General features: G+C 64.0%; 47 protein-coding genes and 2 pseudogenes. 23 read left to right on the forward strand and 26 right to left on the reverse strand.

Features of this window, described 5'->3' with window-relative positions; all coding sequences use genetic code 11:
• Positions 1 to 267: 267 nt before the first annotated feature.
• The gene (locus tag PF66_RS00005) at positions 268 to 597 is read left to right on the forward strand and encodes a helix-turn-helix domain-containing protein (RefSeq protein WP_054057934.1); all 330 of its coding nucleotides are present in this window, start codon (positions 268 to 270) and stop codon (positions 595 to 597) included.
• Between the two features lie 105 nt (positions 598 to 702).
• On the opposite strand, the gene PF66_RS00010 is transcribed toward PF66_RS00005, so the two are convergent.
• Positions 703 to 1,752, reverse strand: coding sequence for an MBL fold metallo-hydrolase (locus PF66_RS00010; protein ID WP_054057933.1), 1,050 nt, complete (start codon positions 1,750 to 1,752; stop codon positions 703 to 705).
• A 196-nt stretch (positions 1,753 to 1,948) separates the two neighbouring features.
• Between PF66_RS00010 and PF66_RS00015 the strand changes: the two genes are divergently transcribed.
• The 6 genes and pseudogenes from PF66_RS00015 to PF66_RS00035 all read left to right on the forward strand — a co-directional run bounded on the left by PF66_RS00015 (position 1,949) and on the right by PF66_RS00035 (position 6,504).
• Positions 1,949 to 2,563, forward strand: coding sequence for a TetR/AcrR family transcriptional regulator (locus tag PF66_RS00015; protein ID WP_054061587.1), 615 nt, complete (start codon positions 1,949 to 1,951; stop codon positions 2,561 to 2,563).
• A 170-nt stretch (positions 2,564 to 2,733) separates the two neighbouring features.
• Positions 2,734 to 3,816, forward strand: coding sequence for a diguanylate cyclase (locus PF66_RS00020; RefSeq protein ID WP_054061588.1), 1,083 nt, complete (start codon positions 2,734 to 2,736; stop codon positions 3,814 to 3,816).
• Positions 3,817 to 3,994: 178 nt separating this feature from the next.
• A pseudogene (locus tag PF66_RS33760) lies at positions 3,995 to 4,762 on the forward strand (PAS domain-containing protein); the annotation flags it as partial.
• Between the two features lie 114 nt (positions 4,763 to 4,876).
• Positions 4,877 to 5,311, forward strand: a pseudogene (locus PF66_RS33765) (methyl-accepting chemotaxis protein); the annotation flags it as partial.
• Positions 5,312 to 5,473: 162 nt separating this feature from the next.
• Positions 5,474 to 6,184, forward strand: coding sequence for a CTP synthase C-terminal region-related (seleno)protein (locus PF66_RS00030; RefSeq protein ID WP_054061590.1), 711 nt, complete (start codon positions 5,474 to 5,476; stop codon positions 6,182 to 6,184).
• Entirely contained in the window at positions 6,181 to 6,504 is a 324-nt protein-coding gene (locus tag PF66_RS00035) for an antibiotic biosynthesis monooxygenase family protein (RefSeq protein WP_054057928.1), read from the forward strand. The genes PF66_RS00030 and PF66_RS00035 overlap by 4 nt, the downstream gene beginning before the upstream one ends.
• Positions 6,505 to 6,522: 18 nt before the next feature.
• Here PF66_RS00035 and PF66_RS00040 read toward each other — a convergent pair whose 3' ends face one another.
• A complete protein-coding gene (locus tag PF66_RS00040; protein WP_054061591.1) occupies positions 6,523 to 6,849 on the reverse strand; it encodes a DUF2025 family protein in 327 nt (108 codons plus the stop codon).
• 225 nt (positions 6,850 to 7,074) lie between these two features.
• Here PF66_RS00040 and PF66_RS00045 point away from each other — a divergent pair, with 225 nt between their 5' ends.
• Positions 7,075 to 8,214: a glycerophosphodiester phosphodiesterase gene (locus PF66_RS00045; RefSeq protein ID WP_054061592.1), complete on the forward strand. Its 1,140-nt coding sequence runs from the start codon at positions 7,075 to 7,077 to the stop codon at positions 8,212 to 8,214.
• A gap of 305 nt (positions 8,215 to 8,519) precedes the next feature.
• On the forward strand, positions 8,520 to 8,828 hold the full coding sequence (locus tag PF66_RS00050) for a PepSY domain-containing protein (protein ID WP_054057925.1): 309 nt from the start codon (positions 8,520 to 8,522) through the stop codon (positions 8,826 to 8,828).
• 98 nt (positions 8,829 to 8,926) lie between these two features.
• Here PF66_RS00050 and PF66_RS00055 read toward each other — a convergent pair whose 3' ends face one another.
• On the reverse strand, positions 8,927 to 9,370 hold the full coding sequence (locus tag PF66_RS00055; protein WP_054061593.1) for a hypothetical protein: 444 nt from the start codon (positions 9,368 to 9,370) through the stop codon (positions 8,927 to 8,929).
• A gap of 120 nt (positions 9,371 to 9,490) precedes the next feature.
• Entirely contained in the window at positions 9,491 to 11,113 is a 1,623-nt protein-coding gene (locus PF66_RS00060; protein ID WP_054061594.1) for a methyl-accepting chemotaxis protein, read from the reverse strand.
• Between the two features lie 276 nt (positions 11,114 to 11,389).
• On the opposite strand from PF66_RS00060, the gene PF66_RS00065 reads away from it, so the two are divergent.
• Together PF66_RS00065 and PF66_RS00070 are read left to right on the forward strand one after the other, a co-directional pair.
• Positions 11,390 to 12,412: a transporter gene (locus tag PF66_RS00065; RefSeq protein ID WP_054061595.1), complete on the forward strand. Its 1,023-nt coding sequence runs from the start codon at positions 11,390 to 11,392 to the stop codon at positions 12,410 to 12,412.
• A 151-nt stretch (positions 12,413 to 12,563) separates the two neighbouring features.
• The gene (locus PF66_RS00070) at positions 12,564 to 14,171 is read left to right on the forward strand and encodes an inorganic phosphate transporter (protein WP_054058359.1); all 1,608 of its coding nucleotides are present in this window, start codon (positions 12,564 to 12,566) and stop codon (positions 14,169 to 14,171) included.
• A 34-nt stretch (positions 14,172 to 14,205) separates the two neighbouring features.
• Here PF66_RS00070 and PF66_RS00075 read toward each other — a convergent pair whose 3' ends face one another.
• Positions 14,206 to 15,129 carry a LysR family transcriptional regulator gene (locus tag PF66_RS00075; protein ID WP_054061596.1) on the reverse strand — a complete coding sequence of 308 codons (924 nt, stop codon included), beginning with the start codon at positions 15,127 to 15,129 and terminating at the stop codon, positions 14,206 to 14,208.
• A gap of 122 nt (positions 15,130 to 15,251) precedes the next feature.
• On the opposite strand from PF66_RS00075, the gene PF66_RS00080 reads away from it, so the two are divergent.
• Positions 15,252 to 16,010: an SDR family NAD(P)-dependent oxidoreductase gene (locus tag PF66_RS00080; RefSeq protein ID WP_054061597.1), complete on the forward strand. Its 759-nt coding sequence runs from the start codon at positions 15,252 to 15,254 to the stop codon at positions 16,008 to 16,010.
• Positions 16,011 to 16,077: 67 nt separating this feature from the next.
• Here the strand turns inward: PF66_RS00080 and PF66_RS00085 are convergent, their stop codons facing one another.
• Positions 16,078 to 16,944, reverse strand: coding sequence for an NmrA family NAD(P)-binding protein (locus tag PF66_RS00085; protein ID WP_054061598.1), 867 nt, complete (start codon positions 16,942 to 16,944; stop codon positions 16,078 to 16,080).
• 112 nt (positions 16,945 to 17,056) lie between these two features.
• On the opposite strand from PF66_RS00085, the gene PF66_RS00090 reads away from it, so the two are divergent.
• Positions 17,057 to 17,965 carry a LysR family transcriptional regulator gene (locus tag PF66_RS00090; protein WP_054061599.1) on the forward strand — a complete coding sequence of 303 codons (909 nt, stop codon included), beginning with the start codon at positions 17,057 to 17,059 and terminating at the stop codon, positions 17,963 to 17,965.
• Between the two features lie 5 nt (positions 17,966 to 17,970).
• Here PF66_RS00090 and PF66_RS00095 read toward each other — a convergent pair whose 3' ends face one another.
• Positions 17,971 to 18,402, reverse strand: coding sequence for a multidrug/biocide efflux PACE transporter (locus PF66_RS00095; protein WP_054058354.1), 432 nt, complete (start codon positions 18,400 to 18,402; stop codon positions 17,971 to 17,973).
• An 89-nt stretch (positions 18,403 to 18,491) separates the two neighbouring features.
• Here PF66_RS00095 and PF66_RS00100 point away from each other — a divergent pair, with 89 nt between their 5' ends.
• Complete coding sequence (locus PF66_RS00100; protein ID WP_054058353.1) at positions 18,492 to 19,346, forward strand: LysR family transcriptional regulator; 855 nt, start codon at positions 18,492 to 18,494, stop codon at positions 19,344 to 19,346.
• Positions 19,347 to 19,371: 25 nt separating this feature from the next.
• Here the strand turns inward: PF66_RS00100 and PF66_RS00105 are convergent, their stop codons facing one another.
• From PF66_RS00105 to PF66_RS00115, 3 genes are all read right to left on the reverse strand, one after another.
• A complete protein-coding gene (locus PF66_RS00105) occupies positions 19,372 to 20,607 on the reverse strand; it encodes an RNA polymerase sigma factor (RefSeq protein ID WP_054056524.1) in 1,236 nt (411 codons plus the stop codon).
• A 5-nt stretch (positions 20,608 to 20,612) separates the two neighbouring features.
• The gene (locus PF66_RS00110; RefSeq protein ID WP_054056514.1) at positions 20,613 to 21,104 is read right to left on the reverse strand and encodes an SRPBCC family protein; all 492 of its coding nucleotides are present in this window, start codon (positions 21,102 to 21,104) and stop codon (positions 20,613 to 20,615) included.
• Positions 21,105 to 21,168: 64 nt separating this feature from the next.
• Positions 21,169 to 21,513, reverse strand: coding sequence for a YciI family protein (locus tag PF66_RS00115; protein WP_054056515.1), 345 nt, complete (start codon positions 21,511 to 21,513; stop codon positions 21,169 to 21,171).
• 345 nt (positions 21,514 to 21,858) lie between these two features.
• Here PF66_RS00115 and PF66_RS00120 point away from each other — a divergent pair, with 345 nt between their 5' ends.
• Positions 21,859 to 23,076: a hemolysin gene (locus tag PF66_RS00120; protein WP_054061600.1), complete on the forward strand. Its 1,218-nt coding sequence runs from the start codon at positions 21,859 to 21,861 to the stop codon at positions 23,074 to 23,076.
• A gap of 370 nt (positions 23,077 to 23,446) precedes the next feature.
• On the opposite strand, the gene PF66_RS00125 is transcribed toward PF66_RS00120, so the two are convergent.
• Positions 23,447 to 23,932: a GyrI-like domain-containing protein gene (locus PF66_RS00125; protein ID WP_054061601.1), complete on the reverse strand. Its 486-nt coding sequence runs from the start codon at positions 23,930 to 23,932 to the stop codon at positions 23,447 to 23,449.
• Between the two features lie 161 nt (positions 23,933 to 24,093).
• On the opposite strand from PF66_RS00125, the gene alaC reads away from it, so the two are divergent.
• Positions 24,094 to 25,311 (forward strand): alanine transaminase, encoded by a 1,218-nt coding sequence (gene alaC / locus PF66_RS00130; protein WP_017905281.1) that lies wholly within the window; start codon positions 24,094 to 24,096, stop codon positions 25,309 to 25,311.
• A 58-nt stretch (positions 25,312 to 25,369) separates the two neighbouring features.
• Here the strand turns inward: alaC and PF66_RS00135 are convergent, their stop codons facing one another.
• Together PF66_RS00135 and PF66_RS00140 are read right to left on the reverse strand one after the other, a co-directional pair.
• On the reverse strand, positions 25,370 to 26,722 hold the full coding sequence (locus PF66_RS00135; protein ID WP_054056518.1) for a GntP family permease: 1,353 nt from the start codon (positions 26,720 to 26,722) through the stop codon (positions 25,370 to 25,372).
• A gap of 97 nt (positions 26,723 to 26,819) precedes the next feature.
• Positions 26,820 to 27,350, reverse strand: coding sequence for a gluconokinase (locus tag PF66_RS00140; RefSeq protein ID WP_054061602.1), 531 nt, complete (start codon positions 27,348 to 27,350; stop codon positions 26,820 to 26,822).
• A gap of 227 nt (positions 27,351 to 27,577) precedes the next feature.
• Here PF66_RS00140 and PF66_RS00145 point away from each other — a divergent pair, with 227 nt between their 5' ends.
• Together PF66_RS00145 and PF66_RS00150 are read left to right on the forward strand one after the other, a co-directional pair.
• Positions 27,578 to 28,609, forward strand: a complete 1,032-nt coding sequence (locus tag PF66_RS00145) for a LacI family DNA-binding transcriptional regulator (RefSeq protein ID WP_054056520.1) — start codon at positions 27,578 to 27,580, stop codon at positions 28,607 to 28,609.
• Between the two features lie 119 nt (positions 28,610 to 28,728).
• Complete coding sequence (locus tag PF66_RS00150; protein ID WP_054061603.1) at positions 28,729 to 29,526, forward strand: NAD-dependent epimerase/dehydratase family protein; 798 nt, start codon at positions 28,729 to 28,731, stop codon at positions 29,524 to 29,526.
• Here PF66_RS00150 and PF66_RS00155 read toward each other — a convergent pair.
• Positions 29,521 to 30,966: an NAD-dependent succinate-semialdehyde dehydrogenase gene (locus PF66_RS00155; protein WP_054056522.1), complete on the reverse strand. Its 1,446-nt coding sequence runs from the start codon at positions 30,964 to 30,966 to the stop codon at positions 29,521 to 29,523. The genes PF66_RS00150 and PF66_RS00155 overlap by 6 nt on opposite strands.
• Positions 30,967 to 31,206: 240 nt before the next feature.
• Between PF66_RS00155 and PF66_RS00160 the strand changes: the two genes are divergently transcribed.
• Complete coding sequence (locus PF66_RS00160; RefSeq protein WP_054061604.1) at positions 31,207 to 31,758, forward strand: hypothetical protein; 552 nt, start codon at positions 31,207 to 31,209, stop codon at positions 31,756 to 31,758.
• 158 nt (positions 31,759 to 31,916) lie between these two features.
• Here the strand turns inward: PF66_RS00160 and PF66_RS00165 are convergent, their stop codons facing one another.
• Entirely contained in the window at positions 31,917 to 32,783 is an 867-nt protein-coding gene (locus PF66_RS00165) for a LysR family transcriptional regulator (protein WP_054061605.1), read from the reverse strand.
• 106 nt (positions 32,784 to 32,889) lie between these two features.
• On the opposite strand from PF66_RS00165, the gene gstA reads away from it, so the two are divergent.
• A complete protein-coding gene (gstA, locus tag PF66_RS00170; protein WP_054061606.1) occupies positions 32,890 to 33,495 on the forward strand; it encodes a glutathione transferase GstA in 606 nt (201 codons plus the stop codon).
• Between the two features lie 73 nt (positions 33,496 to 33,568).
• Here gstA and PF66_RS00175 read toward each other — a convergent pair whose 3' ends face one another.
• The 7 genes from PF66_RS00175 to PF66_RS00205 form a co-directional block, all read right to left on the reverse strand.
• Complete coding sequence (locus PF66_RS00175) at positions 33,569 to 35,068, reverse strand: aromatic amino acid lyase (RefSeq protein ID WP_054061607.1); 1,500 nt, start codon at positions 35,066 to 35,068, stop codon at positions 33,569 to 33,571.
• Positions 35,065 to 36,069, reverse strand: a complete 1,005-nt coding sequence (locus PF66_RS00180; protein WP_054061608.1) for an ornithine cyclodeaminase family protein — start codon at positions 36,067 to 36,069, stop codon at positions 35,065 to 35,067. Before PF66_RS00180 ends, PF66_RS00175 begins: the two co-directional genes overlap by 4 nt.
• Before the next feature lie 24 nt (positions 36,070 to 36,093).
• Positions 36,094 to 37,023 (reverse strand): aliphatic sulfonate ABC transporter substrate-binding protein, encoded by a 930-nt coding sequence (locus tag PF66_RS00185; protein ID WP_054061609.1) that lies wholly within the window; start codon positions 37,021 to 37,023, stop codon positions 36,094 to 36,096.
• On the reverse strand, positions 37,023 to 38,036 hold the full coding sequence (locus PF66_RS00190) for an ABC transporter substrate-binding protein (protein WP_054061610.1): 1,014 nt from the start codon (positions 38,034 to 38,036) through the stop codon (positions 37,023 to 37,025). Before PF66_RS00190 ends, PF66_RS00185 begins: the two co-directional genes overlap by 1 nt.
• A 187-nt stretch (positions 38,037 to 38,223) precedes the next feature.
• On the reverse strand, positions 38,224 to 38,778 hold the full coding sequence (locus tag PF66_RS00195) for a sigma-70 family RNA polymerase sigma factor (RefSeq protein ID WP_054061611.1): 555 nt from the start codon (positions 38,776 to 38,778) through the stop codon (positions 38,224 to 38,226).
• Between the two features lie 148 nt (positions 38,779 to 38,926).
• A complete protein-coding gene (locus PF66_RS00200) occupies positions 38,927 to 39,748 on the reverse strand; it encodes a phosphate/phosphite/phosphonate ABC transporter substrate-binding protein (protein WP_054061612.1) in 822 nt (273 codons plus the stop codon).
• Positions 39,749 to 39,757: 9 nt separating this feature from the next.
• A complete protein-coding gene (locus tag PF66_RS00205; RefSeq protein WP_054061613.1) occupies positions 39,758 to 40,699 on the reverse strand; it encodes a fatty acid desaturase in 942 nt (313 codons plus the stop codon).
• Between the two features lie 173 nt (positions 40,700 to 40,872).
• Between PF66_RS00205 and PF66_RS00210 the strand changes: the two genes are divergently transcribed.
• On the forward strand, positions 40,873 to 41,310 hold the full coding sequence (locus tag PF66_RS00210) for a GNAT family N-acetyltransferase (RefSeq protein WP_054057547.1): 438 nt from the start codon (positions 40,873 to 40,875) through the stop codon (positions 41,308 to 41,310).
• Between the two features lie 58 nt (positions 41,311 to 41,368).
• A complete protein-coding gene (locus tag PF66_RS00215) occupies positions 41,369 to 42,205 on the forward strand; it encodes a class I SAM-dependent methyltransferase (protein ID WP_054057548.1) in 837 nt (278 codons plus the stop codon).
• Positions 42,206 to 42,220: 15 nt separating this feature from the next.
• On the opposite strand, the gene def is transcribed toward PF66_RS00215, so the two are convergent.
• The 3 genes from def to PF66_RS00230 form a co-directional block, all read right to left on the reverse strand.
• A complete protein-coding gene (gene def / locus PF66_RS00220) occupies positions 42,221 to 42,760 on the reverse strand; it encodes a peptide deformylase (RefSeq protein ID WP_054061614.1) in 540 nt (179 codons plus the stop codon).
• Positions 42,757 to 43,707 (reverse strand): YihY/virulence factor BrkB family protein, encoded by a 951-nt coding sequence (locus tag PF66_RS00225; RefSeq protein WP_054057550.1) that lies wholly within the window; start codon positions 43,705 to 43,707, stop codon positions 42,757 to 42,759. The genes def and PF66_RS00225 overlap by 4 nt, the downstream gene beginning before the upstream one ends.
• Positions 43,708 to 43,882: 175 nt before the next feature.
• On the reverse strand, positions 43,883 to 44,074 hold the full coding sequence (locus tag PF66_RS00230) for a CsbD family protein (RefSeq protein WP_054057551.1): 192 nt from the start codon (positions 44,072 to 44,074) through the stop codon (positions 43,883 to 43,885).
• A gap of 198 nt (positions 44,075 to 44,272) precedes the next feature.
• Between PF66_RS00230 and PF66_RS00235 the strand changes: the two genes are divergently transcribed.
• On the forward strand, positions 44,273 to 44,650 hold the full coding sequence (locus PF66_RS00235; RefSeq protein ID WP_054061615.1) for a hypothetical protein: 378 nt from the start codon (positions 44,273 to 44,275) through the stop codon (positions 44,648 to 44,650).
• A 62-nt stretch (positions 44,651 to 44,712) separates the two neighbouring features.
• On the opposite strand, the gene fadD1 is transcribed toward PF66_RS00235, so the two are convergent.
• Complete coding sequence (gene fadD1 / locus PF66_RS00240) at positions 44,713 to 46,410, reverse strand: long-chain-fatty-acid--CoA ligase FadD1 (protein ID WP_054057553.1); 1,698 nt, start codon at positions 46,408 to 46,410, stop codon at positions 44,713 to 44,715.
• Between the last annotated feature and the right edge of the window lie 154 nt (positions 46,411 to 46,564).

Here is a 46,564-nt window from a genome sequence, read left to right on the forward strand (position 1 = left end):
TGGGATTGATTCGTTCCGCACGAAGCGGCCGCGACACCCGAAGCCCTGAACCTGGTTCAGGGCTTTTTCATGGGTGGGCCATTGGCGGGCTTGCCCGCCAATGAGCCCTCAACATCATCGAAAAGCCTCCCGATCAGACACCCAGGCCTCCTCGGTGCCGACCGGCGACCGATAGTCGGATTGCCGAAAAATCCTTTGCTCCAGCTCGAAAACAACTGTACAAAAACACAGTACTTTCAAGTCAACCCATCGATCCTGGAGAGCGCCATGTCCAGCCAAGCTGCCAATCATGTGATGAGTACTACCGTTGAACGCATGGTCCTGCATCAATTCACCCCGCTGCACTGCCGGCAAGCCCGCGCGATGCTGGGTTGGAGTCGCGAGCAGTTGAGCCAGGAGTCTGGCGTCTCGGTGGCCGCCGTACAGCGTTTCGAGAAGGGCGATTCCCTCAGGGATGTCACCCGATTGGCCCTGGCCTTTCGCTTCGAGGCCGAAGGCCTGGTGTTCTTCCCAGGCTTTGCACCCGGCCGTGGAATGAACATTCGCGGCACTACACCGGACCCGATCGAACGACAGGACTACGAACTGATCGAGTAATCGATTCAGGTCGGCACTGCCGGCCTGCCCTGCAAGCCGGGCACCGGGTCGGGCCCGCCGGCTTTCGACGCAAACGGGTGAACGCAGGGGCGTTTCCTGGATCGCCTAGCGAGTACTCAGGGCGGATTCATTCTCCAGGGCCTGTTCCACCTCGAGCCACCAGGCGCGCCCGCGATGAGGCTGCATCAGGTTGAAGGCTTCGCCAATGGCCGGGGTGGTGATGGACACGTTATTGTCCCAGGCCAGCGCCAGGATCCGCTCGAAGGGTTCGTACCAGGCATGGAACGACAGGTCGAAGGTGCCATTGTGAATCGGCAGCAGCCAGCGTCCCCGCAGGTCCAGGTGCGCCTGCAGGCTCTGCTCCGGCTGCATGTGCACATGGGGCCAGTCGACGTTGTAGGCACCGGTTTCCATCAGCGTCAGGTCGAACGGCCCATAGTGTTCGCCAATCTGCTTGAAGCCGTCGAAGTAACCGCTATCGCCGCTGAAGAAGATCCGCACGTCATCGGCGATCATCACCCAGGAGGCCCACAAGGTCTGGTTGTTGTCGAACAGCGTCCTTCCGGAGAAGTGCTGCGACGGTGTGGCGGCAAAGCGGATGCCCTCGACAACCGTCTCTTCCCACCAGTCCAGTTGCTGCACCTTCTGCGCGGCGATGCCCCATTTGACCAGCAGGTCGCCAACGCCCAGCGGGGCCAGGAAGTGTTTGGTCTTGGCCGCCAGTGCCAACACCGCCTTGTGGTCGAGGTGGTCGTAGTGATTGTGGGAAAGGATCACCGCCTCGATCGGCGGCAGTTCTTCCAGGCTGATGGGCGGCTGATGAAAACGCTTCGGTCCGGCCCACTGAACGGGTGAGGCCCGCTCGGAGAACACCGGATCGGTCAGCCAGAACTTGCCGTGCAACTTGAGCAGCAGGGTCGAGTGGCCGAGACGGAATACGCTGAAGTCGGCAGCCGCAAGCAACTGCTCACGGCTCAGCGCCTGGATCGGTACGCTGCCCGCCGGCCGGGTATTGCGCGGTTTCTGGAAGGTCATTTTCCAGAAGATACCCAAGGTCTTGCCCAGGCCGCCGTGGGGTGTCGGCGCCAGGTTGCGAAAAGCGCCCTGCTCTTTCCGGGATGAGGATCCAGCGACAATACGCGAACGAATGGTCATGACAGGGTGACTCCCGGGAACCCGAAGGAGTTCCCACGCTCAGGTGCTGAAAGATCAGGGGCCGCCGCAGGCAAACCTTGATCGGACGAAGTTGCAGAAAAGAACTACACTACACAGTGTAGTTTCTAGCTTGCGCCAAAGTACTCGTCAAGTAAACTGCCGAGTGTAACTTTTATTGACCTGCCGAAGCCTGCCCATGACCGTCCCCCTGCGCCTCACCGACCGTAAACGCGAAGCCATCATCCAGGCGGCCATCGCGGCCTTTCGCGCCGACGGTTTCGAAGTGACCAGCATGGACCGGATCGCGGCCAAGGCCGAGGTCTCCAAGCGTACGGTATACAACCACTTCCAGAGCAAGGAAGACCTGTTCGCCGAAATCCTCCATCGCCTATGGGCCAGCAGTGGCGCGCAGATGGACATGACCTATCACTCGCAGCGCCCCCTGCGCGAGCAACTGCGCGACATGCTGATGCGCAAGATGCGGCTGTTCAACGATAGCAACTTTCTCGATCTGGCACGGGTGGCGATCGCAGCCACCATTCATGCGCCCGAGCGCGCGCAGGACATGGTCTCGCGACTGGCCAGCCAGGAGGAAGGTTTCAAGCAGTGGATCCGCGACGCCCAGGCCGACGGCAAACTCAAGGCGGTCGACCCCGAATTCGCCACTCACCAGATCTACGGCCTGCTCAAGGCCTTCGCCTTCTGGCCGCAGATTTCCCTCGGCCAGCCACCGCTGGATACCGCGACACAGACACGCGTCATAGAATCGGCGCTGGATTTGTTCCTTTCCGGCTACGAAATCGTCAAATAGCCGACACGCCCCGCCAAATCACCTGCCAAACCCTAGAAATGGCTTGGAAGGACACTGATTATTCTTTACGGAATCCCCGACAATATTCATCCTGCTTATCAGACGAATAGCGCTTCCGTGCCGAACACATTGCCTGTGTTCCGACAAAGAAATAAGTGACGCAGAGACCTATGGAAATCCATCGAGGCAAAGGGCAATCATTTGCCAGACGCATCTACTTGCCCCGCATGATAGGCGTAGGCGTCGGCTGCTTCAGCATCATCGCCGCACTCGCCCCCTTGTCGATGCCAATCTGGATCTGGGCCCTGCTGGCATTCAACGCCGTGATCTGGCCGCATGTGGCCTATCGTATCGCCCGACACGCCCACTATCCGTACCGGGCGGAACGACGCAACATCCTGATCGACTCGTTGATGGGTGGTTTCTGGGCGGCGACCATCCAGTTCAATCCCCTCGTCACGGTCAACATGCTCGCGCTGATGACCATGCACAACGTCGCCGCTGGCGGCCCGCGGCTGATGCTCAGGGGCCTGCTCGCGCAGTTGCTGGGGATCCTCGTCTCCTGGCTGATCTTTACTCCGGCGTTCAACGGGGTGACCACCCAGATCCAGATCTATGCCTGCCTGCCGGTGTTGATCCTGTACCCGGTGGTCATCGGCATGGGCAGCTTCCAGGTGGCGATCAAGCTCGCCGACCACAAGCGTGCACTGAGCGCCCTGAGCCGTACCGACAGCCTGACCGGGCTGCTCAATCACGGCAGTTGGAAGGACCTGCTGCAGATCAAGTTCCACAAGTGCCGGCAGACACACTGCCAGGCGGCAATCGCATTGATCGACATCGACCACTTCAAGACCATCAACGACAGTTACGGCCATCTGATCGGCGACAGCGTACTGCGCCAGTTGAGCCGCGACCTGAAGGCCAACCTGCGTGAACACGACCTGGCCGGGCGTTATGGCGGTGACGAGTTCTGCGTGATCCTGCCGGGCCTGTCGCTGGAACAGGCCAGCGAGATCATGGAGCGGCTGCGCCAGGTCTTCACCAACTTGCGCAGCGAGGAAATACCGGAGCTGCGGGTCACCCTGAGCATCGGCCTGGCGCCCTTCCGGGCTAGTTTCAAGGACGCCGGTGCCTGGCTCAACGAGGCCGACAAGGCCCTGTACATCGCCAAGAATACCGGGCGCAACAAGGTCAACAGCACCGACGGTGAAAATACCGAATCCTCGGACGAGTACCTGGCAAGCTCCGCCTGAGCGCCATTCGGCTACTGCAAAGAACCACACGGCGGATTCTTGTACAAGACCAATCTATTTTGTATAAGAATATAAGGCAAAGTGCCATCCATGGAACGCTGGCCACCGGCGCCCTTCCCCCAAGGGTCTGCCGGGCCTGGAAAGGGATAGATCTCCCCTCTCTCCGAGTTCTCATGCCATGTTTTTTGCAGCCCATAAGAAAGCCCTGCAAGACCTGCAACAAACCATCGACCAACAGGCCCACCTGCTCGCGGCCATCGACCGCTCCATGGCCGTCATCGAATTCGATCTCGACGGCATCGTCCTGCGCGCCAACGACAACTTCCTCAAGACCATGGGCTATCGCCAGGAGCAGGTGCTCGGCCAGCCCCATCGCATGTTCTGCTCGCCAGCCTATGCTCGCAGTGCCGAATACAGCCAGTTGTGGTCACGCCTCAAGGCCGGCCAATTCGAGTCCGGCACTTTCGAGCGGGTCGCCGCCGATGGCCGGAGCGTCTGGCTCGAAGCCAGCTACAACCCGATCCGTGACGAGAACGGCAAGGCGGTGAAAATCGTCAAGTACGCCATGGACGTCACCGCCAAGATCCAGCAGGAAAGCGAAGCCAACGGCAAGCTGCAGGCGATCGACCGGGCCATGGCCGCCATCGAGTTCAAGCCCGACGGAACGGTGATCTGCGCCAACCAGAACTTCCTCGACCTGATGGGCTACAGCCTGGCCGAAATCCAGGGCAAGCATCACCGGATCTTCTGCACCCCGGCCACTGTCGGCGGCAGCGACTACCAGGACTTCTGGCGCCGCCTGAACCAGGGCGAATTCTTCAGCGGCCAGTTCGAACGCGTGACCAGGCGTGGCCAGAGCGTCTGGCTCGAAGCCACCTACAACCCGGTCTACGACGCCAGCGGCAAACTGTGCAAGGTGGTCAAGTTCGCCTCGGACGTGACCCGGCGGGAAGAGAAACATGCCCAGGACGCCATGAGCGCGAGCCAGGCCTATCACATCTCGGTGGAGACCCGCAGGGTCGCCGAGCAAGGCACCGAAGTGATCCAGCAGGCCGCCAGCGAAATGCGCGAGATTGCCTCGAACATCGAAGGTTCGTCCAATCTGATCGCCAAGCTGGGCGAGCGCTCGGAACAGATTACCGCCATCGTCAACACCATTCGCGGGATCGCCGAGCAGACCAACCTGCTGGCCCTCAATGCCGCGATCGAAGCGGCCCGGGCCGGCGAGCAGGGTCGCGGCTTCGCCGTGGTGGCCGATGAAGTCCGTCTGCTCGCGGCACGTACCAGCGGCTCCACCGCCGAGATATCCAGCATGATCGGCATGATCCAGAGCGAAACCCAGCAGGCCATCCAGAGCATGAACGGCACCCGCGACCGGGCGTCCAAGGGCGTCGGCCTGGCGGACGAGGCCGGTACGGTGATCCTGCAGATCCGCGACGGGGCGAGCAATGCCGTACAGGCGGTCAGCATGTTCGCCAACGACAGGGTGCACTGAGCACCCGACACGCCAGGACATCGGCAGATGACCTGGCGTGCCTGTCGCGTCGTCCCGCGACTTGATTGCACAGCGGCATTGTTCACTTGAGCGAATGCCTATTTTGCTGGCGAACAGGCAGACCTATAGTCCGGCGCAGAGACCGACAAGCTGGAGAAGCCCATGGAACTGCGCCCCGCCCTGAAGATTACCCTGGTCGGCGATCACGACCCGCAAGTGACGGCCCACAAGGCCATCCCCGTGGCCCTGCAACTGGCCGCCCAGGCCAACGGCCTGCAGGTACAGGCCCACTGGGTGGCGACCGACAGCATCGAGACCGCGGACGATCTGGCAGGCTTCGACGGCATCTGGTGCGTTCCCGCCAGCCCGTATCGCAGCCTCGATGGCGCCTTGCTTGCCATTGGCCATGCTCGTGAACAACGACTCCCCTACCTCGGCACCTGTGCCGGCTTCCAGTATGCGATTCTCGAATATGCCCGTCACGTGCTCGGCTGGGACGACGCGCAGCACGGTGAGGAAGCGCCGGATTCGCCGCGCGCGGTGATCTCGGCGCTGAGCTGCTCCCTGGTGGAAGCCACCGACGGCATCCGCCTGGTCGAAGGCTCGCGTATCGCCAGGGCCTATGCCAGCCAGCGAACCCACGAGGGTTATCACTGCCGCTACGGCATCAACCCGGCCTTCGAAGCGGCGCTGCTCGACACCGACCTGCAAGCCGCCGGCCACGACGACAGGGGGGAACTGCGGGCCGTCGAATTGGCAAACCATCCGTTTTTCGTCGCGACGCTGTTCCAGCCGGAGCGGGCCGCCCTGCAAGGTATCGCGCCACCCCTGGTCAGTGCCTTCCTGAGCGCCTGTGCCGGAGAACACGCATGATTGCCAGCACGCCCCAGCCTCCCTACTACGCGGTGATCTTCACCTCCCTGCGTACCGCAGGCGACCAGGGCTATGCCGAAGCGGCCCGGCGCATGCTCGACCTGGCTCGCGAGCAGCCGGGGTTTCTCGGTGTCGAGTCGGCGCGGGGGGATGACGGCCTGGGCATCACCGTTTCCTACTGGCGCGATGAGACGGCGATCCTGGCCTGGAAGCAGCATGCCGAGCACAGCGAAATCCGCGAGCGCGGCCGCTCGACCTGGTACGAGACGTGCCAGACGCGCGTCTGCAAGGTCGAACGCGCCTACCGCTTCGATCGCTGAGCCGGTCGCCGGGTCGTCTCAGCCCGGCACGACCCGGCGCAATGCGGCGATCTGGGGCATGTCCACCCGCCGCATGTACACCCGCAACGGCTCGGTGATGTTGATCCGCTGGTCGATGTTCTGCTCCAGCAGCAACTGGATCCGCTCCCGGGCCAGACGCATGGCCTCCTGCCCTGCCGGTAGCCAGACGAATTCGCTGGCCGGAATGATCCCGTCGTCGGCCACGTCCATGCCGAAGGAGTCCTCGCTGAAACGCACGATGTACTGGCCGGTCTTGCGATTCAGGCCGACGAAACCCTTGAGCTGGTCGGCGGCCTGACAGATGAGTTCGGAAGTGATGCGCATGGTAAACCTCACTGGCGAGCCCGAAGGCCCATGGGTCGATGGTTTACACACAAGGTGGGCAGCGCGTTTCCTTCTACAGGGGAAACTGTCGCTCAAGCCTACTGCAAAATCGTCCTGATTGTGTCGAAAAAACGACACAACCGGCTCTTGCAGCCATTTCGCGATAGCACTTGAAGCATTCAGTTGTTAAAAGAGGGCCTTCACTCCGTACGAAAGGAATTCGCAATGCCTGTCACCTTCAGCGCCGCCACCTTCAAGAAAAGCGCTCTGTTCATGAGCCTGCTGCTGGCCATGGGGCTGGACACGGCACAAGCCGGCACCACCCCGGCCGAGCTCGCGGCCAAGGCCGGGATTCCCCATCCGGCGGTGATCGCCCACCGTGGCGCGTCCTTCGATGCCCCCGAATCCACCGCGGCCTCCTACACCCTGGCCCGCGACCTCGGCGCCGACTACCTGGAAATGGACCTGCAGCGCAGCAAGGACGGAGTGATCTTCGCCCTGCATGACAACAACCTGTCGCGCACCACCGACGTCGCCAGCAAGTTCCCCGAACGCAAGGACAGCCCGGCCAACGAGTTCACCTGGGCCGAGCTGCAAACCCTGGACGCCGGCAGCTGGTTCAACAAGGCCTACCCCGAGCGCGCGCGGCCGTCCTATGTCGGCCTGAAGATTCTCAGCCTCGACCAGATCATCGACATCGCCCAGGCCAACCCCAGGCATCGCCCCGGCCTGTACATCGAGACCAAGGAACCCAAGCAGTTCCCCGGTATCGAGCATGACCTCAAGAACAAGCTGCAGGAACGTGGCCTGCTCGGCCCGGACAAGGTCCACTCCAAGGAGCAGCCACAGGTCGGCCAGGGCGCCGGCCGGGTGATCCTGCAGACCTTCGAGAAGAGCAGCCTGGAGTTGCTGCAGAAGGAAATGCCGAACACGCCGAAGATTCTCCTGCTGTGGGTCGGCGAAGGCAGCATCGAACCCAAGTCGAACGTCAGCTTCGCCGACTCCGGCGAGAAGACCAAGGCCGCCTACTACGCCAAGCAGGAACCGAAGGACAAGGCCGAGTTCATCAAGTGGGTGGACTTCGCCAAGGCCAATGGCGCCATCGGCACCGGCCCGTCGGCCGAACTGACCCATGGCGGCGACCAGAGCTACTCCGACCTGGTCAAACCGTGGATGAACCAGCTGACCCACGATAAAGGCCTGCTGGTTCACGTCTATACCGTCGACGAACCGGTGGACTTCAAGAAGGTCATGGACGCCGGTGTCGATGGCATCTTCACCAACCGCGCCTCCGAACTGCTCAAGTACTTCAAGCGTGCCTCGCCGAAAACCGTGCCGCAAATCCTCGAGGCCAACGGTTACTGAGTGACGGGCCGCGAGTGGAACGGCGTCCTCTGGCTGGGGCGTGACTACGCCCTGATCCACGGTGAGCTGGGGCCACCGCGCCCCATGCCCACTCCGCCCATCAGGTGATCCTGACGCCCGAGGCGCCGGTCACCGCCTGGTACTGTGGCGCCGCCTGCGCCTGGCGCTTGAAAGGCGCGCTCTACGCGCGATTGAACAAACGACGCAATCGTCAGTCAGCAAGAACAGGGGGTCAATTTAAGGGTGAATTAAGTTGCAACACTTAGGCTGACCCCACTGAAATCATCCAGACAAGGAATCCCCCGATGAAAGCCCTCTCGACCCTGCTGACCGCCTCCGCCCTGACTCTCGTTGCCGGCTTCGCTTCGGCCGATGTCCGTCCGGACCACATTCCCGGGCTGCTGAAATCCGGTGCGATCGCCGACTTCGACAAGCTCAACCAGGCCGCCCTGGCCAAGTACCCAGGCGCGACCATCACCGACACCGAACTGGACCATGGCACCAGTGGTGGCTATGTCTATGAAGTCGAACTCAAGGCCGCCGACGGCGTGAAGTGGGAAGTCAAACTCGACGCCAAGAGCGCCGCCGTCCTGCAGGAGAAGCGCGACAGCTGATCGTCCGCCCCGTGAATCACAAGCCGCGCGTTCCACCCGGAACGTGCGGCTTGTTCGTTTTCATCCTCCCATAACCCCGGGAGATGCTGTCCAAGCACTCAGGCGGTCGTGTTGACGGTACCGCCCGACGTACTGCTGCCGGACTCCTGGAGCGCCTGGGTCAAGGCCGCGGTGACGGTCTGGATCGAGGCGGAAATCGTCGCGACCTGAGCCGAAGCGGTGGCCACGGCAGTCGCCTTGGCTTCGTCGCTGTCGTTGCTGGCCTGGGCCTTCTGCAATTGCTGCTCCTGTTCCTGCAACTGCTTCTGCAACTCGGCCAGTTGCTTGCGCAGCGCCTTGACGGTATCGGACTCCGAACTGGAGCTGTCGCCGCTGCCCGCCGCGCCACCGCCTGCGGCCGCCTGGGTCCCAGCGGTCTTGGTGGTGTCCGTGGTGCTGGCCGCGACAGTACCGGTCGTCGTGCTGTCGTCGCTGCTGGCTGCCTGGGTGGCGGTACGGGTGGACAGGCTTGGGGTGATGGTGACCGAGGTGATGCTGACCATGGGAAATACCCTATCGAGGTGGTGATACCCCATCATCGACAGAAGATTGGCCGGTTTGAGACCTATCCTGTATCCCGTTGGTCAGCATCCCGATACACAACCGCGACGCCAGGATAAGGCTCAGGCCCCGAGCCTGGCCGTGACTTCGTTCAATTGCCCCGAAAGACCGTGCAGGTTGGTGCTGGCCGCCTCGGTGCGCTTGACGTTGTCCAGGTTGGTGCTGGCAATCGCGGTGATCTCGGTGAGGTTGCGGGAAATATCCTCGGCCACCGACGTCTGTTCCTCGGCGGCCGTGGCAATCTGCCGGTTCATGTCACGGATAGCCTCGACGGCCGCGGTGATGCGCTCGAGCATCGCGCCGGCCTCGGTCACCTGCTCCACGCTTTCGTCGCTGCGGGCCTGGCCGCCCTCGATGGCCTGGGCCGCGTCCACCGCCCCGGTCTGCACCGACTGGATGATCTGGTTGATTTCCAGAATCGACGCGGCCGTGCGTTGGGCCAGGCTGCGAACTTCATCGGCCACCACCGCGAAACCACGTCCGGCCTCGCCGGCCCGTGCCGCTTCGATGGCCGCGTTGAGCGCCAGCAGGTTGGTCTGCTCGGCGATCCCGCGGATCACTTCAAGCACCTTGCCGATCCGCCCGCTGTCGCTTTCCAGCTGGCGAATGACCGTAGCGGTCGTGGAGATTTCCGTGCGCATGCGGGTGATGGTCTGGATGGTCGACCGCATCACCAGTTCGCCCTGCTGGGCCGAGCGGTCGGCTTCGTCGGCGGCGCCGGCCGCAGCGGCGGCGTGCCGGGCGACTTCCTGGGCCGTGGCGGACATCTCGGTCATCGCCGTCGCCACCTGGTCGGTCCGTTCGAACTGCTCATGGGTACCCGTAGCCATCAGGCCGGCAATCGCGTTCAGTTCGCCACTGGCACTGTCCAGGTTGGCGGTGCTGAGCTTGAGGCGATTGAACGTATCGGCGAGAAAGTCCCGCAGGGTATTGGCGGCAACGGCCAGACGCCCCAGCTCATCCTGGCGGTCGGCGGCCACGCGCTCGGCGAACTGGCCATGGCTCAGTTGCGCCACATAGTCGATCAGGCGGCGAATCGGTTCGACCAGGTTGCGATTGACCAGCCACAGGCTCAGCAGCGCGATCAGCAGACCCGACACCAGCATCACCACGATACCGCTCCAGACCGTGCGCCCGGCGGCCTCGCTGATGGCGGCCGACTGTGCATCGCCGGCCTTGCGCAACTGGCTGACCAGCACGCTCATCTGCTCGCTGGTGGCACGGTCCACGCCCTTGACCGCCTGATCGCCGGCACTCGGATCGGCGCCACTGGCAACGTAGGCATCACGGCCCTTCTGGTAGGCGACACCGAGCTGGCGGTGCTCCTCGCGCAGCCTTTCGACCTGGGCCTTCAGGCTGCTGTCGATAGCCGGCTGCGCCGCCAGGCGGCCGAGAATCTCCTGCACATCACGCTGGCGATCCTCGAACTGGCGCCAGTACTGGTTCAGGTCCTGGGATTGCTTGCCGCGTAACAGGACGTTCTTCCATTCCTGCACCTGCTCCTTGAACCGCAGGTTGGCCTCGTCCACCAGTTGCGACGCGAGCAACGGCCCCCCGATCAGCTCCCGATAGTCGCGTATGCCGTTGGACAGGAAGTGGAAGCAGGTCAGTGCGATCAACAGCATCGCCAACAGGCTGCCGCTCAGTAGCGCGAGAATCTGGGCTCTCAAGGATTTCTGCAACATCGTGGGTATCTCTGGACAGGGATTGGGCACTCCGATCAGGAGTGCGAACAGTCAAAACATCCCTGTCAGCGACATCGTGGCTTGTGGCCCAAAACGCCGCAGCCTACACCTTCGCCATCGGCGCACCGGCACGGCGCTTGAGTCGAGCCGACCACCGGTCATGGGCCGCGATTGTGCACGTCAATCCGTAACAAAAATGTCAAAACGCCCTGAGATGATGCGGCTCAAGCGAACCTGTAAAAAAATGTTTCGGGCGCTTCATTTCAGCGAGCCTCCATGAACCACAGCCTTGACCAAAGTCACCGCGATCCGGACCTGTTCGGCCTGCTTTACGGTTTTCGCTTTCGCGCCGGCGAGCGCGGCGAGGAAATCGACTCCGCCACCGCCCTGCGCTACCTGCAGAACCCCGAGGACGACGAAGCGTTTCTCTGGCTGCACCTGAACCTCGCCCACGCGGCCTGCGAACGCTGGATGACCACCCATCTGTCGCTGCCCGACGAATTCTTCGAAGCCCTGCACGAAGGCTCACGCTCGACCCGCATCGAACATGTCGACAACGCCCTGCTGGCGGTGGTCAACGACGTGGTGTTCAACCTTGGCAGCATGACCTCCTCGGATGTCTCGACACTCTGGGTCTGCGCACGCAGCAAGCTGCTGATCAGCGCCCGCCTGCAGCCCCTGCACTCGGTCGACAAGCTGCGCTCCTCGGTCAAGGCCGGCGAACACTTCCGTTCGCCGCTGGAACTGCTGGTGCACCTGCTGCGCGACCAGGGTGAAGTGCTGACCCAGATCGTGCGCAAGACCACCCTCAGCGTCGACCAGATCGAGGACCAGTTGCTCGCCCAGCGCCTGACCATCAACCGCGCGGAGCTGGGTGCCATGCGCCGGGTGCTGGTGCGCCTGCAACGGCTGCTGGCCCTTGAGCCGGGCTCGCTGCTGCGGCTGCTCAACCGCCCGCCACAGTGGCTGCAGAAGGAGGACGTCAAGGAACTGCGCAAGTCCACCGAGGAGTTTTCGCTGATCCTCAGCGACCTCGAGGCCCTGGGCGAGCGGATCAAGTTGCTGCAGGAAGAGATCGCCGCCACCGTCAACGAACAGACCAACCGCAGCCTGTTCACTCTGACGGTGGTCACGGTGCTGGCGCTGCCGATCAACATCATCGCCGGTTTCTTCGGCATGAACGTCGGTGGCATCCCGCTGGCCGGCGACCCGGAAGGGTTCTGGATTCTGGTGGCGCTGGTGGCGACCTTCACCCTGCTGGCCGGACGCTGGGCGTTTCGCAAGCGCCAGGATTACTGAGCCCCCGGGTTCAGTGTGTACCCGCTCATCCTGGCGGCAGCCTGTCAGACCATCGGCCCGGTAAAATCCACGGATACTGATCTGTGGCAGCCTCTCTGTAACATTTAGCAATGATCATGACTGATACCCGTTCCCAAACAGGATTTCAGGCATGGCTACCCCTTCATTGACTGCTGCCTCCGCCAGCGACGGCAGGCCGCAGCTGGAAAGCAAACCCCACGTCTTCACCGCCGTCCTCTTCTTCGCGCTGCTGGCCGTCGGCCTGTTGTTCACCGCCTACAGCCTCGTGCATGACATGCACGAACTCGGCACGGTGGTGACCACCTGGACGCCCTTCCTGCTGCTCGGCGTCGCCCTGCTGATCGCCCTGGGCTTCGAATTCGTCAACGGGTTCCACGACACCGCCAACGCCGTGGCCACCGTGATCTACACCCACTCGCTGCCGCCGCACTTCGCCGTGGTCTGGTCCGGCTGCTTCAACTTCCTCGGCGTGCTGCTGTCCAGCGGTGCGGTGGCCTTCGGCATCATTGCCCTGCTGCCGGTGGAACTGATCCTGCAAGTGGGTTCGTCCTCCGGCTTCGCGATGATCTTCGCCCTGCTGATCGCCGCCATCCTGTGGAACCTCGGTACCTGGTGGCTGGGCCTGCCGGCCTCGTCGTCCCATACCCTGATCGGCTCGATCATCGGCGTCGGCGTGGCCAACGCCCTGATGCACGGCCGCGACGGCACCAGCGGCGTGGACTGGAGCCAGGTGACCAAGATCGGCTACGCACTGCTGTTCTCCCCGCTCATCGGTTTCGCCCTGGCCGCCCTGCTGCTGGTGGCGCTGCGCCTGTTCGTGAAAAACCGCGCGCTGTACAAGGCGCCCAAGGGCAACGAGCCACCACCGTGGTGGATCCGTGGCCTGCTGATCCTGACCTGCACCGGCGTGTCCTTTGCCCATGGTTCCAACGACGGGCAGAAAGGCATGGGCCTGATCATGCTGATCCTGGTCGGTACCCTGCCGATGGCCTACGCGCTGAACCGCACCATGCCGGCCGAACAGGCCCTGCAGTTCGCCGCCGTGGCCGAAGTGACCCAGGCCGCCCTGGTCAAGGCCGTCCCGCAACCCGCCCCGGCCGATCCGCGTCCGGTGCTCACCGAATACATCCGCACCCAACAGGTAAAGCCGGACCTGGTGCCGGCCCTGGCCGCCCTGACCGGCCGGATCGGTGAGGAGGTGAAAGGCTATGGCTCACTGGCCAAGGTACCCGCCGAGGCCATGGGCAACGTGCGCAACGACATGTACCTGAGTTCCGAAGCCATTCGCCTGATGGACAAGAACAAGGTCGGCAACTTCGACGCCGACACCCAGGGCAAGCTGCAACTGTTCAAGCAACAGATCGACGGCGCCACCCGCTTCATCCCGTTGTGGGTGAAGATCGCCGTGGCCATCGCCCTGGGCCTCGGCACCCTGGTCGGCTGGAAGCGGATCGTGGTCACCGTCGGCGAGAAGATCGGCAAGAGCCACCTGACCTACGCCCAGGGCGCCTCGGCGGAAATGGTCGCGATGCTGACCATCGGCGCGGCGGACATGTACGGCCTGCCGGTATCGACCACCCATGTGCTGTCCTCGGGGGTGGCCGGGACCATGGTCGCCAATGGCGGCGGCCTGCAGATGAAGACCATCCGCAACCTGGCGATGGCCTGGGTGCTGACCCTGCCGGCGGCGATCCTGCTGTCGGGCAGCCTGTACTGGCTGTTCACCCAGCTGTTCTGAACCCGCCTTCAGGCTCCACCCGCAGACCCCACCCTCAAGGTGGGGTTTGTCGTTTCACGCCCTCACAGGCGTCATGCAGTACCTGCACCAGCCAGTCCATGAACACCCGCACCCGCCGTGGCAGGTGCCGTTGCCCGGCATACAGCAGCGACACGTCCAGCGGCGCCGGCCGAAACCCGGGCAATACCTCGATCAGGTCGCCGCGTTCCAGGTGCCGGGCCATCCCCAGCAACGGCGCCTGGATCAGCCCCAGGCCGCCGAGGCAGGCGCCTTCGTAACAGTCGATACCGTTGACCGTGACGCTGCCGGCCATGGGGACCTGGATCAGCTTGCCATCGTGCAGGTACTCGAAGCCCGAAGACCGCGAGCCCAGCACGCCGACATAGTGGATCAGCCGATGGCCGACGAGATCTTCCGGGCTCGACGGCATGCCATGCCGTTGCAGATAGGCGGGGCTGGCGCAATTGACCACCGGCAGCGAACTCACAGGCCGCGCCACCACCGTCTGATCCGGTTGCGCACCGACCCGCAGCACGCAGTCGAAGCCTTCGCTGAGCAGATCGACCCGGCGATCGGTGCTGCTGATCTCCAGTTCGATCCGCGGATGCCGGGCCATGAACTCCGGCAGACGCGGCATCACAACCCGTCGCGCCATGGCACTGGGCATGTCGAAGCGGATACGCCCGCCGAGCAGGCTCGCATCCTGGCGGAACAGCCCCTCCAGCTCATCCACCTGGGACAGCAGTTCCTTGCTGCGTTCGTACAGCACCAGGCCGTCCTGGGTCGCCTGGACCTTGCGCGTGGTGCGCTGCAACAGGCGCGTGCCCAGCAGGTCCTCAAGGGTTTGGACATGCTCGGAAACACTCGACCTGGGCAACCCCAGGCTCTCGCTGGCCTGGGTAAAGCTCGACAGCTCGGTGACGCGGATGAAGGTGCGCAGCAACTCCAGCTTGTTCATGGCAGGGCGACTCCGATTGTTCGGACAGAGCGATCAGTGTTTCCGTTTTCCCTCAGTTTATCGCCTGCCAGACGGACAAATAAACTTTCTCCAACACTCACCCATCACCCGAGGAATACGACATGACTCGCAAGATCGCACTGATCACCGGCGCCAGCCGCGGCCTGGGCAGGAATACCGCGCTGCAACTCGCCGCCCGCGGCGTGGACATCATCGGCACCTACCACAGCCGGGCGGACGAGGCCCAGGCCGTGGCGGCCGAGGTCGAACGGCTCGGCGCACGCGCCGCCATGCTGCAGCTGGATGTCGGTGTCGTCGCCGGCTTCAGGACCTTCGCCGAACGCGTGGCCGCGGTACTCGAAGGCACCTTCGCCCAGCCGCGTTTCGATTTCCTGGTGAACAATGCCGGCGTCGGCCTGCACGGACTGTTCGTCGACGTCCAGGAAGAGCAGTTCGACCAGTTGTTGAATGTCCACTTCAAGGGCCCGTTCTTCCTGACCCAGCGACTGCTGCCGCTGATGGCCGATGGTGGGCGCATCATCAACATCTCCAGCGGCCTGGCCCGCTTCAGCCTGCCGGGTTATGGCACCTACGCGGCGATGAAGGGCGCGATGGAGGTGCTGACCCGCTACCAGGCCAAGGAACTCGGTGCCCGGGGCATCAGCGTGAACTCGCTGGCCCCCGGCGCCATCGAGACCGATTTCGGCGGTGGTTCGGTGCGTGACAACCCGCAACTGAATGCCTTCGTCGCCAGCGTCACCGCACTCGGCCGGGCCGGCCTGCCGGAGGATATCGGCGGGGCGATCGCGCTGCTGCTGGGGGACGGTGGGCAGTGGATCAATGGGCAGCGGATCGAGGCTTCGGGCGGGATGTTCCTGTAGGTTCTGCATGGGGCCGGCAGGCCCCTTCGCGGGCAAGCCCGCGAAGGGGCCCTCGGAACGACTCCTGTCAGCCAACCACACCACTGCGCTGCAGCAACTCCCGGAGCACCGTCAGCAACTCCACCCGCCCCTTGCGCGACGCCCCGGCAAACTCGATCCACCCCTCGTTGAAACCATCGAGCATCTGCATCCGCGGCAACGGGTTGTTCATGCCCTGGGCGCTGAACAGCGCCTGCCAGCTCTCCCGGGGAACCACCTCCATGCGCACCGGCCTGCCCAGCAGTTCGGCAAAGCCGGCGGCGATCTGGTTCGGCGTCACCCGCTGTGCCGCCTCCAGCTCGACGATGCGCTGGCCGCTCCAGTTCTCCTGCAGCAGTTGCGCCGCCAGCCGACCGACATCCTCGGTGGCGACCATCGGCACCGGCTTGTCCAGCGGTTGCAGGAAGCTGGGGATCACCCCACTTTCCAAGGCCGCCGGCACGTCCCACAGCGCGTTCTCCATGAACCAGCCCGGACGCAGGAACGTCACCGGCAGATCCAGGCCGGCCAGGCCCCGTTCGAGGATCTGCAACTGAGTGAGCAGGTTCGGCCGGCTTGCCTGTGCACCGACGGTCGACAGGCACACCACCTTCGCCGGGCGCGCCCGCTCCAACGCCGAACGCAGGTTTTCCACCCATTGCCGGGCTTCCGGAAAGCCAGGGGTCGGGTCGAAAGTCGGCGGCAGCATCACGAACACACCTTCGGCGGCACTGAACGCCTGGGCCATCGCCCGCACATCATCGACCTCGGCCACTGCCACCTGGCAACCCTGCGCGGCCCACAGCTGCCCCTTGGCCGCGTTGCGTACCAGGGCCCGCACCGGCTGCCCGGCCGCCAGCAAATGACGGGCGATGGCGCCGCCGACCTGACCGGTAGTGCCCATGACTGCATACATAGAATTTCCTCCAGCGAGAAGCGACGTCTGTCGCGGTGGAAAGAATTATCCGCAGCGCACAGTCATTCTCCGATAGCATGGATGTCATTGGATCAGTGACAGGAAATCATCAATGAGCTTCGACTCCAGCCTGGCCAGCGGCATGGGCGTCCTCAGTGCCGTGGTCGACAGCGGCAGCTTCGCCAAGGCCGCCGACAGCCTCGACATGACCCCCTCCGGCGTCAGCCGGGCGATCGCGCGACTGGAGAAGCGCCTGGGCATCCGCCTGTTCGATCGCACCACCCGTTCGGTCAAACTGACCGACGAAGGCCGTCGCCTCTATGAGGAAATCGCACCGCTGCTGGCCGGTCTGGAAGAAGCCGCGCACAACGCCAGCGGCAGTGCCAGCAGCGTACGCGGGCGCCTGCGGGTGAATATCGATCCCTATTTCTCCCGGCTGATCCTCGGTCCGGCACTGGGCGAATTCATGAGCCGCCATCGGCAGTTGCAACTGGAGCTCTACACCCGTGACCAGTTGGGTGATGTGGTCGCCGACGGCTTCGACCTGGCGGTGCGGTTCGGCCACCCGGCGTCCTCGTCGCTGGTGGCGCGCAAGCTGCTCGACGTGCGGGTGCTGACCTGTGCCGCGCCGGCCTATCTCAAGCGCCATGGCCGGCCGCTGACACCGCTGGAGATGGAGGATGAGCGGCATGTCTGCGTATCGTTCCGCGACCCGGAGACCGGCCGGCCGTTTCCCTGGGAATTCCACCGTGGCGGTCAGCGGCTCGATGTACGCAACAACGCACGGCTGGTGCTCAACGATGTCGGTACCCTGCACAGCATCTGCGAGGCCGGCTACGCGATCGCCCAGGTACTCGACCTCGGCGTGCAACCGATGTTCGCGTCGGGCCGGCTGGTGGAACTGTTCCCCGACTGGCCCGACGAACGCTTCCCGCTGTATGCGCTGTACCCGTCGCGGCACCTGCCACCGGCCAAGGTCCGGGCCTTTCTCGACTTCATCATCGAGATCAGCTCGCGCTGAACCGCTCAGGCCAGTCGCCGCTGCAACAGCCGCTCGCGCAGCAGGTCGTAGACCCAGTGGTAGACGTAGGTGTACGGCAGGAAAAACAGCAGCACGCCGATATCCAGCAACAGCGCCGACAGCAGGCTCAACTCCAGCCACCAGGCGATCAGCGGCACGCTCACCACGATCAGCCCACCCTCGAACAACACCGCGTGCAACAACCGGGTCCAGCCATTCTGCGCCAGGGCCAGGCGCTCGAGCAGCCGGTCGAACAGGCCATTGAACAGCACGTTCCAACCCAGGGCGAGCAGGCAGTTGGCAACCGTCACCACGCCCATGTCCAGCAACGGCTTGGCCATCACCCAGGCAAACAGTGGGGTGCATAGCAGCACCGCGAACAATTCGAAGCCAATGGCCTGGAAAACGCGTTCGGTAAGGGACTTGCTGGTACTCATGGCGGGCTCCCCCGGAATGTCGAGGCTTGTGATTATCGCCACCAACACAGATACTAAAAGTCAATTACCATCGAGCAAGACGATAGTTCATGGCCTCCAATGAAGTGCTCCAGGCCTTTGTCCAGGCCGCCACCCTTGGCTCCTTTTCCGCCGCCGCGCGCAAGCTGGGCAAAAGCCAGTCGACCATCAGCGCGGCGGTAGCCGGCCTGGAGATCGACCTCGGCCTGGAGCTGTTCGACCGCAGCACCCGCAAACCCGGCCTGACAGCGGCCGGCCATGTGATGCTGCGCAAGGCTGAGGACATCCTCGCCGCCAGCAATCGACTGGAAATGGCCGCCAGCCAGTTGGCCCAGGGGCTGGAGCCGAAGCTGACCGTGGTGATTTCCGACACCTACCAGTCCGATCGCTTCGAAGCCGCCCTCAGTGGGTTCGCTGCACGTTATCCGGACCTGGAGCTGGAGTGCCTGATCGCCGAATGCGCCGACGTGGTGGAACTGGTGCAACAGGGCCGGGCCCAGGTGGGCTTCGCCGAAAAGCTGGACAGCTACCCGCCGGACCTGAGCAGCGCCACAGTGGATGAGCGCACCGAGTTCGCCGTGTTCGTCCATCGCGGCCATCCCCTGGCCAGCCTGGCCAAGGTTGATCAGAGCGCCTTGCGCCAGCACCGTGAGTTGCGCCTGACCAGCATCGTCAATCCTTACGAAGACCGTGCCCTGGGGCGGGTCTGGTCGTCATCCAGCTACCTGATGCTGTTGGAGATGGCCCAGCGCGGCGTCGGCTGGGCAGCGTTGCCGCGCTGGCTGGTGGAGCGTTTCGCCGCAGGCTCACTGGTGCAACTGCAGGTACGCGGCTGGCCGAGGCCGGTGGCGGTCGATGCCCTCTGGTCGCGCCTGCATCCGCCGGGGCCGGCCGGCACCTGGTTGCTGGAAAAGATGCTGGAGTGATCGGCCGCGAACAGCCCCGGCAACCCTACTTCCCCAATGCCGCCAGGCGCCCGCGGATGAAGCGCTGCTCGGGCTCCTGCTGCGTCAGTTCCAGCGCCCGCCCATAGGCCTCGCGCGCCTCCTCCAGGCGCCCCAGCCGCCGATAGAACTCCGCCCGCGCCGAATGCGCCAGGTGATAATCCTGCAACTCGCCGCGCCCGAGTATCCGCTCCAGCAGCAGCAACCCTGCCTGCGGCCCATCGCGCATGGCCACCGCCACCGCGCGGTTCAGCTCGATCACCGGCGACGGCACGGCCCGTAGCAGCAGGTCATAAAGCCCGACAATCTGCGCCCAGTCGGTGTCCGCCGCGCTGGCCGCCTCGGCATGTACCGCCGCGATCGCCGCCTGCAGCCCATAAGGGCCGAATCGGCCGGAGGCCAGCGCCCTCTCGACCAGGTTGCAACCCTCGGCGATCAGTTCGGCATTCCACAGCGTGCGATCCTGGACATCGAGCAAAACCAGTTCGCCACTGGCCGAAACCCGTGCCTGACGCCGTGATTCGTGCAGCAGCATCAGCCCCAGCAACCCCATGACTTCCGGGTCCGGCAGCAACTCCAGCAACAGCCGCGCCAGGCGGATCGCCTCGCCGGTCAGTTCGTCCCGAGTCGCGCTGGCGCCCCGGGAGGCCGAATAACCTTCATTGAACACCAGGTAAATCACCCGCAGCACGCTATCCAGGCGTTCGGGCAGTTCGCCCAGGGTCGGTACCTGGTAGGGAATCTGCGCATCGCGGATCTTCGCCTTGGCCCTGACGATCCGCTGGGCGATGGTCGAGGGCGTCGAGAGAAACGCCCGGGCGATTTCCTCGGTGGTCAGGTCGCAGACTTCGCGCAATGTCAGCGGCACCTGGGCATCGGCCGAGAGCGCCGGGTGGCAGCAGGTGAAGATCAGGCGCAGCCGGTCATCCTGCAGGTCCTCGCCCTCCCATTCGGCCTGTTCGAGCTGTTCGGCCTGGGCGATCAGACGCTCCTGGGAGGCGGCAAAACGCGCCCGCCGACGCAGGGTATCGATGGCCTTGAAGCGCCCGGTGGAAACCAGCCAGGCTCGCGGATTGGCCGGTACGCCGTCGCGTTGCCAACGCTCGACAGCGACGAAGAACGCTTCGTGCAAAGCCTCTTCCGCCAGGTCGAAATCACCGAGCAGACGAATCAGCGTCGCCAGAATCCGCCGCGACTCCAGCCGATAGACCGACTCGACCCGCTGCCTGATGCCCTGGGTGATTTCGCTCAATCCGGCAGCCCCTGCGCGAGCAGCAAGGCCAGCCGGTCGAGGCTTTCGCCCCAGCCCTGATGGAAACCCATCTGCTCGTGGCTGTCGCGTTCGGCCGCGCTCCAGTGCATCGCACTGGCGGTATAAAGGGTGCCGCCCGGGGCTTCCTGCAGCGTGATCCGCGCCGTCATGAACGGCTTGCCGGTCGGCGTCCAGCCAGGGGCGAAGGCATCGGTGAAGACGATCCGCTCGGGCGCGGCGATTTCCAGGAACACGCCCTGGTAGGGATACTCGCTGCCATCCGGTGCCCGCATGACGGTGCGGAACAGGCCGCCGACCCACAACTGCATCTCGCAGATCGGCGTGGTCATGCCGTGCGGCCCCCACCAGCGGGCCAGCAGATCGGGTTCGGTCCAGGCCCGGAACACCTCGTTGCGTGGCGCCTCCAGCAAGCGGCTGATGGATAGCTCGTAATCCGCGCGCATCGGTTGAAGCGGCAGGCTGCTCATGACGGGGCTCCTGTTTCCTTATTGTTATGGATCGCCGCATAGGGCTCGGCATCCCGGCGGCGTTTCAGAGATTCAACTCCCGAACCGGGCGGACTTCAACACTGCCGACACGGGCCGCCGGAATATTCCCGGCAATTTGTAACGCCTCGTTCAGGTCACGGGCCTCGACCAGGTAGAAACCGGCCAATTGCTCCTTGGTTTCGGCGAACGGCCCGTCGGTGATCGACAGCTTGCCGCCACGCATGCGCACGGTGGTCGCGGTATGCACCGGCTCCAGCGGCTCGGCCGCGAGCATGCGTCCGCTGTCGCGGATCGACTGCGCGTAGGCCAGGCACTCCGGGTCCCGGGGGCTGTCGGGATGGGTGTGCAGCACCTCTTCGTTGCTGTAGATCAGGCACAGGTATTTCATGGGAAGTCTCCACGGACGGTCGAACAACTATGGCTGTTTTTCCAGGTTTGGCGAAATGCCCTGCACCTGGTACGGACACCTGTTAGTCGAACGAAAGACGAGCAGATCGACAAAGGCCTGAAAAAACCGCACGCCAGCCATTGCCGGAGAATCTTCCCACCGCCACATTCAGGCTGTTTCCTACCTGAATATCAGCATGGCCATATATATGAGATCAGTTACTCATCAACTGTAAAACTTGAGCACTGGGCAAACTTCCCGTTCAGCCATTAAATGAATCCGCACCTGCTGTTTTAAAAGAACAGCGGGGCGATCAATTAATGAATTGAAAGGACTCAATGATAAATGGACATCAGAAACCGGACTTCGAACGACACCCCATTCCCCTCGCCAACCGGCGTCCCACAACTGCCGAAGCGGCCTGGCACGCTGGATCTGGAGTTCAGCGAACACCGGGACGGCATCGTGATCTTCTCGGAGGCGGGACCCGGCTTCGTCGGCACTTCGCTATTACAACGCGATGGCCGACATCTGTTTATCGGCGTTCATGACGATGAGCCCACCGATATAATGCTGGCCGACTTCGAACCCGAAGGTTTTTATTATCGTCATTTTGCTACACCTTTCCCCGGAGCGGGCCGTGCACTGATCCATGCGGTGCAGGACGACCAGGAAAACTTCGTGATACTCGGCAACTTCCGCGATGGTGAGCAGGCCTTTTGCACACGCCTTGCGCCCACCGGCGAACGGGACCTGGCCTTTGGCGACAACGGCGAAGTCCAGCTGCCCTACCGGGCGCCGTGGACCGGCCGTGGGCACCGGCTCGTCCTGCAGGCGGACGGCCATATCCTCCTGCTGCTGAAGAGTCAGGCCGCAGGCGAAGGGGAAAGAGACGTCATCGTGCGCCTGGACAGCAGCGGCAACTACGATCCCGGTTTCGGAACCTGTGGCGTGGTCACCGCACGGGAAGCCGGCATCGCCTTCGAGGCACTGGCGCTCCAGGCGGATGGCGGGCTGGTGATCGCCGGTCGCCGCGGCCGCCGGGCCGTACTGATGCGTTACGGCAGCACCGGCCTGCCGGACACCCGCTTCGGCGAGGCGGGCTATCTGGAATTCGAATCCATCAGCGAAGGCAACGCGACGTTCTTCGCCGTGGCCGTACAGCCAGACCAGAAAATCGTCGCAGCCGGCTCGGCCAACCGCTCGGAGGATGTCGCCCTGCTGGTACGCAGCACCGCAGAGGGCACGCTGGACCCCGGGTTCAACGCCGGCAGCCCGCTCGCCTTCCCCGGCATCGGGTCGTGTCTGGCAACCCTCATCCAGGAAGACGGCATGATCCTCAGTGTCGGTCATGTCGACAATGGCGGCCAGACCTGGCTGATGCGTCACCAGGGCAATGGTGAAGTGGATGGTGGCTTTGGCGACCGGGGCATCAGCCACGTCAACCGCATTCCGGGGGACACCAGCTACTTCTCCCATCTGGAACTGCAACCCGACGGCAAGATCCTGATATCCGGGCGTTATGCGACCCACTCGGCGGTCATTCGCTGTCACGGACGCTGAACCGGCACCGCCTCCGGTCTTCCAACGGATGCCCGGAGGCTCGGCACCGGCGGTCTCGATCGGGGCAGACGGTCGCGGGCAGCACTTTCGGGGCGTTTCATATCCGCGCCGTATTATTGCGCGAGCGCCCCGTAAAGCTTCCGTATAATCGATATCACTCGCGCCGGTTTTCCACTATTTCTCTGCAGGTCGCCGCCTGATGCGGTGTTTTGCGGAGTCCAGCCATGAGCAATTTCCAGATTGGTCTGACGGTGCTGATCGGCATCAGTGTCTTTGGCGTCGTCACCTTCTACCTCGACTTCTGGCGCGAAACCAGAACGCAGAAGGAGCGGGAATAGCGCCGCGCAGATCAACCGGGCGAAGGCGCAGGTCAGTGGCGGATCGGCAGCCAGACCTCCACCTTGCCGGTACCGGCCTGCGGATCGAAGTCGGCGCTGTAGCGCTCGAATTCCGGCGCATCGGCTGCGGTATGCCCGGAGTTGGGCAACCACTGCTGCCAGATGGCCTCGAAGGTCTGTTTCAGGGTCGCAAGCGGGCCATGGTGTTCGAACACCGCGTAATACTGGGGCTGCAGTTCGACCCAACGATAGAGTTCGGGCAGATCGTCGAGCCTGCTGATCGCGACGCCGGCAATGTACTCGAAGCCGCCCTTGCCATCGGGATTGCAGCAGATACCGTAGGTCTCGTCGCCCAACTGGCCCGGCACATTTCCGATATGCGGTACGAAGGCATCCCAAAGATCCGGGATGGCTGCCGAGGTATCGGCGTTGAAGCGCCCGCCCAGTCCTGCGATCAATTGAAAGTGGCCATGCTCGAAGCGTGGCGGTGCCAATACAGGGCGCGAGGTATCATCCATGGGTACAGATCTCCGTCAGAGAAAGGAAGCCGCGTCGCAGTATAGAAGTAAAAAAGACTCTGGACAGAGTGCCATCAGCGCCATTATCTTCTGCCGCGCAGGCCACCGCAGTGGCCAACGTCGCTCGGACGGTTCCGGGCGCTTACGTCTCAGAGGCCAACATGGCAGACCAAGGTTCGCCGCGCCGCTTTGCGCGCATCGATCGACTCCCCCCTTACGTATTCAATATCACTGCCGAGCTGAAGATGGCCGCCCGCCGCCGTGGCGAGGACATCATCGACCTGAGCATGGGTAACCCCGACGGCGCGACTCCGCCGCATATCGTCGAAAAACTGGTGACCGTCGCCCAGCGCGAAGACACCCACGGCTACTCCACGTCCAAGGGCATCCCACGGCTGCGCCGGGCGATTTCCCACTGGTACAAGGACCGCTACGACGTCGAGATCGACCCGGAAAGCGAAGCCATCGTCACCATCGGCTCGAAAGAGGGCCTGGCCCACCTGATGCTCGCCACCCTCGACCATGGCGACACCGTGCTGGTGCCCAACCCGAGCTATCCGATCCATATCTACGGCGCAGTGATCGCCGGTGCCCAGGTACGGTCGGTGCCGCTGGTGCCGGGTGTCGATTTCTTCGCCGAACTGGAACAGGCCATTCGCGGCTCGATCCCCAAGCCGAAGATGATGATTCTCGGTTTCCCGTCGAACCCCACCGCCCAGTGCGTCGAGCTGGACTTCTTCGAGCGGGTGATCGCCCTGGCCAAGCAGTATGACGTGCTGGTGATCCACGACCTGGCCTACGCCGATATCGTCTACGACGGCTGGAAGGCGCCGTCGATCATGCAGGTGCCGGGCGCCAAGGATATCGCGGTGGAATTCTTCACCCTGTCCAAGAGTTACAACATGGCCGGCTGGCGAATCGGCTTCATGGTCGGCAATCCCGAGCTGGTCAGCGCCCTGGCGCGGATCAAGAGCTACCACGACTACGGTACCTTCACCCCGTTGCAGGTGGCGGCCATTGCCGCGCTGGAAGGCGACCAGCAGTGCGTGCGGGATATCGCCGAGCAGTACCGGCAACGTCGCAACGTACTGGTCAAGGGCCTGCATGAACTGGGCTGGATGGTCGAGAACCCCAAGGCCTCGATGTATGTCTGGGCGAAGATCCCCGAAGCCTATGCGCACCTGGGGTCGCTGGAATTCGCCAAGAAGCTGCTGGCCGAGGCCAAGGTCTGTGTCTCGCCGGGCGTGGGTTTCGGTGAATACGGCGACGACCACGTGCGCTTCGCCCTGATCGAGAACCAGGACCGTATCCGTCAGGCGGTACGCGGGATTCGCACGATGTTCCGCGCCGATGGCCTGGTGAAGAAAGCCGAAGGCTGATCCGCCCTCCTTGCCGCTCGTTCCCACGCTCCGCGTGGGAACGAGCGTGATCAGTCGATCAGACCACCAGCGACAGCAGCAGGATGAACACCAGCCCCACCACCGACAGGATGGTTTCCATCGCCGTCCAGGTCTTGAAGGTCTCGGTCACGGTCATGTTGAAGTACTGCTTGACCAGCCAGAACCCCGCATCGTTGACGTGAGACAGGATCAGCGAGCCCGCTCCCGTCGCCAGCACCAGCAGCTCACGGTTCACACCGGGAATCAGGTCGACCACCGGCATCACGATCCCGGCACCGGTGATCGTCGCCACCGTGGCCGAGCCCGTTGCCACACGGATCACCGCCGCCACCAGCCAGGCCAGCAGGATCGGCGAGATCTGTGCATTCACCGCGATATGGCCGATCACATCGCCCACGCCGCTAGTCACCAGCATCTGCTTGAAGCCACCACCGGCACCGATGATCAGGATGATCGCCGCGGTCGGCGCCAGGCTCGCATCCAGCAGCTTGAGGATCCGTTTGGAATCCATGCCCTGGCGTTTGCCGAAGGTATACAGCGCCAGCAGCAGGGCCAGCAGCAAGGCGCTGATCGGGTGGCCGATCATGTCCATCCAGAGGCGGAAGAAATGTCCGTCCGGCAGGACAATGTCGGCGAAGGTCTTGAGCAGCATCAGGAACACCGGCAACAGCACGGTCAACAGGGTCACGCTGAAGCTGGGCAAGGTGCTGGACACCGGCTCGCGGGCCAGTTGGTCCACCAGTTCCTGCGATGGATTGCCGGGAATGTGCCGGGCAATGAAGGTGCCGAAGATCGGACCGGCAACGATGGCGGTCGGCAGGGCGACGATCAGCCCGTAGAGAATGGTCTTGCCGATGTCGGCGTTGAACACCCCGATCGCCAGCAGCGGGCCCGGGTGCGGTGGCACCAGGCCATGTACCGCGGACAGGCCGGCCAGCAACGGGATACCGATCTTGATCAGCGACACACCGGTGCGTCGGGCAACGATGAACACCAGTGGAATCAGCAGCACGAAGCCGATCTCGAAGAACAGCGGAATGCCCACCAGGAACGCCGCGAACATCATCGCCCATTGCACCCGCTCCTTGCCGAAAGCGCGAATGAGGGTCTGGGCGATCTGATCGGCACCGCCCGAATCCGACATCATCTTGCCGAGCATGGTCCCCAGCGCGAGGATGATGCCGACGAAGCCCAGCACCCCGCCGAAGCCGTCCTGGAAGGCCTTGATGATCTTGTCCACCGGCATGCCCGAGGTCAGCCCGAGGAAGGCCGAGGCGATGATCAGGGCAATGAAGGGATGTATCTTGAAGCGGGTGATCAGCACGATCAGCCCGATAATCGTGACCACTGCATCGAGCAGCAGGTAGGTCTCGTGGGACAGTCCAAACATGAGGTGTCTCCTGGTTGTTGTTCTTATGGTGTTCGTGAATGTTCGACAGCCCTGGGGACAGCGCTATCTTTTCCGGCCGGGATTTTCGCTCCCGGCATCAGGCAATCCGTTCCAGGCCGTTGTCCCGCCACCAGCGATTGGCCGACTGGGCCAGTTGCTCGACCTCCCGCGTCGCATCGAGCGCCAGGGTCAAGGGTTCGCCCACCGGCGATTCGAGGGCGGCGAACTGGCTGTCGATCAGGGTGCCGGGCATGAAATGGCCAGGGCGATGGTTGACCCGCTCGGCGGCGACCGTCGGAGTCAGTTCGAGAAACACGAAGCCCAGGCCCGGCACGGCGCTACGCAGGCGGTCGCGGTAGCGCAGCTTCAGCGCCGAACAGGTCAGCACCGGGTGCTGGCCGGCCGCCACGGCACGACGCAGCTCGTCGCTCAGCGTATCGAGCCAACCGGCACGGTCTTCATCGTTAAGGGGGATACCGGCGCTCATCTTGGCGATGTTCGCCGCAGGGTGAAAGCTGTCGCCTTCGATCAGGGTGGCAGCGCCGAGCCGGCAGATAGCCTCACCCACGCTGGACTTGCCACAACCGGAAACACCCATGATAACCAGGGCAGTGATGGGTTGACTCATCTAACACCTCAGCACGAAGACAGCGCTGTCTTTGCCAGAGCTCTTGATACTGCAAAAGCAAAGCACAAAACATTCGTTGCCGACGTCTTCTTGTCGTTTTTATCGATTGCCGCGCTACAGCTTGCAGGTGTTACCGAGCGGGTTCAGGCCAACCACGCCCAGCCAATTGCAGGCCCATCGAGACAGCGCTACCTTAGTGCCTCGAATTTTGTTTGGCAAGCCGTCCGATGACCTCCACCAAGAACGACAAGAATGCCCGCACCACGGGACGCCCCACCCTCAACGAAGTCGCACGCCTGGCCGGCGTCAGTCCGATCACCGCGTCCCGCGCGCTGCGCGGTATCAGCACAGTGGCCACGGAACTGGTGGAAAAGGTCCAACGGGCGGCTGACGAGCTGAATTACGTGGTCAACCCGGCGGCCCGCGCCCTGGCCTCGGCACAAAGCCATTCGGTGGTGGTGCTGGTGCCGTCGCTGTCCAACCTGCTGTTCATCGACACCCTCGAAGCGATACACAAGGTACTGCGTCCGCGCGGTTTCGAAGTGCTGATCGGCAACTGCCACTATTCCCGTGACGAAGAAGAGAACCTGCTGCGCAACTATCTGGCCTATCAGCCCCGCGGGCTGCTGCTGACCGGCTTCGACCGCTCGGAAAGCGCCCGACGGATGGTCGAGGCCAGCAATGTGCCATGTGTCTACATGATGGACCTCGATCCCGGCGCCGGCGTGAACTGCGTCGGCTTCTCGCAACAGAGCGCCGGTGCCACCGCCGCCGAGCACCTGATCTCCCGGGGCCGCCGGCACCTGGCCTACATCGGCGCCCAGCTGGACCAGCGTACCCTGCTGCGCGGCGAAGGTTTCCGCCAGGCCCTGCAACGGGCCGGGCTCTATGACCCGGACCTGGAACTGCTGACCCCACGCCCATCCTCGGTCGGCCTGGGCGGCGAGCTGTTCCTGCAAATGATGAACAGCCATCCACAGGTCGACGCGATCTTCTTCGGCAACGACGACCTGGCCCAAGGCGCCCTGCTCGAAGCCATGCGCTGCGGCATCAAGGTGCCGGAACAGGTGGCGGTGCTGGGCTTCAACGACCTGCCGGTGTCGGCCTTCATGGTCCCGCGCCTGAGCAGCATCCGCACCCCACGCGAAGCCATCGGCCAACGGGCGGCGGAGCAGTTGCTGCATCTGATGGCCGGCAATGCGGTGCCCCAGCCGGTGGTGGACATGGGCTTCGAACTGATGGTGCGCGAAAGCAGCTAGGATCTCGGTGGCCCATTCGCACAAAGCCGATGAGCGGCATGCAAGTTACGGGCGATGGGCTAACGTGAGTGTTCATCAATGGGTCATATTCCGGCCGGAGCGCCGACGAGGAAGCCCGCATGAACCTGCCCAGAGTCCTGCTCACCGGCGCCTGCGGCCGTATCGGCAAGACGTTTTTTCTCGCCAGCAAAGACCGTTACGAGTTCCTGCTCGTCGATCGCCACCTGCCGGACTTCCCCATCGCAGAGCACCGGTTCGTGCGGCTGGACCTCGATGAAAAGGACTCGTTGCCGTCGCTGCTCGAAGGCATCGACGTGGTCGTGCACCTGGCCTGCTCCCCCCATCTGGACGCCTCCTTCGAAGAGCTGCTGCCCAACAACATCCTCGCCACCACCTACCTGCTGGAGGCCACGGCGAAGGCCGGCTGCCAGCGGCTGGTGTTCGCCAGCAACACCCAGGTCGTCGAAGGCCATGCGCCGGATCGACCGATCACCCCGGACATGCCGGTGATGCCGGCGAGCCTGTACGGCGCCAGCAAATGCTATGGCGAAGCGCTATGCGCGCTGTATGCCAGCCAGCACGGCCTATCGACCATCGTCCTGCGCCTCGGTGTCTTCGGGCTCCCCGACGATCACGACTGGCAGCATACCCGCGAGCTGGGCACTTGGCTCAGCCCGCGCGACGCCGTGCAATTGCTGCAACGGGCCATCGAAGTGCAAGGAGTGCAGCACCTGGTTGCCCACGGGATATCCGACAATCACGGCAAACGCCTCGACCTGGCCGAAACCCGTCGGGTGCTGGGCTACCAGCCGCTGGATGGCAGTTCCCGGGGTTCCCACCCAAACAACCCGAAGCCGGTGATGAGAAACCCTGGCAGTGGAGAGCGGCCACCCAGCTGGATGGCCATCCATTCATAGCGAGTTGACGTAGACCGACTTCGCCACCAGGTAGGGTTCCAGCGCCTCGGGTCCACCTTCGGAGCCGTAGCCCGAATCCTTCACCCCGCCGAACGGCATCTCCGCCCAGGGAGTCATCGCCTGGTTGATCCACAGCATGCCGGCCTCGACCCGCTGGGTCAGCCGGTGCACATTGGCGAACGAACGGGTGAAGGCGTAGGCGGCCAGACCGTAGGGCAGCCGGTTCGCTTCGGCGATGGCCTCGTCGAGCGAGTCGAAGCCCCGCACCGCGGCCACCGGGCCGAACGGTTCATTGTTGAACACGTCCGCCTCCAGCGGCACACCGGACAGGATGGTCGGCGCGAAGAAGTTACCGGTGTTGCCGATCCGCTCGCCACCGGTCTCCAGGCGCGCACCGCTGGCCAGCGCACTCTCGACCACCTGGGTCATGGCACTCAGGCGACGGCCGTTGGCCAGCGCACCGAGGGTGGTGTCGGCCTCCAGGCCGTTGCCGACCTTGAGCGACTGGGCATAACGGACCATCTCCCGGGTGAACTCCTCGCGGATGCTGTTATGCACCAGGAACCGCGTCGGCGAAATGCACACCTGCCCGGCGTTGCGGAACTTGGCCCCGGCCATGGCCTTGACCGCCGCTTCCACGTCGGCATCCTCGGCGATGATCACCGGGGCATGCCCGCCCAGTTCCATCGTCGCCCGCTTCATGTGCTGCCCGGCCAGCGCCGCCAGGTGCTTGCCCACCGGCGTCGAGCCGGTGAAGGTGACCTTGCGCACCACCGGGTGGGCGATCAGGTAGGAGGAAATCTGTGCCGGGTCGCCGAACACCAGCCCGACCACGCCAGGCGGCACGCCGGCATCGACGAACGCGCGCAGCAGGGCCGCCGGCGACGCCGGCGTCTCCTCGGGGGCCTTGACCAGGAAGGAGCAGCCGGTGGCCAGCGCGGCACACAGCTTGCGCACCACCTGGTTGACCGGGAAATTCCACGGGGTGAAGGCCGCGACCGGGCCGACCGGTTCGCGTACCACGGTCTGCTGCACCGCGACGTTACGCGAGGGCACGACACGACCGTACACACGTCGGCCCTCGTCGGCGAACCACTCGATGATATCCGCAGCGGAGTTGACCTCGATCCGCGACTCCGAAAGCGGCTTGCCCTGCTCCTGGGTCAGCAGTTGCGCGATGCCTTCGGCACGCTCGCGAACCAGTTGCGCCGCCTTGCGCATGATCACCGCCCGCTCGTTGGCCGGCACCCAGCGCCATACGTCGAAACCGCGCTGCAGCGCCGCCAGGGCCCGATCCAGATCGGCGATGTCGGCACGGGCGACCTGGCCGATCACCAGGCCGGTCGCCGGGTTCAGCACGTCGAGCGTCTTGCCGTCTTGCGCATCGCACCACTGGCCATCGATCAGCAACTGCGTGTTCACATAGTTCGCTTCGGTCATCGGTTATCTCCCAAATAATCGTTCACGGCGTCGGATGCAGGCTACTGAACGCGCTATCGCCCAGGGCTGCAAGTGAATGTTCAACATGCCAGAGCGGCAAACCCGGCGGCAAGGATTCTCCGCTTTCCGGCCAGCGCCTGCAGGCGTGTATCGCCCAAGGCGTGGAAAAACGGGCTTTGTACCAGCCGGCATACAAATTGCTCGGTGCCTGGGGTCTCTTAACACTCAGGTATTTATCCCATGTTGGTCAATGCCCGTAACAATCCGGTGATCCAACCCACCAACCGTTCGGATCTGGACCCCACCACCGCCGCCAACAACGTGCTGGCCAGCGGCTACGTGCCAACCGCACAGGCCGCCGCCGGCCTCAGCTCGAACCCGACCAGCCAGAACGCCGCCGACAAGGTCGCCGACAACGTCAATGCCGCGTTCGCCAAGACCCGCGTGCACCTGCAGGCCAAGATCCCCGACGTGGCCGCCGCCGCGACCCTCAGCGCCACGCCGCCGACCACCCGCACCGCGCCGTCTGCCACCAGTACCGACAGCGACGCGATGAAGGAATTCAAGGACTACATGAGCAAATCGCCGGCCGAACGCCTGCGCGAGCAGATGCTCAAGGACCAGGGGCTGACCGAGGAAAGCTTCAAGCAGTTGCCGCCCGAGCAGCAGCAGGCGATCAACAACAAGATCGCCGAGCGCATCAAGGAACAGTTCAACGCCCAGACCGAGAAGAACAGCCCCAACCCGGTCGAGAAGCAGGTGGCCAGCGCGTTCCTCACCAGCAATAGCTGATCGGGCCGCAGTGGCCGGCTTGTCCGCGAAGGGGCCCAGAGGCCGCCAACAGCTTCGCGGGCCAGTCCGGCTCCTGCAGTGGCGGTGCCTGGTGCAGATGGGGCTTACGCCCGCTTTCGCTCACCCGCCAGGGCCGCTGATTGATGAACCCGGCGGAGTCATTCCAGCATCTCGAACAACGCCGTCACGGCCGCGCACTGGCTTGTCGTCGGGCACGCCACCAGGGCGAACCGGCGCTCTACCGGTACTGCCAGCGGCAGCACCCGCAGCCCCCGGCGCTCCTTCGGTAGCGTCAGTTCCGGCACCAGGCTCACGCCAAGCCCCTCGCGCACCAGCGCGAAGGCGCTGCTCCACTCCCGCACTTCGACCCGTACATCCGCGAGCGGCAGGCCGGCCTCGGCCGCGAGGCTGCGGGCGTTGACCGTGCAACCCCCGGTCGCCAGCACAAAGGGTTCGGCCACCAGTTCCGCGAGGCTGACCCGGCCCTCGGGGCCACGGGCCGCCAGGCGGTGCCCCAGGGGCACCACCGCGACCCAGCGATCGCGCCCCAGCTCATGGGCCACGCGCCCCGGCTCCGGGTTGAGGACCACGCCGACATCCACCAGATCAGCGGCGAGCATGGCCTCGACCTCATGGTCGCTGACCTCCAGCGCGACCACCTCAATGCCCGGATGGCGCTGGCGGAAACGCTGCAGCAAGGGTGGCAGCAAGCTGCTCAGGACCATGGGAAAACTCGCCAGGCGGATGGTGCCTCCGGTCAATCCGCGGGCACTGTCGACCCGCTGGCGAATGTTCTGCAGGGCCCCCAGCATCAGCCGCGCCTGCTCCAGCACCTGCAACCCGATAGCCGTCGGCACCGCCTGGCGCGCCTCACGCACGAACAGTTGTACGCCGAGCGTTTCCTCCATCCCCGCCAGGGCCTGGCTGGCCGCCGACTGGGTCATGCCGACCTGCTCGGCGGCGCGGCTGATGGTGCCGCTGTCGAGCACCGCCACCAGCAGACGCCAGTGCACCAGATTCATCATTCCAGTAGCTGTCCTTATGGCACGTTTCTGAAGGATTGATTTTACCCGGACTGCAGACGCAGACGAGACTGTCGCCACTGTGTTTTCCCCCTGGAGTCCATCGCCCATGAAGTTGTACTACGCTCCTGAAACCTGCTCCCTGGCCCCTCATATCGTGCTCCGCGAACTCGGCTTGCCGTTCGAACGGGTGCGGGTCGACAACCGCAGCAAGCTCACCGAGCACGGTGACGATTTCCGCCGCATCAACCCCAAGGGCTATGTGGCGGCGCTGCAACTGGACAACGGCGAGGTGCTGACCGAGGGGGCGGCCATCCTGCAGTTTCTCGCCGACCTCAGGCCCGAGGCCGGGCTGGCGCCACCCCATGGCAGTTGGCAACGGGTGCGCCTGCAGGAGTGGCTGAACTTTCTCGGCAGCGAGATCCACGGGACCATGGGGCCGTTGTTCAACGTGACGATCCCCGAGGAGGTCAAGGCGATCTTCCGCACACGGCTGTTCCAGCGCTTCGACTTGCTGGAAAACACCCTGGCGAAGCAGGACTATCTGCTCGAAGGCGACTTCAGCGTGGCGGATGCCTATCTGTTCACGGTGATGCGCTGGAACCGTTTCTTCGCCATCGACCTGGCGCCCTGGCCGGCACTGGTGCGCTTCATGACACGGATTGGCGAACGGCCTAACGTCAAGCTGGCGCTGGAGGTCGAGTCGGCGCCGTGATATTCCCCTTGCGGGAGAGGGCCGGGCGGCGCTCCGCTTGCGGGCGACAGCGCCGATTCGACCGACACAAGACTCACGACCTGCGCAGCTCCGGCCACCCCCGGCTCTCGATCAACCCCAGCAATGCCTGCACATCCCAGGCGCCCGGCCGGTCCGTCTCCAGCCGGGCCACCTGGCTGCGCACCGCCCGATGGATCCCGGCGGTCCCCTGCCCCAGGCGCACATCGCCACGCAGGTCCACCGCCTGGGCGGCGGCGATCAGTTCGATGGCCGCCTGGGTCTGCACCAGGCGCACCAGTTCGCGGGTCTTGTCGATCACCGCCAACGCCTGCCCGGCATAATCCTCCACCCGATCCGCCACCGCGATACACACGGCCGGCAACGGATTGGCCAGGTGCCCGATCTGCGCCAGCAGCGCCGCCGAAGTCCGCTGCAACGCCGCCAGCCCGACATGCCCCGGCGTCTCGATCAGAAAGCGCGGCAGCTCGCTGGAGGCCGGCGACAACAACTTCGCCAGGCGCTCCGCCGAGCACGCCGCCAGGCGACTGAAAGCCAGGCCCAGACCCTCACTTGCCAGTGCCAGATGGGTACTGTCGAAATTGCCATTGGCCAGTACCTGTCCATCCTCGACCACCAACGCCGGATTGTCGGCACCGCTCGCCAGCTCCGTCGCCAGTGTGTCGCGCAACTGTTGCCAGGCCTGCCGGGCAGCGCCCTGAACCTGCGCGGCACAGCGAAAACTCAGTGGGTCCTGCAAGCGTCGCGCGGCCTGTGGCTGCTTCAGCTCACCACCTTCGAACAGCGCCAGCAACAACGCCGCCTGTGCGGCGTGCCCACTGACCGGATGCAGTTGCGCGGCCCGCGGCCGGAACGGGCCGAGATTGGCCCGGTAGCCCTCACAGGACAACGCCAGTGCCGCCAGCAACGAGTCCAGCGCCCGGTCCGCCTCGTCCAGCAGCAAGCTGCCGAGTCCGAGGCTCGCCGCATTGGCCGAGACCAGCGCCAGGCCATCCTTGCCGGACAACGCCGGCACCGCCAGGCCGCATTCGGCCAGTGCCTGCGCCGCCGGCACGCGCTGCCCGCGCCACTGCACCCAGCCTTCGCCGAGCAGCCCGAGACTCAGGTGCGCCAGCGGTGCCAGGTCGCTTTCGCCGAGCGAACCGGTCAACGGAATCTCCGGGCAGATATCGGCGTCGAGCAACGCCAGCAGTGCCTCTGCCGTCGCCAGGGAAATGCCCGAACGCCCCTCGGCCAACCCGGCCAGGCGAGCCGCGGCGATAGCCCGAACCTCCTCGCGACTGGCCAGGCGTCCGACCCCGACCGCACGCCCCAAGGCAATGCGTGGCTGCCGCCGCGGGTCATCCGTCGGCAGGCGCAGATCCACCGCCGCGCCAAGGCCGGTGGTGACGCCATAGATCGCCGCACCCGCCTCGGCCCGGGCCAGCAACAAGCGGTGGGACTGGTCGATCCGCTGGCGCGCCGGCTCGCCCAGGCGCAGTGCGGCGGTACCCCGGGCAACCCGTAGCAGGTCCTGCACAGACAACGGTCGCTCACCCAGTTCGATGGCCGTCATGCGAAACGCAACCGCTGGCCGATCCCCAGCCTGGCCGCCTTGCGCAACAGCGCATGGCCCAGGGCGATATCGCTCAGGCTCAGCCCGCGATGCCAGAACAGAATACGTTCCCCGGGGCTCTGTCGACCGTTCTTCAAGCCGGCGACGATCTGCCCCAACTCCGCATGCAGGGTCTGTTCACTGAGCTTGCCCACCTCGACATGGGCTCGCAGCGCACCGAACAGACCACCTTTGCACTGGCCCCAGTCGTCGACCACCAGCTTGTCCATGATATCGGTCAGCGACAGCTCCACCGCGCTCATGGTGCCGTAGGGCACGACGAAGGCGCCGGGCTTGATCCACTCGGTGCGCAACAGCGGTTGCGGCTGGTCCAGGCGCGAGGCCTCGACCACGATATCGGCTCCGCGCACCGTGCTTTCCCAGTCGTGGGTGACCGTCACCGGCTTGCCAAGATCGCGACGCAGGCGTTCGGCGAAAGCCTCGCGGCTTTCCTCGCGACGCGAATGCACACGGATCTCGTCGAAGTCGAACAGGTGATCGAGCAGTCGCACGTTCCAGTAGGCGGTGCCCCGTGCGCCGATGTGCCCGAGCACCTTGCTGTCGGGACGGGCCAGGTACTTGGCACCGATGGCCGTCACCGCGCCGGTGCGCATGTCGGTGATCGCCGAGGCATCGAGAATCGCCTTCGGCACCCCGGTGGCCGGGTCCATCAGGTTGAGGATCGCCAGTTCCGACGGCAGGCCCTGACGATAGTTGTCGACGAAATCGCCGACCACCTTGACCCCGGCATAGCCGATATCGCCACTCAGCACACCACGCAGGATATTGAAGTGCCCCTTGATCGCGTCACCGGGAATCAGGTGGGTACGCGGTTCGATCACCGCTTCGCCGCGGCCCTGGATCGCCAGGCTGGCTTCGATGGCGTCGAGAATTTCGTCATTGCCCAGGTCCAGGGCGTCGATGTCCGGACCGTTGAGAAAGTCGATGTAAACAGGCTGCATGGAAGGTGTTTTCCTCTGCTGGGCTCATTCGGCCTTGAACACGTTCTGCTGCACCTTGATCGACTTGGGCACCAGGTGATTGGCGAAAAACAGGTCGGCGGTACGCTGCTGGTTATCGACGGTGGCCTGGTCGATGGCGCGCAGCGGTACCCGCGAGCGATGCTCGAAGTAACGCTGGACCACCGGCCGTTGCAGGCCGAGGGCCTGGGTCATCAGGTCGATGCTCGCATCAGGCTGGTCGAAGGACACCTGCTGGCCCTGGCCGATGGCCTTGAGGATGGGCGCGATGCTTTGCGGGTAATGGCGGGCGAACGCGCCACTGGCGATGTACAGCGAACCGCCGGAGTTGAGCCCCTGGCCGTCGCTGAGCAGGCGCGCGCTGCCATCGAGCAGGGCCGCGGAGTAGTATGGGTCCCAGATCACCCAGGCATCCAGCTTGCCCTGTTCGAAGGCCGCCCGGGCATCGGCCGGCGACAGGTAGACCAGGTTCACGTCGCTGAGCTTGAGGCCGGCCTTGCCCAGGCTCTTGAGGAACAGGTTGTGCGCGCTGGAGCCCTTGAGCAGCGCGACACGCTTGCCCTTGAGACCCGCCACGTCCTGCACGTCGCTGGCCTTGGGCACGATGATCGCCTCGGTCTGGCCATCGGTGGGTTCGATGCCGATGTAGACGAAATCGATACCGGCGACCTGGGCGAAGATCGGCGGGATATCGCCAATGTTGCCTACATCCAGGCTACCGCCGTTGAGCGCTTCGATCAGTTGCGGACCGCCCGGGAATTCGACCCATTGCACCTGGGTGCCGGGCAGGGCCTTTTCCAGCAGCTTGTGCTCGCGGGCCAGGACCATGCTCACCGAACTCTTCTGGTAACCGATCCGCAGGGTAGCGGGCTCGGCAGCCTGGGCCAGTTGGCTCAGCAGGACCAGGGACAAGGCCAGCCAGATTCGCTTGAGCATCACAGGGCCCCCTTGACGCGTTCGGCAACGGCAGCGGGTACCCACTGGCTCCAGACCTGCGGCTGTTCACGCAGGAAGGTGGTCGCTACCGCCCGCGGCGCCAGGCGCTTCTCGCTCATCTGCGCCAGGGTGCGGTTGAGCAGGTCGATGGGCAGGTCGACCTTCTCGAACACCTCGACCAACTCCGGGTACTGCTGTTTGAAAGCGGCGGAAACACCAATCGCCAGATGCGCCGGCAGCGAGCGGGTGCCACGTGGATGCGGGTTGCTGGCATCGGCCAGGGTCTTCCAGGCCTCGGCGTCGAAGGGTGGCTCCTCCAGCTTGACCAGATTGAAGCGCCCCAGCAGCGGGGTGGGCGACCAGTAGTAGAACAGCACCGGCTTGCCGCGCTTGACCGCGGAGCTGACCTCGGCGTCCAGCGCCGCGCCGGAACCGGTGCGGAAGTTGACGAAGCTGTCGCTCAGGCCGTAGGCCTTGATCTTCTGGCTGTTGACGATTTCCGAAGTCCAGCCGGTGGGGCTGTTGAGGAAACGGCCGCGGGACGGGTCTTCCGGGTCGGCGAACACGTCCTTGTAGCGTGGCAGGTCGGCCACCGACCTGAGATCCGGCGCCAGCGGCCTGATACCCCGCGCCGGGTCACCCTTGATCACGTATTCCGGTACCCACCAGCCTTCGGTGGCCCCCTTGACGGTATCGCCGAGGCCGAACACCTTGCCTTCGCTTTCGGCCTTGACCCAGGCCGGGCTGCGACCGGCCCATTCCTCACCGATCACCTGGATATCGTTCTTCGCCAGGGCGGCCTCCAGGCTCACGGTACTGCCGGGCAGGGTGTCGGTCGGATAGCCGTAGCCTTTCTCGACGATCAGCCGCAGCACCTCGGTGATCAGGCTGCCGCTTTCCCAGGTGATGTCACCGAAATGGATGGGGGGCGGCAGGTCGGCGGCGGGGGCCTGTCGGGCCAGCAGGCTCAGTGCCAGCAGCGAGCTGCCGAGCAGGGTCTTGATGGATGTCATGGTCACCTCGTGGTGGTCTGGTTTTCAGGGTTGGGCGAAACAAAACAGGGGCTGCTGCGACCGTTGGCAATGTGAATGCGCATTGAGCCCCGCCGCGCCCTCGGCGGCGCTTCAGGGAGTGATGGGCTGTGCCCGACACCAACCTTTAGGCATGGCATTGTGCTCACGGACCAACAGGCGATTACCGTTAGCCCGCCCCCGTGGTTGCGGCGTTTCCGACTCCCGACTCACCGCCATCGCGTCTCGCCCGCAGGCAACGGCTGAACGCCCGGGTCATGTAGTCGCTGACCGAGCGTTGGGAGATACCCAGCTCGGCGGCGATCTCGGGATAGGTCAGGCCATTGACCCGGGACAGCAGGAAGCTCGCCTTGACCTTGTCCGGCAACCCGCCGAGCAAGCGCTCGACGCGTTCCAACGCTTCAAGCATTTGCGCCAGGTCCTCGGGCGATGGCACCGGTACTTCGGCGTCCTGTTGCAGGGCATCAAGATAGGCCCGCTCCAGATCCCGGCGGCGCCAGAGCTGGTACATCAGTCGCTGCGCGAGGGTGGTCAACAGGGCGCGGGGCTGGCGGATCGATAAGCCGTCTGCGGCCGTCAGCAACTGGACAAAGGTGTCGGCGGCGATGTCTTCGGCACTGGCGCTGGAGTCGAGATGACGGCGCAGGCGGCCGCAGAGCCAGTCGTAATGGCTGCGGAACAATCCGCCCACGTAGTCGCTGTGAGGTGTGTCGGCGCCGGACATAGTGGCTCCTGGAAAAAGAGTTGCGCTATATGTCCGGTGGTCCGGTGGCGGGATGCTACCAACCCTGCTTATTCTTTAATAATACTTAAAAAATATTTTTATATAACAAAACTAACAAACGCCCCCTGATGGAAGCAGGCGCTCCGGTTCATCCGCGAACGCTCACACCGCCCTGCTCGGGAAGGTCCAGGCGAAACCCCGAACGCTCAGCCTCATCGCGATAGTCGAGCAACACCTGGTAGTCCGCCTCGCAGGCCGGCAACACTTCGCGCAACCCCAGCACCTCGCCAACCTCGGGCAGTTCCCGCAACGCCTGGTTCATCGCTTCGCGAATCCGCACCACCTCCCCCTCTGCCAACCCCGCCACGCCGATGTACGGCAGGCAGGGACTCAACGCACTGCGCGCCACCACCCGCAAGCCGGCGACCTCCTGCGGGGCGAAGCGGGCCAGATAGGCGAAGGTCACGCTGTCCACCGCGGCCAGGTCAGCCAGGTCTTCCCGCAGCCAGCGCAGGCTTTCGCGGTGGGCGCCGCTGCGCCCGACACTGGCGAAGAAGCGCCCATCCCTGTGCAGCGCCGCCAGGCTATGGCGCAACAGGTTCATGCCGCTGTTGGAGCCATCGTCATTGATCACCCCACGGCTGCCGAAAAACTCCGCCAACGCCGAGCGCGGATTGTCCGCACGAGCCAGCAGGAGGCTGCAATGCTGACCGTCGGCCGCATCCGGCAACCGGTAATGCGGGCGACCGACGACACTCACCTGGCCGCGTAGCCGGGTCATCAGCGGGTAACCGCAGGTCTGGGTCAGCAGCAGGTCCGGTGCCAGCCACAGCGCCATGAGGTCCAGACCGCCAGCCGGGCGGCGACTCGCCCCGAGCTTGTCGAGAATGCGCCCGAGCCATTGTTCGTTGGCATGTTGCACGGCCTCCGGAGCCACGTACATCAGCAGTTCGGCGTAACCAGCGGTCATGGGGCCTCCTCAGGCGAACGGATGTTGCGGGCTGTCGATGGCTTTCAGCCCATGCTGGCGCAGCAGTTCGCCATAGCCTTTCACCAGAAAGCCACCGCTGCGCGCCAGCCACTGTTCGCGCCGGGCCCGGTAGACCCGCGGCAGGAAATACCAGGGCAGCCCGGGCAGATCATGGTGCAGCAGGTGCAGGTTGTTGTGCAGGAACAGCCAGCTCCAGGGCCAGCCGGCCTCGTTGATCACCGTGCGCTGCTCGGGAGCGGCATGGGGCCGATGTTCATAGTAGGAACGCACCATCGCCAGCGACAATGCCGGGATGCTGATCAGCAGCAGGTATTGCCAGGCCGCAATGATGCTGTAGCGGACGACGAAGGCCAGCATCAGCAGCGTCAGCAGGCCATGGGTCGACCACATCAGCCAGGCCTTGCGCTCGCCCCGGCACAAGCGCCGGCCCTCTTCGCGCAGCAGGTCGAACAGGGCCAGCGGGGCGCCGATCAGCAGCCGACCAAGGACCGTCTTGTTCAGCCGGAACAGGCTCCGCTCGAACAGCGAGCAGCGTTGCCAGTCCTGCTGGCGCAGGTAACGGCTCTCCGGGTCGATACCCGGCAGGGTCAGGTCTTCATCGCGATGGTGGAGCAGGTGGCTGTCGCGGTAGAGGGTGTAGGGATACCAGACGGCAAACGGCGCGTAGCCCAGCAGCTTGTTCAACCAGTCCAGACGGGTCGGATGGCCGTGCAGCAATTCATGCTGCAGCGACAGCCAGAGCGTAACCAGGACAATCAGCAAGGCAGTGCTCGGCCACAGGCCCAACCGGGCACTGCCGAGTACGACGGCGAACCAGCCGCCGTAGACAAGCGCCAGCAACAACCAGGTCGGCCATTCGCTACGGCCGGTGAAGGAGCGCGACAGGGAGAGAATTTCTTCGCGGTGAACGGGGTCGAGGTAGTTGGGCATCGATCGGCTTCGCATGGGACAGGCCGAAGGACACACTTCGGCTTCATCTGCTGGTGTGCGACGAGCCGGCAAAATCTTGCAGATCGATTGGTTATCAGCTTAGAACCCGAAGTGACCGGGAGATGTCCGCCCCTGCCCCTATAATCGGCTTTCCGCCTCAACCGACAAGCCCCATGCCAAACCTCGACTACGCCCTACTATCCCCCTCGCTGCGCCCTCTGCTCGACAAGTTCTACCGGGCCCATGGTTCCTCCATGCGCGCCAACGGCGAAGGGCAACTGTGGGTGGCCCGCGACGGAGGAATCATCGCCGGGCTTTCGCTGACCGCAGTCGCCGACGGTTTCTGGCTGACCGGCCTGTTCGTCGACCCACAACGGCGCGGCCAGGGCATCGCCGGGCAACTGGTCGCCCATGCCCTGGCCACACTCACCGGCCGCACCTGGCTGTTCTGCCATCCGGACCTGCGCGACTTCTACGGGAAACTCGGTTTCAGCCCCACCCGCCAACTGCCCCAGGCCCTCGCCGACCGACTGGCCCGCTACTCGCGCAGCAAGCCGCTGATTGCCCTGGGTATAGAACCATCGGTTAGCTCGACTGCGGAAAATGTGTGATCAGCCGCCGGTAACCCCGTGATAGCCTCGGTTTCCACCCGTTCCTGACAGGATGATCATGAACCGTACCCTCGTGGCCTTATCCCTCACCGCCCTGCTCGCTCCCGCTCTCGGCCAGGCGGCAAGCACCGACACGACCATCACCGATGCCCAATATGCCAAGGTCCTGGCGGGCAGCTGGCGTGCGCCGGAAAACAGCGTGCGCGATGTCTATCGCCATCCCCGCCAGACCTTGCAGTTCTTTGGTCTGCAGGCCAACCAGACGGTGATCGAAATCACCCCCGGCGGCGGCTGGTACAGCGAAGTGCTCGCGCCGCTGCTGCGCGGCCAGGGCCAGTACATCGCCGCCGTGCAGGCGCCGTCGAGCAGCGAATACGCCAGACGCTCGGCCGACAGCCTGAAGCAGAAGTTCGCCAGGGATCCGAGCCAATACGTGCGGGCCAGCCTCGTCGAGTTCGATCCCCAGGCGCCGGTGCTCGGCAAGCCGAACTCGGCCGACCGGGTACTGACCTTCCGCAACGTGCACAACTGGGTCATGGCCGATGACGCGCCGGCGATGTTCTCGGCCTTCTTCCAGGTGCTCAAGCCGGGTGGCGTGCTGGGGGTGGTGGACCATCGCGCGAAGGATGGCGCGGATCTGGAAAGCATCAAGCGCAGCGGCTACCTGCCCACCGCCTACGTGGTGAAACTGGCGAGCGATGCCGGGTTCGTGCTGGATGGGCAAAGCGAGATCAACGCCAACCCCAGGGACACCAAGGATTATCCCGACGGTGTCTGGACCCTGCCTCCTACCCTACGCCTGGGTGAACAGGACAAGGCCAGATACCAGGCCATCGGTGAATCGGACCGCCTGACCCTGCGCTTCGTCAAACCGGACAAGGTGGCGGCCCGCTAGTGGCCGGTCAGCCACTCAGTCGTCGGCAGCCGGGTCGAGCTCGGGGAACAGCACCTGGGTAAACCCGAACTTGCTGAAGTCGGTGATCCGCGACGGATACAGGCGGCCGATCAGGTGATCGCACTCGTGCTGCACCACCCGCGCATGAAAGCCCTCGGCGACCCGCACCAGCGGCTCGCCCTTGGGGGTGAAGCCTTCGTAGCGGATACGCCGGTAACGGTCCACCGCGCCGCGCAGGCCCGGCACCGACAGGCAGCCTTCCCAGCCTTCTTCCACTTCCGGCCCCAGCGGGGTGATCAGCGGATTGATCAGGATCGTCTGCGGCACCGCCTCGGCGTCCGGGTAACGCTCGCTGTGCTCGAAACCGAAGATCACCAGTTGCAGGTCGACCCCGATCTGCGGCGCGGCCAGGCCGACTCCGCCGACGTGCTCCATGGTCTGGAACATGTCGTCGATCAGTTGCCAAAGCTCGGCGCTGTCGAACATTTCCGGGGGAACCGGCGGCGCTACACGCAACAGGCGCGGATCGCCCATTTTCAGGATTTCACGGATCATGATCGGCTTTCGTCAGTAGTCGGTTTGGGGGAGTGCTCATGCACGTGGCCGAGCACCGTCGTCCGATCGGCCTGCTCATGAAAATCCTTCTCGCCGGGATTCTTGCCTTCGGCCGACATGTGCTCGATCACCGCATTCATTTCCGCCCCCAACAGCAACACTGCCGCCGAGATGTAGAAGTACAGCAGCAACACGATGATCGCACCGATACTGCCATACATCGCGTTGTAGTCGGCAAAGGTTTTCACGTAGTAGCCGAAGCCCAGCGAGGCGATGATCCATACCACCACCGCCAGTACCGAGCCGGGGGTGATGAACACGAACTTCTGCTTCACGTCCGGCATCACGTAGTACATCAACGCCACGGCGAACATCAGCAGCAGCACGATCACCGGCCAGCGCAGGACGGTCCAGAGGGTCACGACGAACTCCTCCATGCCGATCTGCCCGGCCAGCCAGCTCATCACCTGCGGCCCGAGGACCATCAGCGCGGCGGCCGCCAGCAACATGCCGGCGATACCCACGGTATAGAAGACCGACAACGGCAGGCGCTTCCAGATAGGCCGGCCTTCGTTCACGTCGTAGGCGGCATTCATCGCGCTCATCATCAACCGTACACCTGCCGAGGCGGTCCACAGGGCGATGACGATACCCACCGACAACAGGCCCCCCTTGGATTGCTGCAACTGGTCGATCACCGGGTTGACCTGGTCCAGCGCCTGGGGCGGCAACACCAGTTCCGATTGCATGCGCAACCAGCTGAAGAAGTCCGGCAGGTGCAGGAAACCGATCAGGGCGATCAGGAACAGCAGGAAGGGGAACAGCGAAAACAGCATCTGATAGGCCAGTGCCGAAGCATAGGTCGACATCTCGTCGTCGACGAACTCCTGGACCGTGCGTATCAGCACGCGATGCAGGGGCAGACCACGCAAGTCCGGAAAAATCATAGCGTCTCCTTTCGCCGCAATCACGGAGTCAGTCAGCAGGCGACTCAAGGGCGGTTTTTCACTCACGGTAGCGCAGTTGGCAAGCGGTAAACAATTTCCGGATTTGACACCAGCCTGCCGGAACAGCAGAACGGCCATCCTGGGATGGCCGCTCGGTCACTCGTCGGTCAGGACTTCAGGCCCGGTCGATGCCCTTCTTGATCGTTTCCTTTACGTTGCCCTTGGCCTTCTGGGCCTGGCCCTTCAACTCCTGGGCCTTGCCTTCGGCCCGCAGCCGATCATTGTCGGTGGCCTTGCCGATGCCTTGCTTGACGTTACCAACCGCTTCGTTCGCTGTGCCTTTGATCTTATCGCCAGTGCTGCTCATGATATTTCTCCATGGGGAAATGCGGGGTATCAGTGTCGCTACACAAGGTTGACCCGAGGCTTTCGCCAGGAGTTTCATTTTTTTCGTCGGTTCTTTCATCAGAGCAGTCAGGTTTACCTTTATGTTTGTCCGCCAACCCCCGAGAATAGGCGGCAGATTCAGGCTCCGGCGCTGAAGATCGATAACGGTAGGAAAGTGATGAAACTCGATAAAAAGCAGGCTATTGCCCGCAGGAACCAGGAACTGGGCGGTGCGGTGTTGGGCACGAACAATTGCCACTTCACCGAACTGAGCCGCAACCGGAACATCTGGTGGTTCGACATCCCGCTGGGGCGCCTGGCTATCGGCCAGTACGAATGGGTGCATCTGCTGCTGTACACGCCCAGCACCGACCAGTTGCTGCACCTGAAGGTACCGACAGTGTTCCTGCGCGAGAAGCTTGAAGGCCTGGTGGTGCGCAATGCCGGCAAGCGCAAGCCGACCGTGAGCCTGGAACTGAGCGCGGACAAGGACGCCTTCCTCCAGGACGTGCGGCCGAACGGTACCGGCGTGAGTTTTGCGCAGTTCCAGCAGTAAACCGACCGCTGCAAACGACAAAGCCCCGCAATGCGGGGCTTTGTATTTTTTTGGCCTGGGCCTCAGGCGGTCTTCTTCAGACCGAGCTTCTTCAGTTCCTCGTCACGCAGTTCGCGGCGCAATATCTTGCCGACGTTGGTGGTCGGCAGGGCATCGCGGAACTCGACGAACCTGGGCACCTTGTAGCCGGTGACATTGGCGCGCATGTGCTCCATCACCTGGTCCTTGGTCAGGGTCACGCCCGGCTTGGCGACGATGAAGATCTTGATCACTTCACCCGATTTCTCGTCCGGCACGCCGATGGCCGCGCATTGCAGCACGCCCGGCAGGGTCGCCAGCACGTCTTCCAGCTCGTTCGGATAGACGTTGAAGCCCGACACCAGGATCATGTCCTTCTTGCGGTCGACGATCCGCATGTAGCCATCCGGCTGGATGATCGCGATGTCGCCGGTCTTCAGCCAGCCTTCACTGTCGAGGATCTCGTCGGTGGCATCCTGGCGCTGCCAGTAGCCCTTCATCACCTGCGGGCCCTTGATGCACAGCTCCCCGACCTCACCCAGCGGCAGCTCGACGCCGGCGTCGTCGACCACCTTGCACAGGGTCGACGGCATCGGGATGCCGATGGTGCCCTGCTGGATCTTCTGGCTCGGGTTCACCGAGGCCACCGGGCTGGTCTCGGTCATGCCGTAGCCTTCGCAGATGGAGCAGCCGGTCACCGCCTTCCAACGCTCGGACGCCGCCAGTTGCAACGCCATGCCACCGGACAGGGTGACCTTGAGCGCGGAGAAGTCCAGCTTGCGGAACGCCTCGTTGTTGCACAGCGAAACGAACAGGGTGTTGAGGCCGACAAAGGCGCTGAACTTCCACTTCGACAGTTCCTTGACCATCGCCGGCAGGTCGCGCGGGTTGGTGATCAGGATGTTGTGGTTGCCCAGCAGCATCACCGCCATGCAGTGAAAGGTGAAGGCGTAGATGTGATACAGCGGCAACGGCGTGATGACGATCTCGCAGCCTTCCTTGAGCTCCGACCCCATCAGCGCCCTGCACTGCAGCATGTTCGAGACCAGGTTGCGGTGGGTCAGCATCGCTCCCTTGGCCACGCCGGTGGTACCACCGGTGTACTGCAACACGGCCACGTCGCTGCTCGCCGGGTTAGCTTCCTTGACCGGCTGGCCCAGGCCCTTGCTCAGCACGTCGTTGAACCTGACAGCCTTGGGCAGGTGATAGGCCGGCACCATCTTCTTCACGTACTTGACGACGCTGTTGATCAGCAGACGCTTGAGCGGCGGCAGCATGTCGGCCACTTCGGTAATGATCACATGCCGTACGCCGGTCTTGGGCACCACCGCCTCGGCCAGGTGCGCCATGTTTGCCAGGCACACCAGGGCCTTGGCGCCGGAGTCGTTGAACTGGTGTTCCATTTCCCGCGCGGTGTACAGCGGGTTGGTGTTGACCACGATCAGGCCGGCGCGAATGGCACCGAATACGGCGATCGGGTATTGCAGCAGGTTCGGCAACTGCAGGGCGATGCGGTCGCCCGGCTGCAGGTCCGTGTGCTGTTGCAGGTAGGCGGCAAAAGCCCCGGACAGCTCGTACAGCTCGCCATAGGTGAGCGTCTTGCCGAGGTTGCTAAAGGCCGGCTTGCTGGCGAATCGTTGGCAAGACTGTTTCAATACCGTCTGAACATTCGGGTACTCATCGGGATTGATTTCGGCAGCAATCCCCGCTGGGTACTTATCCTTCCAAAAGTCTTCGATCATGGAAGCCCACTCCTCAGCAACGCGAATTCAGCACCGCATTTGATGCGATTATTATTTGTCTATGTTTGTTATTGAGTGATCTGGCTTTAGGCTATGTACGAAATCGTTTGAAACTTGGTTATGCTGCGTTAAAAACCGGCTCGGAATGCTCATT

This window comes from Pseudomonas asplenii, from assembly GCF_001293465.1.
Classification (GTDB): Bacteria; Pseudomonadota; Gammaproteobacteria; order Pseudomonadales; family Pseudomonadaceae; genus Aquipseudomonas; species Aquipseudomonas fuscovaginae_B.

Bases quoted from the DNA above. Each gene is read 5' to 3' on its own strand.
- PF66_RS00120 (WP_054061600.1), top strand. From the start codon at position 21,859: ATGGACATCAGAAACCGGACTTCGAACGACACCCCATTCCCCTCGCCA.
- PF66_RS00175 (WP_054061607.1), bottom strand. From the start codon at position 35,068: ATGACGGCCATCGAACTGGGTGAGCGACCGTTGTCTGTGCAGGACCTG.
- PF66_RS00160 (WP_054061604.1), top strand. From the start codon at position 31,207: ATGTTGGTCAATGCCCGTAACAATCCGGTGATCCAACCCACCAACCGT.
- PF66_RS00190 (WP_054061610.1), bottom strand. From the start codon at position 38,036: ATGACATCCATCAAGACCCTGCTCGGCAGCTCGCTGCTGGCACTGAGC.
- PF66_RS00015 (WP_054061587.1), top strand. From the start codon at position 1,949: ATGACCGTCCCCCTGCGCCTCACCGACCGTAAACGCGAAGCCATCATC.
- PF66_RS00230 (WP_054057551.1), bottom strand. From the start codon at position 44,074: ATGAGCAGCACTGGCGATAAGATCAAAGGCACAGCGAACGAAGCGGTT.
- PF66_RS00110 (WP_054056514.1), bottom strand. From the start codon at position 21,104: ATGAGCAGCCTGCCGCTTCAACCGATGCGCGCGGATTACGAGCTATCC.
- PF66_RS00065 (WP_054061595.1), top strand. From the start codon at position 11,390: ATGAACCACAGCCTTGACCAAAGTCACCGCGATCCGGACCTGTTCGGC.
- PF66_RS00205 (WP_054061613.1), bottom strand. From the start codon at position 40,699: ATGCCCAACTACCTCGACCCCGTTCACCGCGAAGAAATTCTCTCCCTG.
- PF66_RS00185 (WP_054061609.1), bottom strand. From the start codon at position 37,023: ATGCTCAAGCGAATCTGGCTGGCCTTGTCCCTGGTCCTGCTGAGCCAA.
- PF66_RS00180 (WP_054061608.1), bottom strand. From the start codon at position 36,069: ATGCAGCCTGTTTACATCGACTTTCTCAACGGTCCGGACATCGACGCC.
- PF66_RS00135 (WP_054056518.1), bottom strand. From the start codon at position 26,722: ATGTTTGGACTGTCCCACGAGACCTACCTGCTGCTCGATGCAGTGGTC.
- PF66_RS00070 (WP_054058359.1), top strand. From the start codon at position 12,564: ATGGCTACCCCTTCATTGACTGCTGCCTCCGCCAGCGACGGCAGGCCG.
- def (WP_054061614.1), bottom strand. From the start codon at position 42,760: ATGATCCGTGAAATCCTGAAAATGGGCGATCCGCGCCTGTTGCGTGTA.
- PF66_RS00100 (WP_054058353.1), top strand. From the start codon at position 18,492: ATGGCCTCCAATGAAGTGCTCCAGGCCTTTGTCCAGGCCGCCACCCTT.
- fadD1 (WP_054057553.1), bottom strand. From the start codon at position 46,410: ATGATCGAAGACTTTTGGAAGGATAAGTACCCAGCGGGGATTGCTGCC.
- PF66_RS00125 (WP_054061601.1), bottom strand. From the start codon at position 23,932: ATGGATGATACCTCGCGCCCTGTATTGGCACCGCCACGCTTCGAGCAT.
- PF66_RS00055 (WP_054061593.1), bottom strand. From the start codon at position 9,370: ATGGTCAGCATCACCTCGGTCACCATCACCCCAAGCCTGTCCACCCGT.
- PF66_RS00225 (WP_054057550.1), bottom strand. From the start codon at position 43,707: ATGATTTTTCCGGACTTGCGTGGTCTGCCCCTGCATCGCGTGCTGATA.
- gstA (WP_054061606.1), top strand. From the start codon at position 32,890: ATGAAGTTGTACTACGCTCCTGAAACCTGCTCCCTGGCCCCTCATATC.
- PF66_RS00165 (WP_054061605.1), bottom strand. From the start codon at position 32,783: ATGATGAATCTGGTGCACTGGCGTCTGCTGGTGGCGGTGCTCGACAGC.
- PF66_RS00005 (WP_054057934.1), top strand. From the start codon at position 268: ATGTCCAGCCAAGCTGCCAATCATGTGATGAGTACTACCGTTGAACGC.
- PF66_RS00060 (WP_054061594.1), bottom strand. From the start codon at position 11,113: ATGTTGCAGAAATCCTTGAGAGCCCAGATTCTCGCGCTACTGAGCGGC.
- PF66_RS00155 (WP_054056522.1), bottom strand. From the start codon at position 30,966: ATGACCGAAGCGAACTATGTGAACACGCAGTTGCTGATCGATGGCCAG.
- PF66_RS00140 (WP_054061602.1), bottom strand. From the start codon at position 27,350: ATGAGTCAACCCATCACTGCCCTGGTTATCATGGGTGTTTCCGGTTGT.
- PF66_RS00145 (WP_054056520.1), top strand. From the start codon at position 27,578: ATGACCTCCACCAAGAACGACAAGAATGCCCGCACCACGGGACGCCCC.
- PF66_RS00050 (WP_054057925.1), top strand. From the start codon at position 8,520: ATGAAAGCCCTCTCGACCCTGCTGACCGCCTCCGCCCTGACTCTCGTT.
- PF66_RS00210 (WP_054057547.1), top strand. From the start codon at position 40,873: ATGCCAAACCTCGACTACGCCCTACTATCCCCCTCGCTGCGCCCTCTG.
- PF66_RS00040 (WP_054061591.1), bottom strand. From the start codon at position 6,849: ATGCGCATCACTTCCGAACTCATCTGTCAGGCCGCCGACCAGCTCAAG.
- PF66_RS00095 (WP_054058354.1), bottom strand. From the start codon at position 18,402: ATGAGTACCAGCAAGTCCCTTACCGAACGCGTTTTCCAGGCCATTGGC.
- PF66_RS00235 (WP_054061615.1), top strand. From the start codon at position 44,273: ATGAAACTCGATAAAAAGCAGGCTATTGCCCGCAGGAACCAGGAACTG.
- PF66_RS00200 (WP_054061612.1), bottom strand. From the start codon at position 39,748: ATGACCGCTGGTTACGCCGAACTGCTGATGTACGTGGCTCCGGAGGCC.
- PF66_RS00150 (WP_054061603.1), top strand. From the start codon at position 28,729: ATGAACCTGCCCAGAGTCCTGCTCACCGGCGCCTGCGGCCGTATCGGC.
- PF66_RS00085 (WP_054061598.1), bottom strand. From the start codon at position 16,944: ATGTATGCAGTCATGGGCACTACCGGTCAGGTCGGCGGCGCCATCGCC.
- PF66_RS00030 (WP_054061590.1), top strand. From the start codon at position 5,474: ATGGAACTGCGCCCCGCCCTGAAGATTACCCTGGTCGGCGATCACGAC.
- PF66_RS00035 (WP_054057928.1), top strand. From the start codon at position 6,181: ATGATTGCCAGCACGCCCCAGCCTCCCTACTACGCGGTGATCTTCACC.
- PF66_RS00195 (WP_054061611.1), bottom strand. From the start codon at position 38,778: ATGTCCGGCGCCGACACACCTCACAGCGACTACGTGGGCGGATTGTTC.
- PF66_RS00080 (WP_054061597.1), top strand. From the start codon at position 15,252: ATGACTCGCAAGATCGCACTGATCACCGGCGCCAGCCGCGGCCTGGGC.
- PF66_RS00020 (WP_054061588.1), top strand. From the start codon at position 2,734: ATGGAAATCCATCGAGGCAAAGGGCAATCATTTGCCAGACGCATCTAC.
- PF66_RS00075 (WP_054061596.1), bottom strand. From the start codon at position 15,129: ATGAACAAGCTGGAGTTGCTGCGCACCTTCATCCGCGTCACCGAGCTG.
- PF66_RS00215 (WP_054057548.1), top strand. From the start codon at position 41,369: ATGAACCGTACCCTCGTGGCCTTATCCCTCACCGCCCTGCTCGCTCCC.
- PF66_RS00115 (WP_054056515.1), bottom strand. From the start codon at position 21,513: ATGAAATACCTGTGCCTGATCTACAGCAACGAAGAGGTGCTGCACACC.
- PF66_RS00045 (WP_054061592.1), top strand. From the start codon at position 7,075: ATGCCTGTCACCTTCAGCGCCGCCACCTTCAAGAAAAGCGCTCTGTTC.
- PF66_RS00090 (WP_054061599.1), top strand. From the start codon at position 17,057: ATGAGCTTCGACTCCAGCCTGGCCAGCGGCATGGGCGTCCTCAGTGCC.
- PF66_RS00010 (WP_054057933.1), bottom strand. From the start codon at position 1,752: ATGACCATTCGTTCGCGTATTGTCGCTGGATCCTCATCCCGGAAAGAG.
- alaC (WP_017905281.1), top strand. From the start codon at position 24,094: ATGGCAGACCAAGGTTCGCCGCGCCGCTTTGCGCGCATCGATCGACTC.